Source organism: Microvirga sp. 2TAF3, from assembly GCF_052114965.1.
Classification (GTDB): domain Bacteria; phylum Pseudomonadota; class Alphaproteobacteria; order Rhizobiales; family Beijerinckiaceae; genus Microvirga.
In genome coordinates this window covers 57,672-113,941 of the sequence record NZ_JBFRFT010000002.1, presented here as the reverse complement: position 1 = coordinate 113,941, position 56,270 = coordinate 57,672, and the positions used below count along the sequence as shown (strand labels likewise).

Genomic DNA, 56,270 nt, shown 5'->3' with positions numbered 1-56,270 from the left:
AACCAGGGGCCCTTCGGGAGCCTGAGACTTTCAAGCGCGCCGCGCCGGACATTGACGCGCATGATTTCACTGAGCCGGAAGGCCAGTGAGGGAATGCCGTGGTCGAGCGCCACGGCTTCGATGCGAAAGTCATCCTCCGCCAGCACGATGCCCGCGGGGAGGTCGGAGGGGGCGACATCATGCCGTTTGAAGACATGCTGCGCGGAGAAAACGGCAAAGCGGTCCACGCGATTGTCATGGAATTCGCCGACATGGAGCTGAAAATCGACGGAGGTCTCGTCGATCAGGTTCCACGTATAGGCCCGGAGCTTGTGCTCGACACGATCGATGAAACCGGGCGGGCCGATCAGATGAAGCGGCCCCGGCCGGTGCAGGCAGATCCGAAGAAGTCGATCGAACCCAATGAAATGATCGATATGCGTGTGAGAGACGAAGGCGTGGGTGATGCGCAGGATCTCCCGGGCGGAGAGGGGGCGCAGGTCGCCGAGGTCGAACAGGATGGCTCGGCGGCCATAGCGAAAATCGAGGTAGAGTCCCGGATCGTCGAATGGGCCGTTGATGAGTCTTGGTTGAACGAGCCAGCTCATCCCTTGCGCAAGGCCTGCCAGGCCGTGGCGAAAGCGCGGGCGTTCCGGCCGATCTCCTCGACGGGCATGGAGGGCGTGAACAGGGCCGAGCCGAGCCCGAAACCGTTTGCGCCCGCCTCCACATAGGCCTTCATGGTATCCGGCCTGATGCCGCCGACTGGCAATACGATGGCGTCCTGCGGCAGAACCGCCCGCCAGGCCTTCACGATCTGGGGCGGCGTCGCTTCGGCGGGAAAGATCTTGATGGCGTCGGCCCCCGCTTTCAACGCGGCAAACGCCTCGGTCGGCGTGGCGACGCCGGGGGTGCAGACGAGACTCAGTTCCTTGGCGCGCCTGATCACGTCGAGATCGGCATGAGGCATCACGATCAGCTTGCCGCCCACGTCGCGAACACCGTTCACATCGTTCGGGTCGAGAACCGTGCCCGCACCGATGAGCACGTTCGGCGGCATCGCCTTTGCGAGAATCGCGATGCTGTGGAACGGATCCGGCGAATTGAGGGGCACCTCGATCAGCCGAAATCCGGCATCGACAAGGACATTGCCGACAGCCTCGGCATTCTCGGGCTTGAGGCCCCGCAAAATCGCGATCAACGGAAGATCGGTTAAGTAATCCCGCAGCAAAACGGTCTCCTCTCGCCAAGCCTGGAATGACGTGAGGTCTTACCGCTGAGGACACCGGCGATACCCGACGTCCTCGACGTGCCTTCCGTATTCTAGTTGGCGGAGGTGAGGGGGGCTTTCAACCGCTCATGTGCCAGTTGGATGAGCTTTACACGCTGGAGCTTGCCGCTGGTGGTCTTCTGCAAGGTGTGAGGAGCCACGTCGAACACATGATCGACGGCAATGCTGAGCTTCTGGTTAAGCCGATCGCGGATGGCGTGCCGCATGGCGTCGACGGTGGACGAGGCCTTTTGCGTGGTCTCGAAGAACACGACCAGATTCTCCGTGCCCTTGGCGTCGTCGACCAGACCGACAGCGCCGACGGCGCCCGAGCGCACGCCCTGGACCTCGCCTGCAACCTGCTCGATCTCGTAGGGCGAGATATTGGTGCCGGCGCGGATGATCAGGTCCTTGATGCGTCCGGTGACGAACAGCTGGCCGCCGTCGAGATAGCCGAGATCTCCGGTTTCGAGCCAACCATTGCGGATATTGCTGGGCTTCTCCTCCTTGAAGTAGCCGTGGACCACGCTGGGACCGCGCAGCAGGATCTGCCCCTGCTTCCGGTCGGGCAGCGTTTCACCCTTCTCATCCGCGATCCGAACCTCGTGATCGGCCAGGACAGGCCCGACACAGACGATGGGAAGAGCGTCCGAATCCTCCGGCGTGACGGGGATCGCGAGTCCCTTGGCGATCAGAAGCTGGCGGGAGATCATGTCGATCCGCAGGGCTTCCGACGGGCGCATGATCGAGGCGGCCACCGTGCATTCGGCGAGACCATAGGCCGGCGCGAAGGCTTCCTTTTTGAACCCGTGCGCTTGGAAACGCGTCGCGAATTTCTCGATGGTGCGTGTCTGAATGAACTCGGCCGCATTGATGGCGCAGCGCCATGCGGACAGATCGAGACCGCGTGTCTTGTGCTCTGGCGCATGGGACGCAACGAACTGGTAGGCGAAGTTCGGTGCGGATGAAATCGTCCCTTTGAAGGTGTGCATGGCCCAGAGCCACCGCACGGGATTCATCGTGAAAAGGCTTGAGGGCATCAGCACCACCGGCATTCCCGCAGTGAACCCGGACAGCATCAGGGCTACCAGTCCCATGTCATGATACAGGGGGAGCCAGCTGACAATGACATCCTCGCAGGTCCATTCCCGCGCCTGCGAGAGGCCCCGCACATTGTTCAGAAGCGTCCTATGGTCGATCTGCAGTGCTTTGGGCTGGGACGTGGTGCCGGAGGTGAATTGCAGGAAGGCCGTATCGGTTGCTTTCGCCGCCATCGTACCCAAAGCCATCGGCGCAGGAAGAGCCTCGATCGTGACGGAGTCGCAGCCCTTGGCGTTGAGGATGACGCAGCAATCTTCTCGCGCCAGGATCAGCTTCGCACCCGCATAGCGCGCTCTCTCAACAAGACGCTCGGCCCAGCTATCCGCATGAGCGCCAAGGGATGGGGCCTCGACCACGCAAGGGATGAAGGAGCCGACAAGGCAGGCGAAGAAGGCTGTGAGCAGGAGGGGCGAAGTTTCGTGAGCCAGCAGCACGATATCGCCACGCCGCACCCCTTGAGCCGCCAAGCGCCCTGCCAGAACCGTCGCCTGCTGCAGAAGCGCGCCGTTGGAGATTTCAGTGATCGTATGATGGGACTCGACGACGAAGAAAGCGGTCTTGTCTGGGGCTGCCGCTGCACGCTCATGGAGCACGTCGGTGATGGTTTTCGCTTCCGCTCCTATGCGGATGCCCGACAGGTTCGAGAGGTCAAAAGCCTGCTCCGCCTGCCCAAGCGGGAAGGTATGGGTCTTATACATCGGTTTTCTCGCGGGTTGTCGTTCTCAGAAACGGAGCAGGGCACCTTCGACCGTGAGGCCGGGGCCGAAAGCCAGCATCACTCCGATCTCTCCGGGCTGAGGCTGATCGTTTTCGATGAGATGCTTGAGGACGAGAAGAACGGTGGCCGAGGCGCAGTTTCCGTATTCCCGCAGAACGTGCCAGGTGGCTTCGAGCTGCCGCTCGGAAATGCTCAGTTTCTGGGCGACGAAATCGATGATCTTCGGTCCGCCCGGATGGATCGCCCAATGCTTGACCTCCGCCGGGTCGACGGATGCGGCTGCGCAAAGATCCTCGATGAACTGCGTAATCACACTTGCGATGACGAACGGCACATAGGGTGAGAGCGTCATCCGCACCCCGTCATCGAGGACGGACAAGGTCATCATATCCGACGTCTCGTAGGCCTGATGCGTATGGGTGGCCAGGATCTGCGGTCCGTGACCGGGCTCTCTCATGGCCATCGTGAACGCACCGACGGCATCGCCGAACAGGTTGTGGACGATGGCCTGCTCGCGGGTCGCCTCCGGCCGGAAGTGCAGGCTGCTGAATTCAGCGCAAATCCCGACCGTGTATTCATCGGGACGCGCCACAACGGAATCCATGGCGGTCTTGATCACGTTGAAGGCTGCGAAGCATCCCATATGACCGATAAAGGTCCGGCGAATATTGGATTTGAGGCCGAAGCGCTTGGCGAGAAAATAGTCGGGAGTAGGGCCGTAATAGCCGGTGCTGCTCGCCATGACGATGCTGCCGACATCGCCAGGATCGGTTCTTTCGAGAAGGTCCTCGAAAGCCTCGCCGGCGACCTCGTCGACAATTCCGACATAGGCTTTCATCCGTTCGCCGATGCCGCGTGTTCTATCGCCGATATCCCGCGCAGGGTCCCAGGCCATATGCCTTTTGCGGACGCGTGTGACGGTCCCGAAATCCTGCGCGTCGGGAATATCGGCATACCACTTGCTGAAAGCGCTCTCCCATAGGGTGGCCTGGTCGAAGGCTTGTTGAGGAACGGCCGATGAAAGCTGGACGAATGTCGGAAGAATGGAAACGGATTGGCGACGCATGGTTCTATTCCGCCGCAATCTGCATCGGGGTCTGGGATAGGTAATCGGCGACGCTGCCGACCGTATCCCGGCCGCCGGTGCTATGGTCGAGGAACCACTCCTCCAGGGCAACTTCCGGGTAGTAGGTTTCGATGCCGGCGAAGAACTCCATGAGCTGCATGGAGTCGAAACCCAGGTCGCGTGTGAGCGACATGCCGGGGTCGATCTTAAGAGAATCTTTTTCAAGGATTGTTCTGCACAGATCGGTGATCTGGGTCAGGTGAAAGGATTGCGAGTTCTGCGCCATGATTTGCCCCCAAGTTGCTTTCCGCAACGTTATATGAGTCGAATATTATATGGTCGTATGAAATGCTATATCTTACACATTGCGTTGCGCGCAAACGCGGCTTGCAATAAAGCAAATAAGTTTAATTAACGAAATACAGTTACGTAAATCTTGAATACAACCCAAGTAATTATTTGAATCAATAACTGTTACCGATGGTTGCGAGCGCTAGGCTTTGCCCTGTAGCAGCATGTACGATAGAGACAGGCTCTCAACTTACACCGGTCGTACTGCGCCGCCGGAGAGTGCCTCGTACGTCGAGAAACAACCATGAAGACGCCTGCAAAGCCGCTAAGCCGCACTCGCAAGACCACTCTCGACAGGATCGACCTCTCCATCCTGGAGGCTATGAGCGGGAACGGGCGCATCACTTATCAGGCTCTTTCCGAATGCGTTGGACTTTCGCCCCGTCCCTGCCTGGAGCGGGTCAAACGGCTCGAGCAGAAGGGGGTCATCCGGGGTTACACTGCGCTGATCGAGCCCGCGGCCCTGGGGCACGACATCATCGCGCTCGCTGGCATCAGCATGCGCGATCCGTCGACGGCGGTGCGGCAGCGTCTGGAGCGGGCGCTCTGCGCGCACTCCGCGGTCATCGAATTGCAGGTCGTGAATGGGGAATACGACTACATCGCCCGTATCGTGGCGCCGACGCTCGCCGCCTATGAATCGCTGACTGATGCATTTCTTGCCGATCCCAGCTTCGGAATCGGGCGCATCCACACCACATTCGTTCTGAAGACTCTGAAGAGCTTCGACGGCTACCCGGTCCCGGACAGCCGAGAATGACAGCCCTTTTCCGTGAGACAGCCGATCTGGCTGGCGCGGGATGGGATTTCAGCCTCATCCTGACCGGGGAGTGACTTAAGCTTATCCAGGGAGGCCAGATCCATGGATAGCATCGCACTCGAAAAGTCAGTCACCGCCGCCAATTACGATTCCCTGCCGGTCGTGCTGCGGGAAGCCAAAGGCGTCTGGGCCAAGGATACGGAAGGCCGGCGCTATCTCGACATGATGAGCGCCTATTCCGCCGTCAGCCTTGGGCACGGCCATCCCCGCATCCTCAAGGCCATGGCGGAACAGGCCGCGACCCTTGCCGTCACGAGCCGCGCCTATCACACCGAAATTCTCGGGCCCTTCCTCGAGCGGCTAGTGAAGCTCACCGGCCTCGACATGGCCCTGCCGATGAACACGGGCGCGGAAGCAGTCGAGACTGCCGTCAAGGCGGCCCGGCGCTGGGGATATCAGGTCAAGAAGATATCGAAGGATCGCGCCGAGATCATCGTCGCGGAAAACAATTTCCATGGACGCACCACCACCATCGTCGGCTTCTCCTCGGATGAATCCTACAAGGAAGGGTTCGGCCCCTTCGCAGGCGGTTTCAAGCTCGTGCCTTTCGGCGATGCCCAGGCGGTCGAGAAGGCCATTAACGGGAATACCTGCGCCGTTCTGATCGAGCCCATCCAAGGCGAGGCCGGTATCGTGGTTCCGCCGGAGGGCTATCTCAGGGAACTCCGCGCCATCTGCGACAGGCACAATGTGCTGCTGATCCTCGACGAGGTGCAGTCCGGCCTCGGCCGCACGGGGCGCTGGTTCGCCCATCAGCACGAAGATATCCGGCCCGATGGCCTGATCCTCGGCAAAGCGCTTGGCGGCGGCGTCTATCCGGTCTCGGCTTTTGTCGGCACGCGCGACGTGATGAGCGTGTTCAATCCCGGCTCGCATGGCTCGACCTTCGGCGGAAATGCGCTTGCCGCGCGGATCGGCTTGGAAGCACTCGCCGTCATCGAGGAAGAGCGCCTCGTCGAGCGCAGCGCCGAAATGGGCCTCTATCTCATCGATAGGCTTCGCTCCATGCGCAGCAACATCGTCAAGGATGTGCGGGGCCGCGGTCTCTGGGTCGGCGTGGAGGTCGATCCTCAGGTGGTGTCCGGAAGGACCGTCTGCGATGCGCTTCTGGCCGAAGGCGTTCTCTCCAAGGACACCCACGGCACCGTCATTCGTTTCGCACCGCCGCTCACCATCACCCGCGAGGAAATCGACTGGGGAATGGAACGGGTCGAGCGGGTTTTCGCCCGCGCCATGCACTGAAGGGAAGGATGGACGTGATGTCCCAAAACTTGAAGAAGAAGATGGATTCCGAAACGCGTGCCAAGCGGCTCGAGGCCTATCAGCCGCTGTCGGGTATGGTGGTGCCGCGTTTCGCCGGTATCTCGACTTTCATGCGGTTGCCTCATATTGCGCCGACCGAGGCGCCCGGCGAGATCGATATCGCAATCCTCGGCATTCCCTTCGATGGAGCGACCACCAACCGGCCCGGCACGCGGCTCGGGCCACGTCAGGTGCGCGAAGCATCCTCGCTCATGCGCCTCGTCAATTACGGCACGCACGTTGCGCCCTACGATCTCTGCGTCTGCGCGGATGTGGGTGACGTGCCGGTGAATCCGATCGATGTGCGGGACACTCTGGGCCGGATCGAGGCCGAGGTGGGTTATCTCTACAAAGGCGGCGTGACGCCCCTGTCCATCGGCGGCGACCATATCATCTCCTATCCGATCCTGCGGGCACTGGGAGGCGATCAGCCCGTCGGACTGATCCATGTGGATGCGCATAGCGACACGGGCGACACCTATTTCGGCGGGCAGAAACTCACCCACGGCACGCCGTTCCGCCGCGCTATCGAGGACGGGGTGCTCGATCCCAAGCGGATGGTGCAGATCGGCATTCGCGGCACGATGTATTCCACCGACGAGCGCGATTGGGCGCTCGATCAGGGTATTCGCATCATCGACATGGAAGAGGTAGCGGAGAAGGGCGTTCCCTATGCCATCGCCGAGGCGCGCCGCGTCGTCGGCAACGGCCCGACCTATTTTACCTTCGACATCGACTCCATCGATCCTGCCTTTGCTCCCGGCACCGGCACGCCGGAGATCGGCGGCTTCACCAGCCGCGAAGCCTTGCAACTGGTGCGCGGCTTCCGTCACCTCAATCTGATCGGGGCGGACATGGTGGAAGTCTCGCCACCGCTCGATCAATCGGGCGGCACCGCTCTCGTCGGTGCATCCATCGCCTTCGAACTTCTTTGCCTGCTCGCGGAAGCGCGGGCGGAGCGGGAAGGTCGGTCCGGCGAGAACCGGCTGAACGTCGTCGGATCTTAAGGCGCCTTCTCGCGCAGGCATTGCTGCGCCGCGCGTGAAATCCGGGTCTGGTCTTCGGGCCCGACATTATCGTTGAGGACCCTTCGCCAGAGATCGCTCTGTCGGAGGGTTCCGACCACGCAGGAGCAGACGGCTTGGCACGTGGTCGACTGGCTGTTCTGCGACCGACAGCTCGCCTCGCATTCGCTCATGAACGGCGCCGCTTCCGCGACAGGGTTGGGTCCGGTCAGCTGCAGAACTCCATAGAGAACCGCGAGCAGGATGATCTGGTGGATCAGATAGATCGGCAGGCTCTTTCGTCCGGCAAACATCAGCAGGCGGGACAAGGCATCCTTTCCGCGCCAGTGCGCCAGACGCATTGTATCCTTGTGCGCCAGAAGAAGCTTGCCGAGAGCAAGGCCGATCAGGACCAGCCCGAACCACGGAAAGATCGGCACATAGTCGTTCGTCACCGGATCGGCGGATCCGAGACCTAACCAGTCCAGCCAGGGTTGGTCGAGGGTCGGGCTCATGAAGATCCAGGGGCCCGCCAGGAAGAAGGCCGCAGAAGCCAGGGTGATAACGGGATTGAACCGGCGGAAGGGCAGGGCGAGGACGCTCGAGACGGCGATGCAATGCAGGATGCCGAAGAAGATATAGCTGTCCGGAAACGCGAAGAACGTCACCAGCGTGATCGCAAGCGCAGCGCCGCCCACCTTCGCCAGACGCCGCAGAAAAGCTTTTCGCCGGAAGCCCTGGGCATGCGCCAGGGCAAGCCCTACGCCCGAAAGAAGCAGGAACGAGCCCGCGATCGAGCGTGCGAACCAGCGCCAGGCCGAAACCTCGACGATGTTCGTCTCGATCAGCTTCAGGAAACTCAGGTCCCAGCTGAAATGATAGACGACCATGGCGAGGATGGCGACGCCGCGGGCGACGTCGATGGCATCCCAGCGCTGGGATGCGAGAGCCTTGGCTTGAGGAGAGGCGCTGTTCACACGAATCGTCCGGTTGAGGCGAGGGGGAGGGCGTTGCGATCGGTTCGTCCTATATTAGCTTCATGACCGATAGCCTCGCGACGTCAATTGCCACGCTCCAGAATATGGTCCGGGAAGCCCGTGTCGTCGCCGGTTTCACCGGAGCCGGCATTTCGACGGAAAGCGGCGTACCCGACTTCCGCTCGCCCGGCAGCCCCTGGATGCGCAACAAGCCCATCCCGTTCGATGTCTTCCTCGAGAGCGAGGAGGCACGGCGGGAGGCTTGGCGGCGCAAGTTCACCATGGACGACCTCTACCGGGATGCCCGCCCGAGCCGGGGACATCTCGGCCTTGCCTCGCTGATTGCCTCCGGCCGCATGCCAGCCGTCATCACCCAGAACATCGATGGGCTTCACCAGGCCTCGGGGATCGGGGACGAGAGGGTCATCGAGCTGCACGGCAACGGCACCTATGCCGCCTGTCTCGCCTGCGGACGCCGTCATGATCTTCGATGGGTCCGATCCCGCTTCGAGGAGACTGGAGACGCGCCTGTCTGCGAATCTTGCGGCGGCATCGTCAAATCCGGGACCATCTCCTTCGGGCAGGCCATGCCCGAGGCCCCCATGCGGCAGGCGCATGCGCTCACGATGTCGTGTGACCTCTTCCTCGCCATCGGATCGTCCCTGGTCGTCTATCCGGCGGCGGCCTTTCCCATGCTCGCCCAGCGGAATGGAGCGAAACTCGTCATCATCAACCGCGAGCATACCCCTCTCGACGAGGCCGCCGACCTTGTTATCCAAGCAGAAATCGGTCCTGTCCTGTCCACCTTCATTTCCCAGCCCTAAGGGATTATTTCGGCGGCTAAGAAAAACATCGAGCCTTGTCGGCTGTTTCTGGCTTTCACAGATTCAGGACAATGTTATCTTCTCGTTAAGGGTCGGGGTTCTGATTCGAGTGCGGGTTTGTTCATGACTAACGATTACAGCTCCAATTCATTCAATATGCGGGGGGATTCCTCCTCCTTAGATCAGGGGCGTCGCGAGGTCGCCGAGCATGCCTCGGAGGAGAAGCCTCTCGATCTCGTTCAGGTCAGCGGCCGGATCAAATGGTTCGATGTGGCCAAGGGCTTCGGGTTCATCGTGCCCGACAACGGCATGTCCGACATCCTCCTCCACGTGACCTGCCTGCGTCGGGACGGCTACCAAGCCGCCAACGAAGGCGCACGCATCGTGGTCGAGGCCGTGCAGCGGCCCCGGGGACTTCAGGCCTTCCGGATCCTGTCCCTGGACGATTCGACGGCTCTGCACCCTTCCGAGCTTCCGCTGCCGCGCACCCATGTCCAGGTGGTGCCGACCAGCGGGCTGGAGCCGGCCATCGTGAAATGGTTCAACCGGCTGCGTGGCTTCGGCTTCCTGACTCAAGGGGAGGGGCGGCCTGACATCTTCGTCCATATGGAAACCCTGCGGCGTTATGGGATTGCCGAGCTGAAGCCGGGCGAGAAGGTTTTCGTTCGCTTCGGCGACGGCTCGAAGGGCCTGATGGCGGCCGAGGTGCGCCTCGCCGACATGGCCTTGCCTCATTCCCATTGACGGGTTTGTCCGTGGTGCAAGGTTTGAAACCCTTCGTCCTGGCCTTGGGGCTTGGAATCATGGCCTGCGGCATATCCTTCGCCCAGGCCCTGGAAACGCTTTCCATTTCGCCCCAGGGCGGACAGCGGCAGACCTTCCAGGTCGAGGTCGCGCGCAACGACGCCGACCGGGCTCAGGGGCTGATGTATCGCCGGTCCATGCCCGCCAATCAGGGCATGCTGTTCGATTTCGGCCGGGTCGAGCCGGTCGCCATGTGGATGCAGAACACGTATCTGCCGCTCGATATGCTGTTCATCCGTCCCGACGGCACCATTGCCCGGATCGCTGCCAATACGGAACCTTTGTCGACCCGGACCATTCCTTCCGGCGAGCCGGTCCTGGCGGTCCTGGAACTCAATGCGGGCACGGCAGCGAGGCTCGGGATCAAGGCCGGCGACCGGATAGAGCACTCGCTTTTCAAGCGCTGACAATTCCGGCGCTTGCTGAATCCATGGTCCTCGTGATAGCCAACAGCCTCTTCGGCGACGAAGGCGGGGCGTAGCGCAGTCTGGTAGCGCATCTGCTTTGGGAGCAGAGGGTCGCAGGTTCAAATCCTGCCGCCCCGACCATCTTCGCCGATTGGACCTTTGAGAGAGTGTCGAAACCCGATGCCCGCACGGATCTACAAGCCTGCCAAAGCCGCCACTCAGTCCGGCATGGCCCGCACCAAGCAATGGCTTCTCGTTTTTGAGCAGGACAAGCCGCGCGAAATAGAGCCTCTGATGGGCTGGACCAGCTCCGCCGACACGCGCCAGCAGCTCCGTCTCGGTTTCGACACGAAGGAAGAGGCCATCGCCTACGCCCAGCGCGAGGGTATCGCCTACCGCGTCGAGGAGCCTCAGGAGGTCAAGCGGCGCACGATGTCCTATTCCGACAATTTCAAGTTCAACCGCGTCGGCCCCTGGTCCCACTGAAACCAGTTCCATGGCCTTCAGGGCCCCGTAGCTCAGCTGGATAGAGCAACTGCCTTCTAAGCAGTAGGTCGCAGGTTCGAGCCCTGCCGGGGTCGCCAATCAAATCAAAAGCTTCGGCAGGTCAGAGTTTGACCGTGCGCAGGCGAATGGCATTGCCGATCACGCTGACCGAGGACAGCGCCATGGCGGCCGCCGCGATGATCGGCGAGAGCAGGATGCCGAAGAATGGGTAGAGCACGCCCGCCGCGACCGGCACGCCGAGCGCGTTGTAGATGAAGGCGAAGAACAGGTTCTGGCGGATGTTGCGCATGGTTGCCTGCGAGAGACGCCGCGCCCGCGCGATGCCGGTCAGATCGCCTTTGAGAAGGGTTATATCCGCACTTTCCATCGCGACATCGGTTCCTGTGCCCATGGCGATGCCGACATCCGCAGCCGCCAATGCCGGAGCATCGTTCACTCCGTCTCCCGCCATCGCGACCACGCATCCTGCCACCCTGTGACGCTGGATCACGGCGCCCTTCTGGTCGGGCAGGACTTCCGCCTCCACCTCGTCGATCCCGAGTCGGCGCGCAACCGCCTTGGCCGTCGTCCAGTTGTCGCCGGTGAGCATCACGACCCGTACGCCCTCCGCTTTGAGCGCGGCAAGCGCCTCGGGGGTCGAGGCCTTCACCGGATCGGCAATGGCGATGGCGCCCGCACCTCGCCCGTCGATGCCGGCGAAGATGACCGTCGCGCCGTCCTCGCGCAGCTTGTCGGCCTGGCCGGCCAGAGGGCCGACGTCGACCCCGTGCTCCGCCAGGAACGCTTTGTTGCCAAGGACGATATGCCGGCCTTCCACGGTGCCGAGCGCCCCCTTGCCGGTGGGTGAATCAAAGTCGACGACAGGGGCCGTCGCAATGCCTTGCTTTTCCGCCGCGGCCACGATGGCCATGGCGAGCGGGTGCTCGCTCGCACGCTCGACGCTGGCCGTCAGGCGCAGGATCTCGGCCTCGGTGAAGCCGGGAGCCGGCACGATGGCCGTGACCGCAGGCTTGCCCTCGGTGAGTGTGCCGGTCTTGTCGACGACAAGCGTATCGACCTTCTCCATGTGCTCAAGCGCTTCGGCGTTCTTGATCAGAACTCCAGCCTGGGCTCCGCGCCCGACGCCGACCATGATCGACATCGGCGTGGCGAGACCCAGTGCGCAGGGGCAGGCGATGATCAGCACCGAGACCGCCGCCACGAGGCCAAAAGCCAAGCGCGGCTCCGGACCCCAGATTGCCCAGGCGATGAAGGCGAGCACCGCCATCCCGATCACAGCTGGCACGAAGTATCCCGAGACCTGATCGGCGAGCCGCTGGATGGGGGCACGGCTCCGCTGCGCCTCGGCGACGAGCTGGACGATCTGCGACAGCATGGTGTCGCGTCCGACCTTCCGTGCCTCGACGATCAGACTTCCGGATTGGTTCATAGTGCCGCCGATCACCTTGGCGCCGACCTCCTTGGTGACCGGCATGGACTCGCCGGTCACCATCGACTCGTCGACCGAGCTGCGCCCTTCGACGACTCCGCCGTCGACCGGGACCTTCTCGCCCGGACGGACCCGCAGGAGGTCGCCAACCTGAACGGTATCGAGAGGAACCTCCCTCTCGCTTCCACCGTCCCGGATCAGCCTTGCGGTCTTGGGTGCGAGGTCGAGCAGGGCCCGGATGGCGCCGCTGGTACTCTCGCGGGCGCGCAGCTCCAGGACTTGGCCAAGCAGGACGAGCACCGTGATGACCGCCGCCGCTTCGAAATAGACCGCGACCGAGCCGTCATGGCCACGGAAGGCAGCCGGGAAGATGTCGGGAACGAGTGTAGCGACCACGCTGTAGAGCCAGGCCACGCCGGTGCCCATGGCGATCAGCGTGAACATGTTGAGGCTGCGGTTCCTGAGCGACTGCCAGCCGCGCTCGAAGAAGGGCCAGCCAGCCCACAGCACGACCGGCGTGGCCAGGGCGAGCTGGATCCAATTGGATGTGCTGCGCGAGACGAGATGATCGAGCCCAACGAGATGCTCGCCCATCTCCAGGGCGAAGACCGGAACGGTCAGGGCAAGCCCGATCCAGAACCGCCGTTTCATGTCGATCAACTCGACATTGGGCGTCGCCTCGGCGCTGACGAGGACAGGTTCCAGAGCCATGCCGCAGATCGGGCATGACCCCGGGCCGACCTGGCGGATCTCGGGATGCATCGGGCAGGTGTAGATCGTGCCCTCGGGAATGGGCTCTGCCTTCCGGGTGCTTGCCGGCTCAGCGTATTTCCCAGGGTCGGCCGTGAACTTCGACTGGCAGCCGGCCGAGCAGAAGTAATACGGCTTGCCGTGATACTGGGCCCGGTGCGGGGTCGTGTGCGGATCGACCGTCATGCCACAGACAGGATCCTTCACCTTCACGGCATCCGTGGCGGGCTCAGAGTGATGGTGGGCATGGTCTGCGTGGCCATTTTCCTTTGAGGTGCGGGTGTCGTTCATGGCAGTTCTCTGCTTGCGCCTCTATGCGGAGTGGGAAGCTTGAGGCTTCCTGTGATGGGAAGATCAAGCGCTTCGCGCCGGACGCCTGTTCGACGAGGTGGGCAAAGGCGGACCTGCATCACCATAGATGGTCTCGAACCGGCGTTCCGCCCAGGCGACTGAGTGACATCCGCGAAACAGACTGCCTCGGCTGTCTTTCACGGGTGGGGCTATAGTTCGGCTTCGAGGCCGGCTTCATGCAGGCTCTTGCTCTGTAGCCTCCGACCGTAATGGAGCCTCGACCGTGCAGATCACTCCGGTCCGGGCGAATTCGATCTTTACCTCGCCCTCAAGCTCGTGGGCCAAGCTTCGCTCGATAAGCCGCGATCCGAAACCTCTTCGTGTTGGCGGGCAAACCAGAGGACCCCCTCGCTCTTCCCAGCGCAAGGACAGGCGCGGCGACTTGGCCGCTTGTTCGATCGACCATGTCAGATGGACCTCACCCGTCGGATTGGAGAGCGCTCCATATTTGACGGCATTGGTCACGAGTTCCTGGAGGGCCATCGCAACTGCGAGCGACATGTGGGGAGAGAGCCTGGCCGCTGGTCCCTGGCAGTGGAAACGCTTTTCGCCATGGCTCCGGTAGGGCCTGAAGGCCTGAGCAATGATCTCGTCGAGGGAAGCGCCTTCCCAGCTCTCTCGGGTGAGCACGTCATGGGCCCGCGACAGGGCGAGGAAACGCCCCTCCAAGTCGCTACGGGCTTGCTCAGGCGAAGAGGCGTTGCGCAGGGTCTGGCTCGCGATGGATTGTACGGTCGCGAGGGTGTTCTTCACCCGATGATTCAATTCATTGATAAGCAGGCGCTGATGCTCTCCCGCCCGCTTGTGGCCGGTGATGTCGCGCACGGCGCGAATGCCGTAGAGGGGACGGCCTGCGGCGTCATCGACCCGTGAAGCGGCTACCTCGACCCAGATGATATGGCCATGCTTGTGGATGTATCGCTTCTCTACCGAATAGGTGTGCAAGTCGCCTTTCATCTGCCGGTAAAACTTCTCGAGGTCCGACGCGCGATCGTCCGGATGGGTCAGATCCGTGATGGTCCGCGCGAGCAGTTCGTCGCGGCTATAGCCGCTGAGGGAACAAAGCTGCTCGTTGACCCGCAGAAAGCGTCCATCGGTATCGACTTCACCGATGCCAATGAAGGCATGCTCGTAGGTGGCGCGAAGCCTTTGCTCGTTTTCGCGCAGAGCTGCTTCAGCCCGCTTGGAGTCATTGAGATCCCGCAGGTAGGCCGTAAAATGCGCCTTGCCGGCGATTTGGATCGAGTTGATCGCGAGTTCGACCGGGAACCGGGAGCCATCGGCCCGGAGGGCCTCCAACTCGATCCGTTGTCCCAGGACGGATTCACGGCCGGTGGCGACGTAATGGGCCATGCCGCGACGATGCTGCTCGCGATATTCGGGCGGGATGATCAGAGCGGCAAGGTCGTGGCCGAGCGCCTCGTCGCGCGAGTAGCCGAAGGTTTGTTCCGCGCTCGGGTTCCATTCGACGATGCGGCTTTCGCTGTTCACCGTGACGATACTGTCGAGCGCAGATTCCAGGATTGCACTCTTCAGGGTCTCGCTCGCGCGAAGGGCCTCTTCGGCTTCCTTCTGGCTCGTGATGTCGATAACGACGCCTACGAAGTAGGCCGGCTTGCCCTCCTCATCAGGGCGGATTTCCGCGCGGACCAGTAACCAGCGCACCTCCCCGTCAGGTCGAATGAAGCGGAATTCGACCTCAGTATAATGGTCGCCGCGGGCGAGGGCGGCGCGGCCGGCTTGCTGAACACGATCGAGGTCGTCCGGATGGTACCGGGCGCGTAGCTCCGCGGCCGTCGGAATGGCATCGAGTTCAAGCCCAAGCAGTTGATTGAGCTCTCGCGAGATCCGGACATTCTGGGTTGGGATGTGGAGCTCCCAGATCGCCATGCGGCCGGCCTCGATCGCGACGCGCAATCGTTGCTCGCTCTCGCGCAAAGACTCTTCGGAGCGCTTGAGCTCCGTCAGATCGGTTGCAAGGAGATAGAAGCCATCGATACTTCCATCTTCCAGGACATGGGGAATGTATTCGGACCTGACAAAACTTTGGGTCTCCGCCTCCGTGGTCCTCCACCATTCGAAACTGACCCGCTCACCGGCGAGCGCGGCCTCGACGCTGGTACGGACCGTCTCATAGGCCTTCTCGCCTACCGCCTCTCGAATGTGCAGACCATATAACTCGTCCGATGGATGCCCGAACCAGTGCTGATAAGCTTTGTTGTTGAATCTGTAGCGCTGATCCCTGTCGACATAGCCAACCAGGCCGGGCAAATTGTCGGTGATGTCGCGAAGGCGCTTCTCACTGGCCCTGCGATCCGCCTCGGAGCTGTTCAAACGGTCTTGGAGTTCGGCAATCTGCCTCTCAAGTTCTGTCTGGCGGGCCCGCAGGCGTTCGAACTCAGTCGACGGGGAGAGGCTAGGTTCGTTCATTGCCGGCCAGACGGTTTCGTTGAGATTTCCTTGGGGGCCAGTACGCTGAGCAGTTGCAGGGTTGATCGAACAGCGTGGTTCGCGTTCCGATGGCGGGCCGATACAACCTTGCGGTCGATGAAGGCCTCGAAATTTCGCGTGAGGAATACGCTGCGGGTTTTACATGTTGGCATGGCCCATGAGAGCTATAGCAGGATTTTCATGTGTCAATCATGGGCACTGTCACACTTGATCCGCGGCTCGAACCTCCTGCAACATGGTCGCGACGGGGCCTGCTGCAAGATCTGCTCCAGCAGCTTGCGACCTTTCATCGGATGCGGCGTCGCAACCCGGTAGGATCGTCTTCGTTGAAATGACCGCACAGGCCGCGCCCTTATCGCGCTTGGCAGGGCATGAGGCCGAGTAAGGCCCTCGCTGGAGATACCAAAAGGCCACGAATTCTGCGGCAATGGGCCGTCCTGTGTTCATATATGAGAACATCATTCCACTTTGAGAACGCTCCGCGGCCTGTAAATTTTATGCTGGCTGGGTACCGTCTTATTGAAACGACGTTGCTTTGACGAACGGAAGAGCAGTTGCTTCAAGACAAAAGATGGGCTGCGGCATCTTGTCGGAAAACGAGGGAAGCAGATGAAGAATTTTAGGTCTCTGGGAGTGGGGCTTGCTCTGGCGGCTCTTGTCGGCGCATGGGCTGTGCCCGCTTCGGCGAAGGAATGGAAGGAAATCACGATCGGTGTGGAGGGCGCGTTCCCGCCCTTCAATCTGACGACGCCGGACGGCAAGCTGGACGGCTTCGACATGGACGTGGCCAAGGAGGTCTGCAAGCGCGCCAATCTGAAATGCACCTTCGTGGCGCAGGATTGGGACAGCCAGATCCCCTCGCTGCTGGCGAACAAGTTCGACGCAGTGCTTACGATGGGTCCCAACCCGAAGCGGCGTGAGGTGATCGATTTCACGGATCCTTACGCCATCACCCCGAACACGTTCCTCGTCGCCAAGGACGGCCCGCTCGCAAAGCTGCCGCATACGGGCGAGAACATCTCGGTGAACGATGCCAGCTCGAAGCCGGTTCTAGAGGAGCTGCGCGCGAAGCTGAAAGGCAAGAGCGTGGGCGTCGCCCTCTCCACCAGCCAGCAGCAGTTCATGGAGGAGAACTTCAAGAACGATGCTGACTTGCGGACCTACAAGTCCTCGGAGCAGGGCCAGCTCGATCTCGACACGGGCCGCATCGATGCCCAGTTCGACAATGTCGTCTTCGTGGCGAGCATGGTCGAAAAGAGCAAGGGCAACCTGGTGGCGTCGGGTCCGTTTCTGACCGGCGGCATCATGGCGACCAATGTCTGCATCGGTATCCGCAAGAACGAGCCTGAGCTCAAGGAAATCCTGAGCAAGGCGATTCAGTCCGCCGCTGCCGACGGCACGCTGCGCAATCTGTCGGTGAAGTGGTTCAAGACTGACGTCAGCCCGAAATAGGATCGAGCGATCCGGCGGTGTTTGTAATCGCCGGATCGCTTTTCAGAAAGTGAGCGCGTAAGCGCCGATTACTGCGCCGCCGCCTTGGCATGGCGGACAATGTCCGCATGTGTTGCGAACCAGACACCCGGCTGCGCCTTGATGACCCGGATCAGCTCTTCGAGGATCCAGATCCGCGAGCGATGCCCGATGATGTCGGGATGCATGGTCAGCTGAAAAATTCCGCCCTCGGCATGAGCGAGCTCGAACTCCTTCGCGAAGATGCCCAGAACATCCGAGGGTGCGATATAAGGCCGAAGGCCGGTCCAGCGGTCCATGTGGAGATAGGCGGCATCGTCGCGGATCCATTCGACCGGCAGCTCGACGACGCCCGTGGGCTCTCCGTCCATCATCAACTCGTAGCAGTCGTTGTCGGCCATCAGCGACGAGTCGTAGAGAAGGCCCATGTCCCTCGTGATCTTCAGCGTATTGGCGCTGAAATCCCATGACGGCGTGCGGATTCCGACAGGGCGGGTGCCGGTGATCTCCTCGAGCTTGTCGGCGGAGCGCATCTGAAGATCGCGCTCGGCCTCTTCGGGCAACAGGGTGTTGCGCTCATGGATCCAGCCATGGAGGGCGATTTCGTGCCCCTCATCGGCAAGCTGGCGCTGCTCGTCGGGATAAAGCATCGCCGCGACCGCCGGGACGAAGAAGGTGGTCTTGGCACCGAAGCGGTCCAGGAGGCTGCGGATGCGCGGTACGCCCTGGCGCGATCCGTACTGGCCCTGCGACATGACGCTGATCGAACGTCCGCCATCGCGAAGATCGGCCGTCTCGTGATCGGAGTCGAACGACAGCGCAACCGCGCATCTGGCGCCGTTCGGCCAGGTTTTCGGACGCAGCGAGCGCCCTGCGCGGACACCGCCGACGACACGGCGCCATTGCGCCTCCGGCCATTGCCACGGCTCGGCAGGCTTGTTCGTTTCATTCATGGCTCTCTCCCATTTTCTTAGGTCGGTCCGCCGCTCACCGGCAGAACCTGTCCGGTGATCCAGCTTGCGTAATCCGATGCGAGAAAGAGAACCGCGTGCGCGATGTCGCGCGGCTCTCCGAGACGGCGCAGGGGGATTTCCTCGATCATGGCCTTCTGGCCGGCCTCGCCATAGGAGTTCCACTGGCGCTCGTAATCCGGGCTGGTGCGCAGAAAGCCCGGAGCGATGGCGTTGACGTTGATCCCGAATGGCCCCAGCTCGTGCCCAAGCTGGCGCATGAGCCCGAGCTGGCCCGCCTTGGCGCTTGCATAGGCCTGGATGCCCGTGAGGCTGATGCCGAGGCCCGCGCCGCTGGAAATCATGACGATCTTGCCCTGCCGCCTGGCTTTCATGCGGGGCACGACGGCGCTTGCGACGAGGAAGGCGCCTTTGACATTGACGTCGTAGATATCGTCCCATTCCTGCGGGGTGACTTGTTCGACAGGTTTCTTCGACTGGCCTCTCACGCCGCCGGCGACATGGACGAAAATGTCGAAACCGCCGCATTCCGCTTCCATTTCACGAACACGGTCGGTCACGTCGATGGGGTCGGTAACGTCGAGTGTGCGCGCCTCGATCGACCCGCCGCGATCGGTTTTCACCGTCGCTTTGAGCCTGACGAGTTCTTCCTCAAGGATATCCGTCGCAAAAACTTTTGCGCCCCGGGTGGCAAATGCCTCGACGATCCCCTGGCCGATCCCACGGGCTGCGCCCGTCACCAGCACTGACCGGCCTTCGAAATAGATATCCATTGGCTAATCCTGTGAAATTGCGCCCCTGAAACCGAGCTTCGCACTGAGAAGCCGGGCATGACGCTGGGTGGCATCGATCATGCGCTGCTTGGAGGTTTCGAAACGCATGGTGACGGTTGCCATGTTGAGCGCCGCGACGACCTCGCCGGAGGCATCGCGCACGGGGCATGCGACGCCGGAGCCGCCGAGATAGGCCTCCTGGTCGCAAACGGCATATTCGTTCCTGCGCACTGCTTCGAGCGTGCGCCTGATCTCCAGCCGGTCCGTCATGGTGAATTCCGTGTGACGGATGAGCCGCTCGCGGCCGAGATAATCGTCCACGCGGTGAGGGGACCAGAAAGCCAGCAATACCCGGCCCATGGCCGTGCAATAGGCGGGATCGGAGCCCGACAGGTCGGTGTCGAACTTGATTACCTGGCGGCTCGTGCTCTTGGCGATCGACTTCACGCGTCCGTCGCGCTTGCGCACGCCGAGAAACACCGTCTCACCTTCCGCGTCGCGCAGGCTGTCCATGATCGGCTGCGCCACCGCGATGAGCTGCGCTTCCCGCCCGCTGCTCCATCCCGGCCCGCTGCGGCAGGCCTCATGGAGGCGATAATGCTCCGGCTCCTCCCGCGTGACGTAGCCGCGGGAAACGAGTGTCGCGAGGAGAGAGTGGGTGCTGCTCTTCGGATAGCCCAGCTCCGCCACGATATCTCTCAGGCTCATGGGCTCCGTCGAGCGGGCGAGCAATTCCAGGAGTTCCAGAACCCGCACTGCCGACTTGACCTCGGAGATTGCATCATCGTTCATATATGTGAACCATATTCCACTTGCGGGACAAGGATCAGTTGGGAACAGTTCCACTGTCAAGGGAAAAGGCATGACACCGTCAGGAGTGAGGTTGAATTGAAGCAGGTTGCGATTGTCACCGGCGGGGCGAGGGGCATCGGCCGCGCCTGCGCTTTGGATCTGGCGCGAACGGGTTTCGACATCGGCCTCGTCGACCTTCTCGAAGCGGAGATGGCGCAGACGGCAGACGATATCCGGGCGCTCGGCCGCGAGGTGCGAACCTATCAGGCCGATGTGTCGGTTTATGGTCGCGCGGGAGAGGTCGTGCGCGATGTTCACTCAGCCTTCGGACGGATCGATTTTCTGCTCAACAATGCGGGCCAGTCGGCTCCCACCGGCATCCTCGAAATCAGCGAGGAAGAATTCGACCGCGCCATCGCGATCAACCTGAAAAGCTGCTTCAACTACATCCAGCACGCCGCACCGATCATGCTCAAGCAGGGCAGGGGCCGGGTCGTGTCCATATCTTCGCTGAATGCGCTTTCGGGCGGCGTGACGGCTGCGGTCAGCAAGTTCGCCTATGCGGCAGCCAAGGCCGGCATTCTCGGCATGACCCGTGCGCTGGCGAAGGAGCTGGGGCCGAACATCGCGGTCAATGCGATCTGCCCCGGCGTCATCAAGACCGAGATCGACACCAACGTCACCGAGCGCGAGCCCGAGATCATCAAGGGCATCGCCCTGGGCCGCCTAGGATGTGCCGATGACGTCGCGCGCCTCGTCACGTTCCTGGCGTCCTCGGAGCCGTGCTTCATGACCGGCCAGACATTCGTCGTGGATGGCTTCCAGTTCAACGTCTGACGGAGCAACGCGCCGAATGGCGCGCCTCCCGTCTCATTCCTGTGTTTGCGGTCCCTGATCGGGACGACGCAGACAGTTCCCTCCGAACCGGAACTTAATCTCTTCTCCGGAGATCATCATGTCGGCTCCCGCATCGCTTTTCTCGCCTCTCGCACTCGGCAATCTCGAATTGCCGAACCGGGTCGCCGTCGCGCCCATGTGCCAGTACTCGGCCAATGACGGCTGCGCCACGGCTTGGCATCTTCAGCACCTCATGAATCTCGCCATGTCGGGCGCGGGACTCGTGATGATCGAGGCGACGGGCGTCGAGCGGGCAGGGCGCATCACCCATGGCTGTCTTGGGCTCTATTCGGATGAAAACGAGCGCGCGCTCGCCAAGGTCTTGCGGGAGGCATCAGCGGTGGCGCTTCCCGGAACGCAATTCGGCATTCAGCTGTCGCATGCGGGCCGCAAGGGATCGGCTCATCGTCCGTGGGAGGGGGGCGGTTCGCTCCAGGACGGGGAAGGGTGGCGGACGTTTGCGCCCTCCGAGATCCCGCATCGTTCCGGCTGGCATGTTCCCGCCTCGGTCGGCGACGCCGATGTGGAGCGCATCCTTGCTGCCTTCCGTGCGGCGGCAAGGCGGGCCGAGCGTATCGGGATCAGGGTCATCGAAGTGCATATGGCACACGGCTATCTGCTCCATCAATTCCTCTCGCCTTTGTCCAACCACCGGAGCGATGCCTGGGGTGGCGATGCGGAACGCCGCATGGCTCTGCCGCTCGCCGTCGCACGCGCGGTCCGCGAGGTTGCTCCTGATTGCGTCGTCGGTGCCCGGATCACCGGTAGCGACTGGGCTGAAGGAGGGCTGGAGCCGCACGATGCGGTGATGCTGGCCCGTGCTCTGAAGGCCATCGGTCTCGATTATGTCTGTGTGACCTCCAGCGGCATTCCCACTGCCAATCCGACGGTCGACGACCCGGATTCCGCGCAGATCCCCCTTGCGGCTATCGTCAGGAAAGAAACCGGGATCGTCACGCGGGCCGTCGGGCTCATCGTCGATCCGGTGGAGGCGAACGAGATCATCGAAACCGGGCAGGCCGATCAGGTCGCCATCGCCCGCGCCTTCCTCGACGATCCGCGCTGGGGCTGGCATGCCGCCCATCGTCTCGGCAAAACCGTGCCGTATCCCGGCCCCTATGCCTGGGCCGCACCGGCGGAGTGGTCAGGGATCGATAAGGCACAGCGGGCGTGACACGATAAGGTCCGGAAAAGGCGTCGCGGCCTGAGGATCAGGCCTTGGCCGCCAGTCTGACCAGTGTGTCGACCAGAACGTCCGCCGGGTCCGCAAGACCGGCGAGCACGTCGAAATGGTGGGCATCCGGCACTTCGTGGACGCTGCCCATGACTCCCGCTTCGACCCATCGCGTGACGAAATCGCGGGATTGGCGTCGGAACTCGTCGCTCTCGGCTCCGCCGACCACAGCGACGACGCGGCCATGCGCCGGCGGTGTCCAGTGAATCGGGCTCAGGCGATGCGCTTCCCCGTCAGTCAGTCCCAGCGCGACATTGAGCGAAGTAGGAACGAGCGGGACAAGATCGAATAAGCCGGAAATCGGCATGCCTGCCACGATCGGACGACCGGATGAAGAGGCTGGTCGCGCCATCAGGCATGCCGCGAGATGCCCACCGGCCGAATGCCCCGAGACCACGAGCGGACGACCTGTGCGTTGCATGAGGAAGGCCGCGGCGGTCTCCATCTCTGCGACAATCGCGCTCAACGTCACCGAGGGAGCAAGATCGTAGCTTGGCACGGCGACCGTGAGGCCACGCTCATTGGCCCCGCGCGCGAGGTGACTGGCCGAAGACTTGTCGAGCGCCTGCCAGTAACCGCCATGGATGAACAGGACGACAGGCCCGCCCGCATCTCCGCCTTGCGGATGGAACAGGTCGAGCCGGTGCCTTTCGCCTGGACCGTAGGCAAGGTCCAGCTCGCATCGCGCCGTGGCGCGATAGGCAGCGGCGTCCCGATACCAACCGGCGATGTGGGTGGGATGTTCGGCAACGCGAGCCCGGTTGTTGTACTCGGCCTCGAGATCGAGATCGGCCTTCGCCATGGTGCCCGCGTCTTCCTCAGACATGAAGATACCGGTCCTTGAGGGTTGCATCCGCCATCAGTTCGGCGCTCGTGCCCGTCCAGACCGAGCGCCCCTTCTCGATGATCACGTGCCGGTCGGCGAAGCCCGCAAGCGCATCGACATTCTTGTCGATGACCAGGATCGATTGGTGCTCGCCGCGAAGCCGCTTGAGGCAGGTCCAGATCTCCGCGCGGATCAGCGGTGCCAGCCCCTCCGTCGCTTCGTCGAGGATGATGAGCTTCGGGTTCGTCATCAATGCGCGGCCGATGGCGAGCATCTGCTGCTCGCCGCCGGAGAGCTGGGTGCCGAGATTGGCGCGGCGCTCCTTCAGGCGCGGAAACAGGTCGTAGATCGCCTGAAGCGTCCATCGGCGGGAGCCTGTCCGGCTTGAGGCCGTCGCGACGAGATTTTCCTCGACGGTCAGCGTCGGAAAGATCTGCCGTCCCTCCGGCACGAGGCCGATCCCGGCCTGGGCGACCCGGTAAGGCGCGAGACCCGTCATGGACGAACCGTCGAAGCGCACTTCGCCGCCACGGGTGCGAAGCAGGCCCATGATGGAGCGTATGGTCGTGGTCTTACCCATGCCGTTGCGGCCGAGAAGCGTCACGACTTCGCCCGTGCCCACATCGAGCGAGATATCGAACAGGACCTGGGCCGCTCCGTAGGACGCCTGGAGATTGCGGACGGACAGCATCAGACAACCTCCTCCTCGCCGAGATAGGCGGCACGCACCTCCGGGTTGGCGCGGATCCTTTCCGGCGTATCGGTCGCGATCACGCGCCCATAGACGAGAACGCTGACCCGATCGGCGAGGGAAAAGACCGCATCCATGTCGTGCTCGATGAGGACGATGGTGGTCCGGCTCTTCAGCCGCCGCAATGTCTCCACCACGCGCTGGGAATCGTCGTGGCCGGTGCCCGCCAGCGGTTCGTCGAGAAGAAGCAGCTTCGGCTCGGTGGCAAGCGCAATGGCGAGTTCGAGCTGCCGCTTCTCCCCGTGGGAGAGGAGCCCGGCCGGCACATGGGCCCGAGGCCCGAGGCCGACGAGGTTCAGGCTCTCCATGGCAGGCTCGTTCAGATCCCGCTCACGGGCGGCATGACCGAAGAAGCGGAAGCTGGAACCGGAGCGGGCCTGGACCGCGAGCGCCACGTTCTCAAGTGCGGAGAAGCCCGGCAGGATCGACGTGATCTGGAACGAGCGCGCAAGCCCCCGCCTTACCCGTTCATGCATGGGCAGTCGGGTGATGTCGTTCCCGTCGAACAGGATCTGCCCGGAGGCGGAGGTCAGAAGCCCGGAGATCTGGTGAATGAGGGTCGTTTTTCCCGCGCCGTTCGGGCCGATGATGGCATGCACTTCGCCCGGCTGGATTGACAGGCTTACGTCGTCAGTGACGACAAGGGCGCCGTAGGTTTTACGCAGGTTGCGGAGTTCGAGCAGGTTCTCAGTCATGCCGGCCTCGCCACAGGAGACCCATGATCCCGCCGCGTGCGAACAGCACGATCAGGATGAGGAGGGGCCCGAAGATCATCTTCCAGTTTTCGACCAGCCGGGACCGGATGTCGTCGTTCAGCATAAAGCTCGCGGCATGGAGTATTTCCGGCAGGAACTCCTCCAGCAGCAGGAAAGCGGCCGCGCCGATGATCGCCCCATGCAGGCTTCCGAGCCCGCCGAGAACGACCATGAAGATCAATTCGCCCGACCGCTGCCATGTCATGAAAGACGGGCTGATGAATTCCGCCTGGTTCGCCAGCAGGAATCCGGCCAGACCCGCTATCATGCCGCTGATGACATAGGCGGCGAGCTGATAGCGGAACGGATGGAAGCCGATAGCTTCCATGCGCACGGTGTTCTCCCGCGCTCCGCGCAGAACGCGTCCGAACCGGGACGCGACGATGGCGCGCGACAATATGTAGGTGCCGAGGAGGAAGAACAGGCTGACCCAATAGAAGGAGAAGTCGCCTTTCAACAGCTTGGTGCCCGCGAGAAGACTGCGGGAGGGAAGGGTCATGCCGTCGTCGCCGCCATAGGAGGCGAGCGATGTGGCGAGGAAGAACAGCATCTGGCCGAATGCCAGGGTGATCATGATGAAATAGACGCCCTTGGTTCTCAGCGAGATAGCGCCCGTCACGAGGGCGAAGGCGGCGGAGGCCGCAAGGGCGACCGGGATCTGCACGAGCGCATCCTCGGCCCCATGGCTCGCCAGGATGCCGACCGCATAACCGCCGATGCCGAGAAACGCGGCATGGCCGAAGCTCACCAGGGCGCCGTAGCCGAGGATGAGATCGAGCGACATGGCCGCGATGCCGAAGATCATCACGCGGGTCAGCAGGGACAGCACATAACCTTCGGCGCCGGAGAACGAGGCGAGGGCCGGCGCTGCGGCGAAAACGGCGAAGAGGATGAGAGGAACGATCTCCATTCGGCCGATAGCGGCGGGAGCGGGGGCGGTTTGCGTCTGGGCGAGGTCTGTCATGAGGGCGCCCTATCGCTTCGCGGGAAAGAGGCCGGAGGGCCTGAAGAACAGGACGGCCGCCATGAAGATGTAGATCAGCATCGGCGCGATGGCGCGGCCCGTCTGGCTTGCCGTCGACGGGTCGAGGAACAGCCGCAGCAGGTTCGGTGCGAAGGAGCGTCCGACCGTATCGACGAGCCCGATCAGGATGGCGGCGAGAAACGCTCCGCGGATCGAGCCGATGCCGCCGATCACGATGACGACGAAAGCGAGGATCAGGATATTGTCGCCCATGCCGGGCTCGACGGAGAGGATCGGCGCGACCATCGCACCGGCAAAGCCGGCCAGCATGGCGCCGAACCCGAACACCACCATGAACAATCGCTGGATATTGACACCGAGCGCCGACACCATCTGCGGGTTCGAGGCGCCCGCGCGCACCAGCATGCCGACGCGGGTATGGCTGACGAGAACGTAAAGCAGGGCCGCGACCGCAAGGCCCGCCGCGATGATGGCGAGCCGGTAGACCGGGTAGAGCAGACCGTCGACGATCTCCACGGAGCCGGACAGGATTCCCGGCACGGGCACGTTGAGAGGCGCCGCGCCCCAGACGAATTTCACGGCCTGGTTCAGGAAAACGATGACACCGAAGGTCGCGAGCACCTGATCGAGATGGTCACGATCGTAGAGATGCCGGAAGACGAGCACTTCGAGAAGCAGGCCGAAGGCCAGTGCCGTGGGGAGGGCGAGCAGAAGCGCCCAGCCGAAATTCCCCGTCCAGGCCGTGAACGCCGCCACCAGATAGGCGCCCACCATGTACTGGACGCCATGGGCGAGGTTGATGAAATCCATCACGCCGAACACGAGGGTCAGTCCCGCGGCGATGAGAAACAGAATGAGCCCGAACTGAAGGCCGTTCAGGGCCTGAATGAAAAGCAGGGTCGCAGTCATCGGCACTTCGCTGGCGGCAAAGGTTCGTCGGCCGAAATTCGCATAACCGCTCCCTGGAGCATGATCGGGCTCAAGCCGGAGGCCTTATGACGACATTTGCGGAACATGAACCTCGTCCCGGTTTTTAGCCGGGACGAGGCGAACGATGCGGGCGGCTCAGTTGGTCGCCGTGCATTCCTTGGCATAGGCGTCCGTATAATCGTCGAACACCTTCTGCTCGATTTCGGTCTGGAACTTGCCGTCCGGACGCTTCACGGCCTTCACCAGATAAAAGTCCTGAATCGGGAACCCGTTGGTGCCGAACTTGAAATCGCCACGCAGGGACTTGAAGTCGGCCTTCTTGATGGCCGCCTGGAGCGCGTCCTTGTTGTCCGTCTTGCCGCCGGTCGCCTTCAACGCGCTGTCGATCAGGAGCGCCGCGTCATAGGCGTGCATGGAATAGGAACCCGGAACGGAGTTGTAGGCAGCCTCGTAATCCTTCACGAACTTCTTGTTCTGGGGATTGTCGAGGTTCGGCGCCCAGTTCGAGCCGCCGAACATGCCCACGGCCGCGTCCTGCTGTGCGGGCAGAGTGGATTCATCGACCGTGAAGGCCGACAGGAACGGGATGCGGTCGGCAAGGCCCGCCGCGCGGTATTGCTTGACGAGATTCACGCCCATGCCGCCCGGCATGAAGGTGAAGATCGCGTCGGGCTTCATGGAAGCGATCTTTGCGAGCTCGGACTGGAAGTCGAGAGTGTTGAGCGGAACGTAGGATTCCTCGACGATCTCACCTTTGTAATGCCGCTTGAAGCCCGCGAGCGCATCCTTGCCGGCCTGATAGTTGGGGGCGAGGAGATAGACCTTCTTGTAGCCGCGGTCCTGGGCCACCTTGCCGAGAACCTCATGGTTCTGGTCGTTCTGGTAGGAGGTGGCGAAGAAATAGGGGCTGCAGCTCTTGCCGGCGAGGTTCGACGGGCCGGCATTGGTGCTGATGTAGAAGGTCTTCGCATCGACGATCGGTTTGTGGACGGCAACCGCCACGTTCGAGAAGATCGGGCCGACGACGAAATCGACCTTGTCACGCTCGAGAAGGCCCTTGACCTTCGTCACGGCCACGTCCGGCTTCAACTCATCGTCGACGACGATCACATCGACGTCACGGCCGCCGAGCTTGCCGCCGAGATCCTTGACGGCGAGCTGGAAGCCGTCGCGGGCCTGCTGGCCCAGCACGGCGGAGGGGCCGGAGAGGGTCAGAAGCAGGCCGACCTTCAGCTTCTCCTGCGCCATGGCCGGTGCTGCTGCGAGGCCGAAGGCGGCTGCAAGGCCAAGGGTCTTGATTGTCAGGTTCATCATGAACTCCCGAGTGGCTGTTCCCTGCGCACGGTGCGCCGTGCTGCACGATTTATTTCGGCGGGACGCGACTCGTCTCGCCGATGACCGACGGTAATCTGCCGTAATTCCGGCCTGCCGAATACTCCCTTTCGGTTGGCTGGAATGCTCGTACCCCATGTTCGGGATTGCCAAGCATTATTTGAAGCTTTAAATAATTTTAGGATTTCTTCAAGCGGCTAGTTCCGCAAAAGCGGGCGCATGAAACGACGCCTGCATGACGCGACCGGACAGAGGAATGGACGATGGCGTATACGGCTCATGTCGATACTTTCGCGGGAGACAGCCTTCCCCCTGAAGATCAGTGGCCGGTCTTTCTCCACGACCGGCCGGAGCTTCGATACCCCGAAAGACTCAATTGCGCGGCGGCTTTTCTCGACCGCTGGGTGGAGGAGGGCAGGGGTGATAATCCCTGCCTCATCAGTCCCGGCGAGACCCTGACCTATCGCGCCCTGCAGGAGCGCGTGAACCGGATCTGCAACGTGCTCGTCGGCAGGCTCGGCTTCGTGCCGGGCAACCGGGTGCTGCTGCGCTCCGGCAATAACCCGATGATGGTGGCGCTCTATCTCGCCGTGCTCAAGGCCGGAGGCATCGTGGTGGCGACCATGCCGCTCCTGCGCGCCAAGGAGATCGCCTATCCCATCAACAAGGCGAGGATCTCCATAGCCTTCTGCGATCATCGCCTCGCCGAGGAGATGGAGCGGGCGCGGGCGCTGTCGCCGGATCTGAAGCATGTGATCTATTGGGGCTCCGGCACGCCGGATGGGCTCGAAGCGCTTCTTGCCGAAGCCTCGCCCGAATTCCGAGCCGTGGACACGGCGGCGAATGATGTTTGCCTGATCGGCTTTACCTCCGGCACCACGGGAGAGCCGAAGGGCACCATGCATTTCCACCGGGACATGCTTGCGGTCTGCGACGCCTATGGGCGCAACATCTTGCGGGCGGACCGGACCGACCGGTTCATCGGCTCGCCGCCGCTCGCCTTCACCTTTGGGCTCGGCGGGATCGTGCTTTTTCCCATGAGGATCGGCGCTTCGACAGTGCTTTTGGAGAAAGCCGGGCCAGACGACCTTTTACCCGCTATCGCACAATACAGGGCAACGATCTGCTTCACCGCGCCGACTGCCTATCGCGCCATGTTGTCGAAGCTGGAAAGCCACGACATCTCATCCCTGCGCAAATGCGTTTCCGCCGGCGAGCCGTTGCCGAAGGACACTTTCAATGCCTGGAGGGCGGCAACCGGGATCAAGCTGATGGACGGCATCGGTGCAACCGAAATGCTCCACATCTTCATTGCTGCGACAGAGGAAGACATCCGTCCCGGTGCGACGGGCAAACCGGTGCCGGGCTACGAGGCGAAGATCGTCGATCAGGACGGTCGCGACCTTCCCCCGGGCTCCATTGGCCGTCTTGCCATGCGCGGCCCGACCGGATGCCGTTATCTCGCGGATGAACGGCAGCGGAAATATGTGCAGGATGGCTGGAACATCAGCGGCGATACCTACCTCATGGATGGGGACGGGTATTTCTGGTATCAGGCACGCTCGGACGATATGATCGTCTCGTCCGGCTACAATATTGCCGGTCCGGAGGTCGAGGCCGCCCTTCTCACTCATCCGGCCGTCGCCGAATGCGGCGTGGTCGGAGCGCCCGACCTCGAGCGGGGCATGGTCGCCAAGGCCTATGTGGTTCTGCGCGCGGGTTACGCCGCCAGCGCGGATCTCACCAGGATGCTCCAGGAGCATGTGAAGGCTGAGATCGCCCCTTACAAATATCCCCGCGCCATCGAATATGTCGAAGCTCTGCCGCGGACCCAGACGGGCAAGCTGCAGCGTTTCGAGCTGCGCCGTATCGCGGAGGCAGGCACGCGCACGGACAACACCGCACCGGCCGCTTGATCGGAAATTATTTTAAGCTTAAAATAATCGGATCGATTTTTGGGTGTTCTCATGAAGACGGCGATCATCGGCGGCGGCCCGGCAGGGCTTTATTTCGCGATCCTGATGAAGAAGCAGTGGCCACAAATGGAGGTCACCGTCTACGAGCGCAATCGCGCCGATGAGACATTCGGCTTCGGCGTGGTGTTTTCCGATGCGACGCTCGACAATTTCGAGAAATACGACCGGCCGAGCTACGAGCGGATCACCCGCGAATTCGCCTATTGGGACGATATCGCGATCCATTTCAAAGGAACGGAGCACCGGATCGGCGGCAACGGCTTCTGCGGCTGCTCGCGCCGGACCCTGCTGCTGATCCTCCAGGATCGCGCCTCCGAACTGGGCGTGAATCTTCGTTACGAAGTCGAGGTGGACGACGAAAGCCTGTTCCAGGATGCCGATCTCGTCGTGGTCGCGGATGGCATCAACAGCCGCCTTCGCGATCGCTCCGCCGAGCATTTCCAGCCGGAAGTGGATTTGCGGCCCAACAAGTTCGCCTGGATGGGATCGACGAAGCCGCTCGACGCCTTCACCTTCATCTTCCAGGAGACGGAGTGGGGGCCGTTCATCGCCCACGCCTATCAATACGAGGCCAATCGCTCCACCTGGGTCTTCGAAACGGACCCCGATACGTTCGAACGCGCGGGCCTTGGAGAAAAGAGCGAGGCCGAGGCGGCGGCGCTGATGGAGGAAATCTTCGGCTGGTTTCTCGGCGGGCACAGGATCCTCACCAACCGCTCGATCTGGCGCAATTTCCCGATGATCAGGAACAAGCGCTGGGTGCAGGGCAACAAGGTGCTCATCGGCGACGCCAAGGCCACGGCGCATTTCTCCATCGGTTCCGGCACGAAGTTGGCAATGGAGGATGCGATTGCCCTCTATGAAGCCTTCCGCCGCGACCCCACCGTTTCGGGTGCGCTTGCACTCTACGAGACCGGCCGTCGCGAGGAGGTCGAGAAGACCCAGCATGCCGCCGACGTGTCGCTGGTCTGGTTCGAGCATCTGGCGCGCTTCTGGGGTTTCGACCCCGTACAGTTCGCCTTCGGTGTGATGACGCGCTCCAAGGCCATCACCTACGACAACCTGCGCCTGCGCGCGCCGGATTTCGTGTCGGCCGTCGACAGGACCTTTGCGCAGCAGGTGCGGGATCGCGGCTTCGACGTCTCCGTTGACGATCCGGTCGTGCCGATGTTCCAGCCCTTCCGCCTGCGCGAGATGACGCTGGCGAACCGGGTCGTCGTGTCGCCGATGGACATGTACTCGGCCAAGGACGGCGCTCCCGGCGACTGGCATCTCGTCCATTACGGCGCGCGCGCCACCGGCGGTGCGGGGCTGATCTTCACCGAGATGACCTGCGTCTCGCCGGAAGCCCGCATCACGCTCGGCTGCACCGGCCTGTGGAACGACGGGCAGGAGGCGGCTTGGAAGAGGATCGTCGATTTCATCCATGCCAATTCGGCCGCGAAATTCTGTCTCCAACTCGGGCATTCGGGCCGCAAGGGCGCGACCAAGCTGATGTGGGAAGGGATCGACCGGCCGCTGGAAGAAGGCGCCTGGGATATCTGCTCCGCCTCGCCGATCCCTTACTTCCCGGACAGCCAGGTGCCGCGCGAGCTCACCCGCGCCGACATGGACATCATCAAACGGCAATTCGTCCAGGCGGCGGAGCGAGGCGACAGGGCCGGGTTCGACATGCTCGAGCTCCACTGCGCCCACGGCTATCTTCTGGCGAGCCTCATCTCGCCGCTCACCAACCGCCGTACGGACGAGTATGGCGGCTCCCTCGAGAACCGGTTGCGCTTCCCGCTCGAAATCTTCGATGCCATGCGCGCGGTCTGGCCAGCCCATAAGCCCATGTCGGTACGCATCTCCGCCACCGACTGGGCCGAGGGCGGCGTGACGGGCGATGATTCGGTTGAGGTCGCACGCGCCTTTGCCGAGCACGGGGTCGATCTCGTCGACGTGTCGACGGGCCAGACGGTGCAGGAGGCGCGCCCGATCTACGGGCGCATGTTCCAGACTCCGTTCTCGGACCAGATCCGCAACGAGGCGCGGGTGGCGACCATGTGCGTCGGCAACATCACGACAGCGGATCAGGTCAACACCATTCTCGCCGCCGGGCGCGCGGATCTCGTCGCGCTCGGGCGGCCGCATCTGGTCGATCCGTTCTTCACCATGAAGGCGGCGGCTTGGTACGGTGCCAAAGACATCCATTGCCCGCCGCAATATCTTGCGGGTAAAGACCAGATTTTCCGTAACTCTGTTCGCGATCGGCAGGACTTCGAGGATCTTAAAGTCCGTGGCAGGCCGAAGACGCGGGCTGAACTGAAAATGGAGGCAGGCGAGACCTCTCTCGCCGCAGAATGAAATGAGCGAGACAATTCTCAAAGGCCGGCACGCGGTCGTCACGGGCGGCGGCCGCGGCATCGGCCGCGCCATCGCGCAGGCCCTGACGGACGCGGGCGCCAAAGTCACCGTGGTCGGACGCGACCGCGCGACGCTGGAGCGCGCGGTGTCGGAGGGATCTGCCCATGGAGCGGCCGTCGCCGATGTCACGGATCCGGAAGCCGTACAGGCTGCCGTAAAGGACGCCGTCTCCCGCCACGGAGCCGTCGATCTGATGATCGCGAATGCGGGCGCCGCTGCCTCGGCCCCGTTCATGAAATCCGGGCCTGACCTCTTCCGGCAGATGCTGGATATCAATCTGCTTGGCGTCACCAACGTGACCCAGGCCGTGCTTGGCTCCATGACCGAACGCGGCTTCGGACGCGTTATTGCCGTGGCCTCGACTGCGGGCCTCAAGGGCTATCCCTATGTGAGCGCCTATTGCGCCGCCAAGCACGCGGTCATCGGCTTTGTGCGCGCGCTCGCCCTTGAGGCGGCGAAAACAGGCGTGACGGTGAACGCCGTCTGCCCCGGCTTCACGGATACGGATCTTGTATCGACAAGCCTCGACCGCATCGTCGCGAAGACGAACCGTTCCCGTGAGGAGGCGCTCGGCGAATTCGTGAAGCACAATCCTCAGGGAAGGCTGATCGATCCGGCCGAGGTCGCCGACGCGGTGCTCTGGCTCTGTGGCGAAGGGGCGAGGTCCGTGACGGGCCAAGCCATCGTGGTGGCCGGAGGGGAGATCTGACATGAGCCATCAAACCATTCCCCTCGACGCCGAGACCAAGGCGGTCGAGATGCCCGAGGATCATCGGGACGAGCTGCGCCTCTGGCTGCGACTTCTCACCTGTTCCACCCTCATCGAAGGCGAGGTGCGCCGCCGCCTGCGCGACCGCTTCGACGTGACGCTGCCGCGTTTCGATCTGATGGCCCAGCTCGACAAGAATCCGGACGGCATGACCCTGTCGGATCTCTCGAAGCGCATGATGGTGTCGAACGGCAACCTCACGGGCCTCGTCGACCGGCTGGTCGCTTCCGGACATATCGACCGCCGCGTTTCGGAAACCGACAGACGTGCGCAGATGATCAGCCTTACCCGCGCGGGACAGGCGGAGTTCCGCGCCATGGCCGCCGAGCACGAGGCCTGGATCGCTGAGCTTTTCGGCGATCTCACTCCGAGGGAACAGAAGGATCTCATGCGACTGCTCGCCAAGACCAAGCTCTCTGCCCGGCGTGCCATGACGGGAGAGTCGGCATGACCCATTTCGCAAATCCGGTGACGTTGCCGCTGTCCGGTTACCGGCCCCGCCATTTCCTTCTGTCGGTCGATGGTCCCGTCGCGACGGTGACCCTCAACCGGCCCGAGAAGAAGAACCCGCTCACCTTCGAGAGCTATCGCGAACTGACGGATTTCTTCCATGCCTGCGCCAAGGATGACGAGGTCAAGGCGATCGTCGTGACAGGCGCGGCCGGCAACTTCTCGTCGGGGGGCGATGTCTTCGAGATCATCGGTCCGCTCGTCGAGATGGATACGAAGGGGCTGACGGCCTTCACGCGCATGACCGGCGAGTTGGTGAAGGCCATGCGCGCCGCACCGCAACCGGTCATCGCCGCCGTGGAAGGCATCTGCGCCGGGGCCGGCGCCATCGTCGCCATGGCCTCGGATCTGCGTCTAGCGGCGCCGGGCGCCAAGGTCGCTTTCCTGTTCAACAAGGTCGGTCTTGCGGGCTGCGATATGGGCGCCTGCGCGATCCTACCTCGCATCATCGGCCAGGGACGTGCCTCGGAGCTGCTCTATACCGGCCGCTTCATGAGCGCGGAGGAGGGTGAGCGCTGGGGCTTCTTCAGCCGTCTCGTCGATGCGGCAAGCCTGCTCGGGGAAGCGCAAGGCCTCGCACGAATGATCGGCACCGGCCCGACCTATGCCAACACCATGACCAAGCGCATGCTCGCCATGGAATGGGCCATGTCGGTCGAGGAGGCCATCGAGGCGGAGGCCGTCGCGCAGGCCCTGTGCATGACGACGGAGGACTTCACCCGCGCCTACCGCGCCTTCGCCGCGAAAGAGAAGCCGGTGTTCCAGGGAGATTGACGTGATCGATTCAAGCTTCCTCGCCTGGCCTTTCTTCGAGGAGCGTCACAGGCACTTCGCCCACACGCTCGCGGATTGGGCCTCGGTCGCTATCCGGAATACGGTCGATCATCACGATGTGGATGCCTCCTGCCGCGCTCTCGTGCGCAAGCTCGGGCAGGATGGCTGGCTGAAGGCGGTGGTGCCGCAGGCCCATGGCGGTCTCTACCCGACCTTCGACGTCCGCACCCTCTGCCTCGCCCGTGAGACCCTGTCGTATCGGGATGGTCTTGCCGATTTCGCCTTCGCCATGCAGGGCCTCGGCACAGGGCCGGTTACGCTGTTTGGCTCGGATGAGATGAAGCGGCGCTATCTCCCGCCCGTCTCGCGCGGAGAGGCGATCGCCGCCTTCGCCCTGTCGGAGCCGGAGGCGGGATCGGACGTAGCCGCGATGAGCACCACGGTGACGCCTGACGGGTCCGGTCACGTGCGGATCGACGGGATCAAAACCTGGATCTCGAATGGCGGCATTGCCGATCATTACGTGGTCTTCGCGCGTTCCGGCGAGGCGCCCGGCGCCCGGGGGCTGTCCGCCTATATGGTCGATGCGGATACGCCCGGCCTGATCGTTGAAGAGCGTATCGAGGTGATTGCGCCGCATCCGCTCGCGACCCTGCGCTTCGATGCCTGCCGCATTCCGCTCGAGCAACGCATCGGCGGCCCCGGTGAGGGGTTCAAGGTGGCCATGGCGACCCTCGACGTGTTCCGCTCGACGGTCGGAGCCGCCGCGCTCGGATTCGCGCGCCGCGCCATGGACGAAGCCTTGAGCCATGCGTCCACCCGCAAGCTTTTCGGCGCGCCGCTCGCGGATCTGCAGATGACGCAGGCCGCGCTTGCCGACATGGCCACTCTCGTCGATACGGCGGCACTCGCCGTCTACCGCGCCGCCTGGACCAAGGACCAGGGCGCGGCCCGCGTCACCCGCGAGGCCGCGATGGCCAAGATGCATGCGACCGAGGCGGCGCAGATCGTCATCGACAAGGCCGTGCAGATCTTCGGCGGCGCCGGCGTGAAGAAGGGCGTCAAGGTCGAGGAACTCTATCGCGACATCCGCGCCCTGCGCATCTACGAGGGTGCTACCGAGGTGCAGAAGATCGTGATCGCGCGCGAATTGCTGAAGATGCAGGAGGCGCAAAGTTCCGAGGGCCGGCGCGTATCGGCATGAAAGATCGGCGAGACATGACCCGCGAGATATCCCATGGATGAGGCGACTCCCCGGCTTGGAGAAGTGGCGCTGCCGCCGGGCGAACGCGCATGGCGCACGATTGTGCCTGTCCGGTTCTCCCATTGCGACCCAGCGGGCATCGTCTATTTCGCGCGTTATTTCGACATGTTCAACGGTGTCGTCGAAGACTGGTTCGGCGAGGCGCTCGGCATCGACTATCACGCCATGATCGGGCCACGCCGGGTCGGTCTCGGCTTCGTCAGCGCCGCCGCCGAGTTCTCTAGGCCCGGCTTCATGGGCGACCAGCTCGAATGCGCGGTGGTCGTCCAGAGAATCGGGCGGACATCGCTCACTTTTCGTATTCACGCCTTCCGCGAGGAGGAGCCTGTATTGGTGGCTCGCTTCGTCATGGTGACGACCTCGCTCGAAACCCATCGCTCGATTCCGCTGCCCGACGACCTTCGCGCGGCTTTGGAGCGTTATCAGGAGACTTGCCGGTGAAAGCTGCGACAGGCGCCGTTCCCACATCCGGTCACGACGATGGCCCCGAAATCCTGCATCCGAAGAACTGGCCCGTTCCGAAAGGCTATGCCAACGGCATGATGGCGGAAGGCAAGTTTCTCGTGACGGGCGGCATCGTCGGCTGGGACGAGACGGGCGTGTTCCCCGAAGGGTTTGTCGCGCAGGTGCGGCAGACGCTTTCGAATATCCGCGCCATTCTCGCAGAGGGCGGGGCAGGGCCGCAGCATCTCGTGCGGTTGACCTGGTATGTGGTCGATATCGACGACTATCTCGCCAATCTGCGCGAACTCGGACGAGCGTATCGGGAGGTTTTGGGTTCCCATTATCCCGCCATGGCGCTGGTTCAGGTGGTGCGCCTTGTCGAGAGGGAGGCCTTGGTCGAAATTGAGGCGACCGCTGTCCTCCCGAACACAAAGCCTTGAGGGTTTGCGCGAAAGAGAGCCCCTCTCCAAAAAGAGAGGTTTTTCTGGAGAACCCTCTGTTCTTCGACAGGTTTTCCGCCGTTTTCCGAACAAGCTTGCATTATTAGCCGGCAACCTGATTGCGGGATCGTTTCGACGGGACTAAGCAGGAGGTTTGAACTCTGCTGCAACCTTGAGGAATGAATGTCCGCAACTGCCGTCTTGATTCATCTCCTTGGCGAGATTGCCCTGCTTCTGTGGGGCATCAACATGGTCAATAGCGGGGTGCAGCGCGCTTTTGGCAGCGACCTGCGCTGGATTCTCGGCATCGGCCTGAGAACCCGCCTTCGGGCCTTCCTTGCAGGACTTGGCGTTACCACCGTCCTTCAGAGCAGCACGGCCACGGCCCTGATGGTCGCATCCTTCACGGCGGGCGGGGCGGTCGATCTCGTTCCGGCGCTTGCCGTGATGCTGGGCGCGAATGTGGGCACGACCCTCATCGTCCAGGTGCTGTCCTTTGACATCACGCTCATCTTTCCCGTGCTGATCTTCGGCGGATATATCGCCTTCCGGCGCGGGTCTTCGAGCCGTGCGAGGGATCTGGGACGTGTCGTCATCGGCCTCGGCCTGATGCTTTTGTCGTTGCATCTTCTGTCCGAGACGATTCGCCCGATCGAATCCTCTGTCGTTCTCAAGAGCCTGCTCGCCGCCATTGCGCCGGATCCGCTGATTCTGGTGCTGCTCGCGGCGGCTCTCGCCTGGGCCGCCCATTCCAGCGTCGCGGCATTGCTGTTCATCATGTCTCTGGCAAGCGCCGGGGTCATCGATCCGCATTCGGCTCTCGCCATGGTGCTCGGCGCCAATCTCGGCAGTTCGCTCAACCCTCTTCTCGAGGGAACGGGCGGCGATCCGGTCAAGTTGCGAGTGCCCTTCGGGAACCTTGCCATGCGCGTCATCGGCTGCATCGTCGCGCTGCCGTTGATCGACCCGCTGTTGAACTACATGAACATGTTCGATCCCAACCCGGCGCGGTTGGCGGCGAATTTCCATACGATTTTCAACGTCGTGCTCGCAGCGGTCTTCATTCTGCCGTTGCCGTGGATCGCAACGCTGCTGCTCAAGCTCTTCCCTGAAAGGATGAGGGCCTCCGACCCCGGCGTGCCGCAATATCTCGACACCGATGCGCTGGACACGCCCTCGGTCGCGCTCTCGAACGCGGCCCGGGAAGTCCTGCGCATGGCCGATATCGTCGAGACCATGCTGCGTGGCTCTCAGGACCTGTTCCATGAGGGCGACATCGCCCGCGTCGATGCCGTCAGCCGCACCGACGATGTGGTCGACCGGCTCTACAGCGCCGTGCGCCGCTACCTGAGTTCGATCAACCACGAAGCCCTGAGCGACGAGGAGGCGAAGCGCCTCTCCGATATCCTGGCCTTCGCGATCAACCTCGAACATGTGGGCGACATCATCGACAAGAACTTGATGGAACTCGCGGCGAAGCGCATCAAGAACCACCTGCGCCTGCCCAAGGACAGCTTGGCCGATATCGACAACATGCATGCGAAGCTGCTGGAGCATCTGCAACTCGCCGCTTCCGTCCTGATGTTCCAGGACATCGGCTCGGCCCGTCGCCTCGTTGCTGAGAAGGAGCGCTTCCGCGACATGGAGCGAACCATTACCCAAAGGCATTTCGAGCAATTGCGCTCGGGCAAGACGGTTGGCGATACGGGGGCGCTACAGCTCGATATCGTGCGCGACCTCAAGCGCATCGAGGCGCATATCGCGTCAACGGCCCATTCCCTGCTCGAACAGAGCGGAGACCTCAAGCCGAGCCGCCTGACTTCCTGATCACGAAAATCCGCCGTTCTCCTTCAAGGCGCGCCAATCCGCATATCGGACCTGTTCCGGCAGGCCGATATCGCACCTCTCGTGGTCCGAGAGATGATTCAGGTTCGATATGAAAGGTGTACGCAACTGCCGGGGAGCCGGCTTCAGCCATAGCTTCAGGCGGAACCAAAAGCTCTCGACGCCGCGCAGGCGGCGGACATCTTCATGCCTCATGACAACCATCCGATTTCATGCCGGCCGAGGGCATCCGTGCCGTCGGCGATGAAGCTGACGATGCGCCTCCTGCTGAGTCTTGACAAAACGAAAGGCAGCTGGCTGGCATAAGGCAGCCTTATGGATAAGCCATGTCCAAACTTCCTCCCATGAGCGCCATCCGCGTCTTCGAAGCGGCGGCCCGCCACCAGAGTTTTACCCGTGCTGCCGAAGAGCTCGGCATGACGCAGGCAGCGGTCAGCTATCAGATCCGGATGCTGGAGGATCGCATCGGTGCACCGCTCTTCACGCGCCTCCCGCGTCAGGTCGGGTTGACGGCGCGGGGAAGCCAGCTCGCCCCTGCGGTGACCGAGGCTTTCGAAATGCTGAGGGCGGCGTTTGCGGGGATCGACGAGACGGTGCAGACGACCCTGTCTCTGACCACGGTCACGACCATCGCCTCCAACTGGCTCGTGCCCCGTCTCGGCCGCTTTCAGCAGCTCCATCCAGGCATTGCGGTGCAGATCGACATCAACTCACAAGTCCTCGATTTCGCGCACCATGACTTCGATCTCGGCATTCGCAGCGGCACCGGAAACTGGCCGGGCCTGGAGGCTCACTTCCTCTTCCCGAACCAGTTCACGCCCGTTTGCAGTCCCGATCTGCTTCGCAGGGTGGAGCTTCGTGAACCAGCGGACCTGCTCAAGCTGGCCCTCATTTCGCCGAGCGATCCGTGGTGGCGGGACTGGTTTGATGCCGCGGGCGTTGCGAACGTCGATTTGTCGAAGCGCCCCGATTACTCTCTCGGTGCCCAGCAATTCGAGGGAATGGCCGCCATGGCGGGGCAGGGGGCGGCATTGGTCAACCCCTATTTCTTCCGGGCAGATCTCGCTGCCGGACGACTGGTTCAACCCTTCGAGCTGATTGTCGTGGCGGATCGAAGCTATTGGCTGGTCCATCCCAAAGCTCGCCGCCGCGCGCCCAAGCTCCAGGCCTTTCGGGAATGGATCCTGAGCGAAATCGCGGATGATGCGAAGAAGGCGGCAGTGCAGGAAACCTGATCGCATGGCTTTCGCGAGACGATCCCGTTTCCGCGAAAGCCATGCTCGGAGATCACCGCCCTGCGGATTACTCCGCAGCCTTTACCCCGGTCGGCCCGCCTTTCAACTCCACCAGCATGGTGAGCAGGGCCGAATCTTTGAGAATGACCATGCGCTCCTTGGGCTTCAGCCAGCTCAAGGCTTCATCGATCGTTTCCGCATCGGCCAGTTTCGCCTCGGCAAGAGCGTGATCGGTCTCGATCTGGCCGCGCTTGCGGCGGGAGGACGGTGAGAGCATTTCAGCGTGACGCTCCCTGAGATTCGGATCGGAATAGAGAGCCAGCAGTCCGTCGTCATCATCGAAGCCGAAGGTCGCATTACGTCGCTGCAATTCGTTGGCGCGCGTGGCGATCGCCGGAGGCTGGTGCTCTTCGGGCGTCATCAGAAGCCCCATCCGCTTCAGGGCCAATCCGGCGCCGAGCTGGCCGCTCAGCCAGGAGAGGGGAATCGCAAGGAGGAGGCCGAGAATCGTCGGCGACATCCAGAGGAAGAGGGATGTGGCGATCATGAAGGCGGAAAGACCGGCCAGCGCGCCCAGCACCGTATGCCAGCGGTGGCGGCGCACTATGTCCTTGAACGGGATCGAGCCGTCGTCGCGGCGCTGTGGCTGCCAGCCCGTATCGCGTCCGAGCAGGATCTGGAAGACGGAGCCCGATTGGATCAGCATCAGGATCGGCGCCAGCAGGGCCGATAGAGTGATCTCCATCAGCGACGAGACGACGAGACGGATGGCGCCGCCCGAGGCGCGGCGTTCCTTCCCGCGCAGCAGGACAAGTATCGTGCCGAAGATCTTCGGCGCCAGGAGGATGCCCATGGTCAGTGCGAACAGGGCCAAGGCGCGCTCGGGATCGAAACGCGGCCAGATCGGATAGAGGCGGAAATCGCGCGCGAAATATTCCGGCCGGATATAGGTCGTCTGCAGGACGAGCGCGATACCGACGATCAGCTGGAACAGCCAGAACGGCGACGCGAGATAGGACATGATGCCCGTCGCGAAATGCTGCCGTGTCGGCAGCTTCAGGCCCTTGGCCCCGATCACCCGCATATGCTGCAGATTGCCCTGGCACCAGCGCCTGTCGCGGGCGGAAAGGTCGATGAGGGACGGCGGGCTCTCCTCATAGGACCCGCCGAGATTGGGCAGCATGTACACATCCCACCCGGCCCGGCGCATCAGGGCGGCCTCGACGAAATCATGGCTCAGGATATGCCCGCCCAGCGGCGGCTTGCCCTTCAGGTCGGGCAAGCCGGCCTGATCCGCGAAGGCCTTCGTGCGGATGATCGCGTTATGGCCCCAATAATTGCCGTCCCGTCCCATCCAGACCGAAAGGCCCATCGCGATCACCGGCCCGGTCACCCGCGCAGCAAATTGCTGAAGCCGGGCGAACAGGGTGTTGCGGTTGATGATGAGCGGCAAGGACTGGATGATGCCCGCATCCGGATCGGCCTCCATCGCCGCCGCGAGGCGCACGACGCAGTCGCCTGTCATCAGACTGTCGGCATCAAGGACAAGCATGTGCTCGTAATGGCCACCCCAGCGCATCACGAAATCGGCGATGTTGCCCGCCTTGCGGTGATAGTTCTTTTCCCTGTGGCGGTAATAGAAGCGGGCTTCCGGCCCAAGGCGCTCCCGCAAGGCGAGGAACGCTCTCTCCTCGGCGACCCAGGCATCCGGATCGGTGGTGTCGGACAGGATGAAATAATCGAAATGCGAACCAAGTCCCGTCGCCTGGACCGATTCGTAGATCGCCTCCAGAGCCGCGAAGGTCCGGGAGGTCTGCTCGTTGTAGACGGGCATGACGATGGCGGTGCGGCAGGACAGGGACGAGGGAGCGGGCGGCGTGCGGGGCTGCGCGAGCAGGGCGAAGAAGCCCAGGACGGCGCTGGTGAACGCGACCGCGATCCAGGAGAAATTGACGGTGAAGAGCGCGACCAGCACCCACTGGAGCACCGTGGTACGGCTGACCGACACCACCTGATACATTTCATAGGTGCCGTATCCGGTGAGCAGAAGCGCGCAGCCGAACACGAAGAGGCGCGCCAGAATCGTGCTCCAACGAGAGCGATCCACGATGGGCTTGCGCTCCTGCGACGCCGACCAGCGCCGCAGCGACTGGGTCGGCATTTCAAGACGATTTTCGGGCGGCATGCTGGGTTCAGACCGCCCAATTGCGGCGATTTTCGAATCGGGCCCTACGGTGTCCAACGATAAAGCCATGTTTCGCTAATCGGTTTCCCGCCTGCTTCGAGGATGAGACGCATCTCACACGCGTTTTCGTTGCCCGGGTCAAGTTCGAATACGACGCGAATCGCTTTTCGCTCCGGATAGGGCCACACTTTAAGGTTCTGAAATGAACCCGGACCGACCGTGAGGACAGATTTAAGGTCCTGGGGCAGATTTTCACCCAGCGCCTCGCCGGAAAATTCAACGGCGAACTTCCGGCGCTTGCCTGTCGATCCCTGCCCCACGCGAGTGCCGGTCACCGTCGCCAGAGGGGGGCGCTCCGGTGGGGTCCAGCACCAGTACTGCCGATAGGCGAAGGGCACTTCGGAGCCTGCGGCCATCTGGGCCTTGGGGCGCCAGTAGGTAAGAATATTGTCATTGATTTCGGCAGCCGTCGGGATTTCGAGGAGCTGGACACTTCCTTGCTTCCAATCGCTCAAGGGCTCGATCCACAGACTGGGGCGCCGCTCGAACCGCGCCTCATCGTCCTGGAAGGCGTCGAAAGACCGATCCCGCTGGAGCAGGCCGAAACCACGCGGGTTTTCATCCACAAAGGCCGAAATCTGAAGGGTTTCCGGGTTCTGCAAGGGGCGCCACAGCCATTCGCCCTTGCCGTTCAGCATCTGAAGGCCGCTCGATTTGTAGACGCCGGGCCGGATGTCATCGGTATTGCGGCGGTTGTTCGGTCCATAGAAATAGGTCGAGCCCATACCCGCGAGGCCCACGTGATCCAAGTTGACGCGAGGGAAGAGGGTCGTTTCCACATCGACAATCGTCATGTCGCCGGGGCGGAAGGTCATCCGGATTGCGGCGGAAGTCGATTCCGAATCGATAATGCCGTGGGCCGTAATGCTGTTGCTGCCAACCGCCGGCCGTTCGAGCCAGAAGGCACGGAACAGGGGAAATTCCTCACCCTTCGGATCCGCTGGCTTCAATGTCAGCGCACGGGCAATGGCGCCGAAATTCTGACCGCGGGCGAGAGCGCGGAAAAAGGTCGCTCCCTGGATGATGGCGAAGTCGAACGGCTGGCCGTTGCCCGAGGTCGAAATCAGCCGGAAGCCGGAATAGCCGATATCGGTAATACCCGCAGGGACGTTGATGCGGCCGAAATCGAACCTGGAGGGGTCGTAGCCGATGCGCCTGACGGCCCCATCCTCCACGAGGAAGATGTCGACGGTATTGGTGAAGACGAATCCCCGGTGCAGCGGCTCGACGGCGATCCCGCGGCCATCCTGTGCCCAGATCGGAGGCTGAAGGGATTTGATTGCGATATATTGTTCGTAGTTCAGGCTCGAGAAGACATCCGGCAGGTCGTTCGGCGGCGGAACGTACGGTTTCTTAGCGAGCTGGCGCGCGATATCCACCACGACGGCAGGATCGAAACGCTGCCCATCACCCATTCTGGCCTGAATGAGGGCTTGGAATGTCTGGGCTCGAAGTGGCGACGCGTATGCCAGGCCGGCGATGGAAACGCCGATATAGGCCAGCATATCGCGCCGGCGAGGATGGGAAAGGCGCGAAGCCTTCGGCAGAACCGGCACGGCGATACTCTTGTGTGAACGAGGCTAGTCAGCCAGAAACATGTTGTCCGTACATATCGGCGAACATGGGTCCGAAGTAAACGAGTTGGTGATGCATCCCGACGTTTTGTAAACGGGATGATTGCCGGACTACCCCTTAATAAGTTAGCTGCCCTGCAAACCACTGCCGGATTGAAACCTTATGACCTCGTCCACGCTTCCGAACCCGTCATCCCGGAGCTGCCTTGCCGTCGTGCTCGCGGCCGGCGAAGGCACACGTATGAAATCCGACAAGCCGAAGGTCCTCCACGAAATCGCCAATCGCTCGATGGTGGGACACGTGCTGGCGGCCGTCATGGCGGCCGGAGCGACCCAGGTCGCGGTCGTGGTCGGGCCTGATCGGGATGACGTTGCGAAAGAGGCGAGGAAGATCGTCCCTGACGCTGAAATCTTCGTTCAAAAGGACAGGCTCGGCACGGGCCATGCGGTTCTGAGCGCGCGGGATGCGCTGGCACGGCAGCCGGACGACATCATTATCGTCTATGCCGACACGCCTCTGGTCAGCATCGAGACCCTGGCCCAGTTGCGCGCGCCTCTCGCGAAGGGGGCCGCCGTCGTCTCCCTCGGCTTCGAGGCACGGGATCCGACCGGCTATGGACGGCTCCTTCTTTCGGGCGACCAGCTTCTCGATATCCGCGAGCACAAGGATGCCAGCGAGGCGGAGCGGGCCATTACCCTGTGCAACGGCGGCTTGATGGCGCTCCGCGGGGATGCGGCCTTGGCCATCCTCGACAAGATCGACAACAAGAACGCCAAGAACGAGTATTACCTCACCGATGCGGTAGCCATCGCACGGTCGCTCGGCCATGGCGCGGTCGCCGTCACCGTCGCGGAGGAGGAAGTGCACGGCGTCAACGACCGGGCACAGCTCGCGCAGGCCGAGCGCATGATCCAGGGGCGCCTGCGTCAGGTGGCCATGATAAGCGGCGTCACCCTCGTGGCGCCCGAGACCGTCTTCTTCAGTTACGATACGAAACTCGGACGGGACGTGATCGTCGAACCGCATGTGGTGTTCGGTCCCGGCGTCGTCGTGGAAGACCACGCGATCATTCATAGCTTCAGCCATCTCGAAGGCGCGCATATTTCGGGCAATGCCGGAATCGGCCCCTTCGCCCGCCTGCGGCCGGGAGCTTCGGTTGGACCCAAGGCGAAAGTCGGCAACTTCGTCGAGATCAAGAATACCCAGCTCGGAGCGGGCGCGAAGGTGGGACACCTGACCTATCTCGGCGATGCGAGCGTCGGCACGGACGTCAATATCGGCGCCGGCACCATTACCTGCAATTACGATGGCTTCGGCAAATATCGCACCGAGATCGGGGAGGGCGCCTTCATCGGCTCCAACTCCTCTCTCGTCGCGCCGGTCCAGATCGGCAAAGGGGCCTTTGTCGGTTCCGGATCCGTCATTACCGAGAGCGTGCCGGAGGATGCCCTGAGCCTGGGGCGCGGACGTCAGGTTATTAAGGAGAATTGGGCCCGGATCTTTCGGGTAAAGTCACAAGCCGCTAAACTGAAATGATCCTATATGTCACAATCGGTCATGCAAGTTGATTTGAGATGAAGTGTCCGCCTCTGTAGCAGGACCTCAAGCTTAACGGGCGGAATTTCTTCAAAGGACACTTCGAGACATGTGCGGAATCGTAGGAATCGTCGGCAAGACACCTGTCGCGGAGCAGATCGTCGAGGCCCTCAGGCGGCTCGAATATCGCGGTTATGACTCTGCCGGCGTGGCAACACTTGAGAACGGATCTCTCGACCGCCGCAGAGCGGAGGGCAAACTCCGTAACCTCGAGGTCAAGCTGTCCCAGGCGCCCCTGTCCGGCCTCATCGGCATCGGCCACACCCGTTGGGCAACCCATGGCAAGCCGAATGAGACCAACGCCCATCCCCATGCCACCGACAAGCTGGCGGTGGTCCATAACGGCATCATCGAGAATTTTCGCGAGTTGAAAACCTCGCTTGAGGCCAAGGGCATCCGGTTCGAAACGGAAACCGATACGGAGGTCGTGGCGCAACTCGTGACTTACGAGATGCGCCAGGGGCGTCCGCCGATCGAGGCCGTGGCGGTGACATTGCCGCGCCTGCGCGGCGCTTTCGCCCTCGGCTTCCTCTTTGCGGGCGAAGATGATCTCATGATCGGCGCCCGCCATGGCGCTCCGCTCGCCATCGGTTTCGGCGATGGTGAGACCTATCTCGGATCCGACGCACTGGCGCTGGCTCCTCTGACCGACGAGATCACTTATCTCGAAGATGGGGACTGGGCGATCCTGCGTCACAAGGGCGTGGATATTCGCGACGAAACCGGAAAGATGGTGCAGCGGCCGCGCCATAAGATCCTGACCGGCTCCTTCATTGCCGACAAGGGCAATTATCGCCACTTCATGGCGAAGGAAATTCATGAACAGCCGGAAGTTGTTGGCCGCACGCTGGCCCATTACGTGAACTTCACGGCGGGCCGGGTCGAGCTGCCTTTCGAGCTGCCGTTCGACTTCAAGGATCTGAAGCGCATCTCGATTTCCGCCTGCGGTACGGCCTATCTCGCCGGGCTGATCTCGAAATACTGGTTCGAGCGCCTGGCTCGTATTCCGGTGGAGATCGATGTTGCATCCGAATTCCGTTATCGGGAAGCGCCGATGGAGCCCGGAGGCCTTGCACTCTTCGTGTCGCAATCGGGCGAGACCGCCGACACATTGGCTTCGCTGCGCTATGCCTCGTCGGAGAAGCAGCACATCGTCTCCGTGGTGAATGTACCGACATCGACCATGGCGCGGGAAAGCTCCGTCATCGCGTCCACGCTCGCAGGGGTGGAAGTCGGCGTCGCCTCGACCAAGGCCTTCACCTGCCAGCTTACCGTTCTTCTCTCCCTGGCGATCGCCGCCGGTCGGGCACGCGGAACGCTGAGCGCGGAGGACGAGAAGGAGCTCGTCGACGCTCTCATCGGCGTTCCCGGCCTGATGAGCGAGGCGATGAAGCGCGAGCACCAGATCGAGATTCTCGCACGCGAACTCTCCAAGGCGAAGGACGTGCTCTATCTCGGCCGCGGCACCTCCTATCCGCTGGCCCTCGAAGGTGCGCTGAAGCTCAAGGAAATCTCCTACATCCACGCCGAAGGCTATGCGGCCGGCGAGCTGAAGCACGGCCCGATCGCGCTCATCGACGAAACCATGCCGGTGATCGTCATCGCGCCCCATGACGGCGTGTTCGAGAAGACCGTCTCCAACATGCAGGAAGTGGCGGCCCGCGGCGGACGCATCATCCTCATCACGGATGAGAAGGGCGCGCTGGAAACCGGCCTCGAGACCATGGCGACCATCGTGATGCCGTCGGTTCATCCCATCGTTGCGCCGATCCTGCATTCGGTGCCGATCCAGCTGCTCGCCTATCACACCGCCGTCTTCATGGGCAAAGACGTGGACCAGCCCCGCAATCTCGCGAAGTCGGTGACGGTGGAATAAGGCTGGTTTGGAGGGTTCAGTCCGGGCTCCATCCCTCCCCCTTGCGGGGAGGAGAGTCTGCCTGGCGATCTCCCTAAACCGCTCTATCCCGCGCGCAGCAGGCGGATCGCGGAATCGCGCTCGAACAGGTAAAGAAGCACGCGCAACGCCTTTCCGCGCTCGCTCGTCAGGTCCGGGTCGCGATCCACGATCAGGCGGGCATCGTCCCGCGCGGCGGCGAGGAGATCGCCGTCCACGTCGAGGCGGGCAAGCTTGAAACCGGGAAGGCCGGACTGGCGCGTGCCGAGAACCTCACCCTCGCCGCGAAGGCGTAAGTCCTCTTCGGCAATCCGGAAACCATCCTCGGTCTGACGCATCATTTCGAGCCGCGCCTGGGCTGTCTGGCCGAGCGGTCCCTTGTAGACCAGAAGGCAAGTCGATGCGCGCGAGCCGCGCCCGATACGGCCGCGCAACTGGTGGAGTTGCGCGAGACCGAAGCGTTCGGCGTGCTCGATCACCATCACGGTGGCCTGCGGTACGTCGACCCCAACTTCGATGACGGTGGTGGAGACGAGGATCTTGGTCTCGCCCGCGGAAAACTGCTCCATGGCGGCATCCTTGTCCCGGCCCGCGAGCTTGCCGTGCACAAGACCGACATGGTCGCCGAACAGGCCTTTGAGCTGCTCGAAGCGCTCCTCGGCGGCAGCGAGATCGACCGTCTCGGATTCGCCGACCAGCGGGCAGACCCAATAGACCTGATCGCCATTGGCGATGGCGCGGCCCATGGCGCCGATCACCTCATCCAGTCGTTCGATGGAAATCAGCTTCGTCGCGATGGGCTTGCGGCCCGCCGGCTTCTCGCTCAGCACGGAAACATCCATGTCGCCGAAATAGGTGAGAGCGAGGGTGCGCGGAATCGGCGTCGCGGTCATGACGAGAATATCGACCGCCTCGCCCTTTGCGCCCAATGCGAGCCGCTGATGAACGCCGAAACGGTGCTGCTCGTCGACGACCGCAAGACCGAGGTCGTGAAAGGCGACACCCTCCTGAAACAGGGCATGCGTGCCGACCGCAATCTGAATGCTGCCATCAGCGAGACCCGCCAGGACGGCTCTTCGCTCCGCGCCCTTGTCGCGCCCTGTCAGGAGCGCGATCGTCAGACCCGCCTCGCGAGCCAGGGGAGCGATGCGCTCGAAATGCTGCCGCGCCAGGATTTCCGTCGGCGCCATCAGCGCCGCCTGACGGCCGGCCTCGATGGCGCTCGCCATGGCCAAAAGTCCGACGACGGTCTTGCCGGAACCCACATCGCCCTGAAGCAGGCGCAGCATCTTCTTGTCCGCGACGAGATCGCGGCGGATGTCCTCGACGGCCTGGGCCTGCGATGCGGTCAGGCCGAAGGGCAGGGCGTTTTTCAGCCGCTCGACCAGATGCCCATCGCCTGCGTTCACCCGGCCCGGCAGGCGGCGCATGCGGCTTCGCACCAGGGCGAGGGCGAGCTGGGAGGCCAGCAACTCGTCATAGGCGAGGCGTCTGCGCGGAGCGGATTTGGCAAGGGCCTCCTCGGACAACGCGGCGGCCTCTCCGGGCCTGTGCAGATCCGCAAGCGCCCGGTTGAAGGGCGGAAGCGCATTGCGGCCAAGCCAGGCGTCATCCTGCCATTCCGGCAGAGGAGGCACCCGTTCCAGCGCGGCTCCCATATAGCGCCCGACCATGCGGGAGGAGAGGCCCTCGGTCAGGCCATAGACCGCCTCCACCGCCGGAAGGTTCTCGATGCCGCGCTCATCCAGAACGCGGTCCGGATGCACCATCTGGCGCATGCCGTCCCACAATTCGATCTTGCCGGAGACGTATCGGCGCTCGCCGAGAGGCAGGAGCTTTTCCAACCGCGCCTTGTGGCCGTTGAAAAAGACCAGCACCACATCGCCAGTCTCGTCCTCGACCAGGATCCGGTAGGGCGCACGCCGACCGGGAGGCGGGGGGCGATGAGCCGCGACGGTAACGGACAGGGTCACCGGCTCGCCGATGGGCGCATCGGCGATGGAGCCCTTCATCTCGCGGGCGATTCCGCTGGTCGGCACATGGAACAGCAGATCCATGACTCGGGCCAGCCGGCCGGGTTCGCCCAGCAGGCGGTCCAGCAGGGGGGCGATCTTGGGTCCGACGCCCGGCAAAGTATTGGCCGGAGCGAAAAGCGGATCGAGAATGGAAGGGCGCAATGACATTCAAACGGGTGGCAAGTCGGGTTGAGGTGTTTATATAGCGGCAAAGCCGCCCTGAGGCGACGCCATCCTGAACGAGTGGAGCAACTTCATGAGCGGACCATCACGCAGCAGCGCCGGCCTCGATGTTCGTCGGAAGCAGATTCTTTTCCGCGCCTGGCATCGCGGCATGCGGGAAATGGACCTTATCATGGGCCGTTTCGCCGACGCGGAAATCGGCACCATGCCCGAGGATGATCTGGCGGAGTTCGAGCGCCTGATCGAGGTGCCGGATCGCGACCTCCTCGCCTGGATCACGGGCGAGGCGCAAACACCGGAAAACTACGACACGGCCGTGTTCCGCCGTCTGAAAGGCTTCCATACCCACACGTCTCCGATTCACGTGTAATCGATATCATCCCGATTTTCAGACCGGGCTCTTTAGGCCCGCATTGCATCTTATTGACCTGATCCGACATGAAACCCGTTCTGACCCGTGCCATCGACGCCCTCAAGAAAGGCCAGAATCTGACGCTCTCCAGCGTTCCGGATGGCTTCGACGCGCTCAGCGTAGCCGATCTGGCGCGTGGCCTGTCAGGGCAGGTGGAAGGCCCGGCCGTCCTGGTCCATGTCGCCCGCGACGGAATGAGGCAGCAGAATTTCGCCAACAGCCTCGGTTTCATCGCGCCGGAAATCGAGATTCTTTCATTCCCAGCTTGGGATTGTCAGCCCTATGACCGGGTCTCGCCGAACGCGGCTGTGACCGCGCAGCGGATGACGACGCTGGCGCGGCTCGCCCGCTCGAAAACGTCAGAGGACCGCCCGCGCATCCTCTCGACGACGGTCAATGGGCTGGTGCAGCGCGTGCCACCCCGGGCGCGCATCGCGGCGGAAACCTTCTCGGCCGCGCCGGGCAACGTGGTCGACACGACGCTGCTCATCAACTGGCTCGAAACCAACGGATTCCTGCGCACGGGCACGGTGCGCGATACGGGCGAATACGCCGTTCGCGGCGGCATCATCGATCTCTATCCGGCCGGGCTGCCCAACCCGGTGCGGCTCGACTTTTTCGGCGATGCGCTGGAATCGATCCGCTCCTTCGATCCGGAGACCCAGCGCACGGTCGGCACCCTGCGCTCGCTCGATCTCGTTCCCATGAGCGAGGTTCAGCTCACCACCGAGAGCATCAAGCGCTTCCGGCAGGCCTATGTGGCGTCCTTCGGCGCCCCCACGCGGGACGACAGGCTCTACGAGGCGATCAGCGAGGGGCGGCGCTATCCCGGCCTGGAACATTGGCTGCCCCTGTTCCACGACCATCTCGACACGCTGCTCGATTATGTCCCCGGCATTCCTTTCGTCTTCGATGCCCTTGCGGACGATGCGGCGGCGGAGCGCCTTGCCCAGGTCAAGGATTACTATGATGCAAGGCGCGAGGGGCTCGGTCAGAACCAGCCCGGAGTCGCGCCCTATCGTCCATTGCCGCCGGAGGCGCTTTATTTCAGGCCCGAGGAATGGGCCGAGCGCACCGCATCCCTGCCTCTCGCCCGCTTGACGCCCTTCGCGATTCCAGAATCCGAGGGACGCCTCGTCATCGATTGCGATGCGCGGCGCGGACGCAATTTCATCGCGGAGCGGGCCGACGAGAGCGCCAATGTCTTCGAGGCCGCCGTCCGTCATATCCGCGAGCTTCAGGGCTCCGGTAAACGCGTCGTCCTCGGCGCTTGGTCGGAAGGGTCGCGGGAGCGGCTGACCCATGTTCTGCAGGATCACGACCTGCGCCAGACAACTCCCGTCTCGCGCCTTTCCGACGGCTTGGCCCTGCCGCGCATCGAAATCCCGGTCGGCATCTGGAGCCTCGAATCGGGATTCGAGGCGGGCGACCTCGCCGTCATCAGCGAGCAGGACATCCTAGGCGACCGCCTCATCCGCCAGAAGCGCAAGTCGAAGCGGCCGCAGGATTTCCTCACCGAGGTCGCGGCGCTCACGCCGGGCGATCTCGTCGTCCATGTGGATCACGGCATAGGTCGCTTCGAGGGCCTGAAGACCATCGAAGCGGCGGGTGCGCCGCATGACTGTCTGGAACTCCACTATGCCGGTGGCGATCGCCTGTTCCTGCCGGTCGAGAATATTGAGCTTTTGACCCGCTACGGGTCGGAGGAAACGGAAGTCCAGCTCGACAAGCTCGGCGGCGGGGCATGGCAGGCGCGCAAGGCGCGCATGAAACAGCGCATCCGCGAGATGGCCGGCGCGCTCATGAAGATCGCCGCCGCCCGCATTCTCAAGGAGGCGCCGCGTCTGGCGCCGCCGGAAGGGCTCTACGACGAATTCGCGGCCCGCTTCCCTTATGACGAAACCGAGGACCAGCTGAACGCCATCGATTCCGTGCTGGACGATCTGGGCTCCGGCCGCCCGATGGATCGCCTCGTCTGCGGCGATGTGGGCTTCGGCAAGACCGAAGTGGCGCTGCGTGCGGCTTTCATCTCGGCGATGAACGGCAAGCAGGTGGCGGTCGTCGTGCCGACGACCCTCCTGGCGCGCCAGCATTTCAAGACCTTCACGGAGCGTTTCCGGGGCCTGCCGCTCAACATCGCGCAGGCCTCGCGCTTTGTGCCCACCGCTGAGATGAAGAAGGTGAAGGAGGGTCTCACCGACGGCTCCGTGGACATCGTTGTTGGAACCCATGCCCTTCTCGGCAAGTCGATCCAGTTCAAGGATCTCGGCCTCATCGTCGTGGACGAGGAGCAGCATTTCGGTGTCAGCCACAAGGAGCGCCTGAAGGAGCTGCGCGCCGAGGTGCACGTGCTGACCCTCTCGGCGACGCCGATTCCACGTACCCTGCAACTGGCCCTGACCGGCGTGCGGGAACTCTCGCTCATCACGACGCCGCCCGTGGACCGGCTGGCCGTGCGCACCTTCGTCACGCCGTTCGATCCGCTCCTCATCCGCGAGGCGCTGCTGCGCGAGCGCTACAGGGGCGGGCAGGCCTTCTACGTGGTGCCGCGTCTCGACGATCTCGGCGAGGTGAAGGCCTTCCTCGACAAGGAAGTGCCGGAGGCCAAGGTGGCCGTCGCCCACGGCCAGATGGCGGCGGGCCAGCTCGAGGATGTCATGACCGCCTTCTACGAGGGCAAGTATGACATCCTGCTCTCCACCACCATCGTGGAATCGGGCCTCGACATTCCCACCGCCAACACGCTCATCGTCCACCGCGCGGACATGTTCGGCCTGTCGCAGCTCTATCAGCTGCGCGGACGCGTCGGCCGCTCGAAGACCCGCGCCTATGCCCTGTTCTCGGTGCCGGCCAACAAGCCGATGACGGTCCAGGCCGAGCGCCGCCTCAAGGTTCTGCAGACCCTCGACACGCTGGGCGCGGGCTTCCAGCTCGCCTCGCACGATCTCGACATCCGCGGTGCGGGCAACCTTCTCGGCGAGGAGCAGTCCGGCCACATCAAGGAGGTCGGCTACGAGCTGTATCAGCAGATGCTGGAGGAGGCCGTCGCCCAGCTCAAGGCCGGGATCGAAGAGCCGGCGGAGGATCAGTGGTCGCCGACGATTTCCGTCGGCGCGCCGGTGATGATCCCTGAAAGCTACGTGCAGGACCTGCAATTGCGCCTGGGACTCTACCGCCGCCTCTCGACACTCGAAACGGACAGCGAGATCGACGCCTTCGGGGCGGAGCTCATCGACCGGTTCGGGCCGCTGCCCTCGGAGGTCGACCAGCTTCTCAAGATCATGTCGATCAAGGTGCTCTGCCGCCGCGCCAATGTGGAAAAGGTCGATGGCGGGCCGAAGGGCATCATCGTCTCCTTCCGCGACAACGCCTTCGCCAATCCGAACGGCCTCGTCTCCTATGTGGCGGAGCAGGCCTCCTTCGCGAAGGTGCGCCCGGACATGAAGATCGTGTTCATCCGCGATGTCGAGACGCCCGATGAGCGGCTCAAGGCCTCGACCGCGATCCTGCGTAATCTCGTGCGTATCGCGGAGAAGAAGGCCGCGTGACGACGGAAACCTGGGCCGTTGTCGAGCACGGCATCTTGGTCGAAGGGCACGATGCCGAGCGGATCGTGCCATGGTGGAGCTTCACCAAGACGGTCTTGGCCGCTGCCGCCCTGACGCTCGTTCGTGATGGCAGCGTCAGGCTGGATGAGCCTTTGCCGGGCAGGCCCTACACTCTGCGGCATCTCCTTCAGCATCGCTCCGGTCTTCCGGATTACGGCGGTCTTCGCGCCTATCACGAGGCGGTTGCGCGGGAAGACGATCCATGGCCGGTATCCACCTTGTGGGAGATAGCCGATGCCGACCGTCTCCACTACGAGCCGGGGCAGGGATGGGCTTATTCCAATATCGGCTATCTCCTTGTCAGACAGGTGATCGAGAGCCGCACATGCCAGAGCCTCGATGAAGCGCTGCGCCGTCTCGTCCTCGACCCGCTGCGGATCGGCAGCGCCCGGATCGCAAATGAGCGCAGGGATCTCGGCGACGTCGCGATGGGCGAGGCCAAAAACTATCATCCCGGCTGGGTCTATCACGGCCTTCTGGTTGGATCGGTGCGGGATGCGGCTTTACTTCTCGATCGTCTCATGACGGAAGATCTGCTGCCGTCAGTCTTACGGGAGGAGATGCTGGCGCCCTTCGTCCTTGCCGGTCCCATCCCTGAGCGCCCCTGGAAAGTACCGGGCTACGGTTTGGGAGTGATGCGGGGAGAAGCGCCCCATGGCCCCGTCGCGGGCCATACGGGAGGCGGGCCGGGAAGTACGGTTGCCGTCTATCATGCACTGTCCGGCAAGGCCTTGACGGCTGCCGTCTTCAGAACGGCGGAGGATCAGGGGCGGACGGAGGAGAAGGCCTTCGGAGTGATCGCCGGCTGAATCTCGAACTCCTGCCGTGCGACGGCTTGAGCCCCCAGCTCGTTCCGGAGCATCGCGACGGCACCGCTGATACCGCCCGTGATCAGGATGGGAACCCCGCTGGGTGCCATGGAGATGCGTAGCCTCTGCGCCAGTTCGAGAAAGCGCCGGCGTTCCGACCATTTGGCCTGTGGAGGCACCTGGAGCACCACGGCGGCCGGGCTCGGTATCATGGCCAGCACATCGTCGGCAGCCTCGAAAGGGGCGGTGACGCTGGCATATCCCATGCCGGCAAGCTCGGCCGAGAGAGCGCTTTCGGGCTCACGCTCACCATTGTCGACGACGAGAATCTTCTGCAATCCGTTCATGGCGGTATCCTGCAGCGAAACGTGGCGGCTCAGGCGGGACATGCCCACCAACGCCGAGCGGGACCGTTTGTTTCACCCTTCAGATGAACGGCAGTGAAACGGCCAAGCTGCTCCCGGACCGGGTTACCCCTATCGGGGCTGCCGCCACCATGGATCGATGCTCGTGCCGAGAAGAGGCGTCTTTTCGGGGTGCTTGAGGTCGCTATGGTAGGCAAGCCATTGATCGCCCAGATAAAACAGCGGAACGACATAGAAGCCGGAGATCAGGACCCGGTCGAGCGCACGCACGGCGGCGACGAAATCCTCCCGACTTTTTGCCTCCAGCATGGCGTCGATCATACGGTCGATGGCGGGAGAAGAGGCTCCAGAATAGTTAAGCGAGCCGCCACGCTGCGCGGCTGCGGAGCCCCAGCGATTACGCTGTTCATTGCCCGGGGAGGCGGAAGCAGGCCACGTCCATTGCACCATGTCGAAATCGAAGTTCGACAGGCGCCGCCAGTACTGCACATCGTCCACCAGCCGCACCTTGGCCGTGACCCCGATACGGGAGAGGGACTGGGAGAAATTCAGTGCCAGCCGCTCCTGCTGGCGGGAATTGACCAGCATTTCGAAGACGAACGGCTCCCCGGTCCCTTTCTCCCGGAGGATATTGCCCTCCAACGACCAGCCCGCCTGGGAGAGGAGGGCAAGGGCTTGGCGAGCCGATTTCCTATCCCGCCCCGATCCGTTGGAGGAGGGAGGCGTCCAGCGGCCCTCAAGGATGTCCTTCCGGACAGCATCCGGAAAGGGGGCGAGAAGAGCCTGTTCCTGCTCGCTCGCGGGCTTTCCGGACGAGGAGAGATCGGAGCCGGCGAAATAGCTGTCCGACCGGGTCAGCAGGCTGAAATAGAGGTTGCGATTGACCCAATCGAAATCGAAGAGATAACCGAGCGCCTCACGAACCCGCGGATCGGCAAAGACTGGGCGGCGGGTATTGAACACGAATCCGCTCATGCCCTTCGGCGTGCGTATCGGCAGCGTTTCCAGGGTAACGCGGCCGTCCTTCACGGCGGGAAAATCGTAGCCCGTCGCCCAGCGGCTAGGATCTCCTTCCAGTCTGTAGTCATAAAGTCCTGCCTTAAACGCTTCGAACAAGGTATTGGCATCACGGTAGAAATCGTACCGAATCTCGTCGAAGTTATAGAGGCCGTGCGTGATCGGCAGGTCGTTGCCCCAATAATCCGCGCGGCGGGTGAGCACGACCCGCTCGCCCGGTTTGACCTCCGTTATCGCATAGGGTCCGGAGCCGACAGGAGGCGTCAGCGTCGTATTCGCGAAGGTGTCCGGGCTGGTCGCATGAGCCGCAAGGATCGGCATGGTGGCGATGATCAGGGGTAGTTCCCGATCGTTGGAGCCCGAAAGGTCGAAGCGGATCCGATGGGGATTTTCCACCTCCACGGCCTTCACCTGTCCGAAGCTCGACCGATGAAAGGGTTTGCCGTTCTTGCGCAGAAGCTCGAAGGTAAAGCGCACATCCTCCGCCGTGAGGGGATGTCCGTCCGAGAAACGTGCGCGCGGGTCGAGATTGAAGGCGATCGAGCTCCTATCGTCAGGCATTTCGGCCGAACGGGCGACCAAGCCATAGACCGTAAAGGGCTCGTCGAGCGAGCGCATCATCAGGCTCTGGAGGACGTAGCGCGGCACCGCGTCCGGAGCAACGCCCAGCACGATCAGCGGATTGAGGCTGTCGAAGGTGCCTTGCAGAGCCAGAACGATTCGCCCGCCCTTCGGTGCATCCGGATCGGCATAGGGAAGGTGCTTGAAGTCCGAGGCGAGGGCAGGTTCGCCATGCATGGCAATGCCGTGGCGAAGCATTTCCGCCCGGGCGCCCGGGCTCATGGCGACGAGCAGAAGCGCGGCTGCGGCGATGTTTTGCAAGAAATGTCGGACTTTGCGACCCATGGCGCTCCCTGCTCCAGGGGTGTTGCACGAAGGCGAATATTATAAAGAAAGTTGCCTGGAGCGACTGGAAACCTAACCCGTGAAAGGTTAAAGGAGCGGCATACGTCATGCCTTCGCCTTAATCGGCAAAGATTCACCGCTTCCTTGAAGGTTCC

General features: G+C 62.8%; 49 protein-coding genes and 2 tRNA genes (1 of these 51 only partly in view). 27 read left to right on the top strand and 24 right to left on the bottom strand.

Features of this window, described 5'->3' with window-relative positions; genetic code table 11:
* From AB4Y97_RS02920 to AB4Y97_RS02900, 5 genes are all read right to left on the bottom strand, one after another.
* A protein-coding gene (locus tag AB4Y97_RS02920) for an MBL fold metallo-hydrolase (protein ID WP_441997505.1) crosses the window boundary here: on the bottom strand, positions 1-587 show its 5' portion. 409 nt of this gene lie to the left of the window's left edge; 587 of the gene's 996 nt are visible here — the first part of the coding sequence; the start codon lies at positions 585-587; the stop codon falls past the left edge of the window.
* Positions 584-1,210 (bottom strand): 2-dehydro-3-deoxy-6-phosphogalactonate aldolase, encoded by a 627-nt coding sequence (locus tag AB4Y97_RS02915; protein WP_441997504.1) that lies wholly within the window; start codon positions 1,208-1,210, stop codon positions 584-586. Before AB4Y97_RS02915 ends, AB4Y97_RS02920 begins: the two co-directional genes overlap by 4 nt.
* 92 nt (positions 1,211-1,302) lie before the next feature.
* On the bottom strand, positions 1,303-3,048 hold the full coding sequence (locus AB4Y97_RS02910; RefSeq protein WP_441997503.1) for an AMP-binding protein: 1,746 nt from the start codon (positions 3,046-3,048) through the stop codon (positions 1,303-1,305).
* 24 nt (positions 3,049-3,072) lie between these two features.
* The gene (locus AB4Y97_RS02905; protein WP_441997502.1) at positions 3,073-4,134 is read right to left on the bottom strand and encodes a type III polyketide synthase; all 1,062 of its coding nucleotides are present in this window, start codon (positions 4,132-4,134) and stop codon (positions 3,073-3,075) included.
* A 4-nt stretch (positions 4,135-4,138) separates the two neighbouring features.
* Entirely contained in the window at positions 4,139-4,420 is a 282-nt protein-coding gene (locus tag AB4Y97_RS02900; protein WP_441997501.1) for an acyl carrier protein, read from the bottom strand.
* Positions 4,421-4,729: 309 nt separating this feature from the next.
* Here AB4Y97_RS02900 and AB4Y97_RS02895 point away from each other — a divergent pair, with 309 nt between their 5' ends.
* From AB4Y97_RS02895 to speB, 3 genes are all read left to right on the top strand, one after another.
* Positions 4,730-5,245 carry an Lrp/AsnC family transcriptional regulator gene (locus tag AB4Y97_RS02895; protein WP_441997500.1) on the top strand — a complete coding sequence of 172 codons (516 nt, stop codon included), beginning with the start codon at positions 4,730-4,732 and terminating at the stop codon, positions 5,243-5,245.
* 102 nt (positions 5,246-5,347) lie between these two features.
* Positions 5,348-6,547, top strand: a complete 1,200-nt coding sequence (rocD, locus tag AB4Y97_RS02890) for an ornithine--oxo-acid transaminase (RefSeq protein ID WP_441997499.1) — start codon at positions 5,348-5,350, stop codon at positions 6,545-6,547.
* A 17-nt stretch (positions 6,548-6,564) separates the two neighbouring features.
* Complete coding sequence (gene speB / locus AB4Y97_RS02885; protein ID WP_441997498.1) at positions 6,565-7,614, top strand: agmatinase; 1,050 nt, start codon at positions 6,565-6,567, stop codon at positions 7,612-7,614.
* Here speB and AB4Y97_RS02880 read toward each other — a convergent pair.
* Positions 7,611-8,588, bottom strand: a complete 978-nt coding sequence (locus AB4Y97_RS02880; RefSeq protein WP_441997497.1) for a DUF1624 domain-containing protein — start codon at positions 8,586-8,588, stop codon at positions 7,611-7,613. The genes speB and AB4Y97_RS02880 overlap by 4 nt on opposite strands.
* A 62-nt stretch (positions 8,589-8,650) precedes the next feature.
* Between AB4Y97_RS02880 and AB4Y97_RS02875 the strand changes: the two genes are divergently transcribed.
* The 6 genes from AB4Y97_RS02875 (at position 8,651) to AB4Y97_RS02850 (ending at position 11,207) form a co-directional block, all read left to right on the top strand.
* Positions 8,651-9,412, top strand: coding sequence for an SIR2 family NAD-dependent protein deacylase (locus tag AB4Y97_RS02875; RefSeq protein WP_441997496.1), 762 nt, complete (start codon positions 8,651-8,653; stop codon positions 9,410-9,412).
* A 156-nt stretch (positions 9,413-9,568) separates the two neighbouring features.
* Complete coding sequence (locus AB4Y97_RS02870) at positions 9,569-10,156, top strand: cold-shock protein (protein WP_441997751.1); 588 nt, start codon at positions 9,569-9,571, stop codon at positions 10,154-10,156.
* Between the two features lie 59 nt (positions 10,157-10,215).
* Positions 10,216-10,623 (top strand): DUF192 domain-containing protein, encoded by a 408-nt coding sequence (locus AB4Y97_RS02865; RefSeq protein ID WP_441997750.1) that lies wholly within the window; start codon positions 10,216-10,218, stop codon positions 10,621-10,623.
* A gap of 64 nt (positions 10,624-10,687) precedes the next feature.
* Positions 10,688-10,764 (top strand) — tRNA-Pro (locus AB4Y97_RS02860).
* 39 nt (positions 10,765-10,803) lie between these two features.
* Positions 10,804-11,109 carry an ETC complex I subunit gene (locus AB4Y97_RS02855; protein ID WP_441997495.1) on the top strand — a complete coding sequence of 102 codons (306 nt, stop codon included), beginning with the start codon at positions 10,804-10,806 and terminating at the stop codon, positions 11,107-11,109.
* Between the two features lie 21 nt (positions 11,110-11,130).
* Positions 11,131-11,207 (top strand) — tRNA-Arg (locus tag AB4Y97_RS02850).
* 23 nt (positions 11,208-11,230) lie between these two features.
* Here AB4Y97_RS02850 and AB4Y97_RS02845 read toward each other — a convergent pair.
* From AB4Y97_RS02845 to AB4Y97_RS02835, 3 genes are all read right to left on the bottom strand, one after another.
* Positions 11,231-13,600 carry a heavy metal translocating P-type ATPase gene (locus AB4Y97_RS02845; protein ID WP_441997494.1) on the bottom strand — a complete coding sequence of 790 codons (2,370 nt, stop codon included), beginning with the start codon at positions 13,598-13,600 and terminating at the stop codon, positions 11,231-11,233.
* Positions 13,601-13,834: 234 nt separating this feature from the next.
* A complete protein-coding gene (locus AB4Y97_RS02840) occupies positions 13,835-16,090 on the bottom strand; it encodes a PAS domain-containing sensor histidine kinase (protein ID WP_441997493.1) in 2,256 nt (751 codons plus the stop codon).
* Positions 16,087-16,263: a type II toxin-antitoxin system ParD family antitoxin gene (locus AB4Y97_RS02835; RefSeq protein WP_441997492.1), complete on the bottom strand. Its 177-nt coding sequence runs from the start codon at positions 16,261-16,263 to the stop codon at positions 16,087-16,089. Before AB4Y97_RS02835 ends, AB4Y97_RS02840 begins: the two co-directional genes overlap by 4 nt.
* Before the next feature lie 457 nt (positions 16,264-16,720).
* Here AB4Y97_RS02835 and AB4Y97_RS02830 point away from each other — a divergent pair, with 457 nt between their 5' ends.
* Positions 16,721-17,563 (top strand): transporter substrate-binding domain-containing protein, encoded by an 843-nt coding sequence (locus tag AB4Y97_RS02830; RefSeq protein ID WP_441997491.1) that lies wholly within the window; start codon positions 16,721-16,723, stop codon positions 17,561-17,563.
* 68 nt (positions 17,564-17,631) lie between these two features.
* Here the strand turns inward: AB4Y97_RS02830 and AB4Y97_RS02825 are convergent, their stop codons facing one another.
* From AB4Y97_RS02825 to AB4Y97_RS02815, 3 genes are read right to left on the bottom strand one after another with little or no spacing between them, the layout of a single operon-like run.
* Positions 17,632-18,534: a polysaccharide deacetylase family protein gene (locus AB4Y97_RS02825; protein ID WP_441997490.1), complete on the bottom strand. Its 903-nt coding sequence runs from the start codon at positions 18,532-18,534 to the stop codon at positions 17,632-17,634.
* Positions 18,535-18,551: 17 nt separating this feature from the next.
* A complete protein-coding gene (locus AB4Y97_RS02820) occupies positions 18,552-19,325 on the bottom strand; it encodes an SDR family NAD(P)-dependent oxidoreductase (RefSeq protein WP_441997489.1) in 774 nt (257 codons plus the stop codon).
* A 3-nt stretch (positions 19,326-19,328) separates the two neighbouring features.
* The gene (locus AB4Y97_RS02815; protein ID WP_441997488.1) at positions 19,329-20,117 is read right to left on the bottom strand and encodes an IclR family transcriptional regulator; all 789 of its coding nucleotides are present in this window, start codon (positions 20,115-20,117) and stop codon (positions 19,329-19,331) included.
* 96 nt (positions 20,118-20,213) lie between these two features.
* Between AB4Y97_RS02815 and AB4Y97_RS02810 the strand changes: the two genes are divergently transcribed.
* Positions 20,214-20,954: an SDR family NAD(P)-dependent oxidoreductase gene (locus tag AB4Y97_RS02810; protein WP_441997487.1), complete on the top strand. Its 741-nt coding sequence runs from the start codon at positions 20,214-20,216 to the stop codon at positions 20,952-20,954.
* A gap of 118 nt (positions 20,955-21,072) precedes the next feature.
* Entirely contained in the window at positions 21,073-22,188 is a 1,116-nt protein-coding gene (locus AB4Y97_RS02805; protein ID WP_441997486.1) for an oxidoreductase, read from the top strand.
* 37 nt (positions 22,189-22,225) lie between these two features.
* Here AB4Y97_RS02805 and AB4Y97_RS02800 read toward each other — a convergent pair whose 3' ends face one another.
* The 6 genes from AB4Y97_RS02800 to AB4Y97_RS02775 form a co-directional block, all read right to left on the bottom strand.
* Entirely contained in the window at positions 22,226-23,074 is an 849-nt protein-coding gene (locus AB4Y97_RS02800) for an alpha/beta hydrolase (protein WP_441997485.1), read from the bottom strand.
* Positions 23,067-23,765: an ABC transporter ATP-binding protein gene (locus tag AB4Y97_RS02795; protein ID WP_441997484.1), complete on the bottom strand. Its 699-nt coding sequence runs from the start codon at positions 23,763-23,765 to the stop codon at positions 23,067-23,069. The genes AB4Y97_RS02800 and AB4Y97_RS02795 overlap by 8 nt, the downstream gene beginning before the upstream one ends.
* A complete protein-coding gene (locus AB4Y97_RS02790; RefSeq protein WP_441997483.1) occupies positions 23,765-24,520 on the bottom strand; it encodes an ABC transporter ATP-binding protein in 756 nt (251 codons plus the stop codon). Before AB4Y97_RS02790 ends, AB4Y97_RS02795 begins: the two co-directional genes overlap by 1 nt.
* Entirely contained in the window at positions 24,513-25,544 is a 1,032-nt protein-coding gene (locus AB4Y97_RS02785) for a branched-chain amino acid ABC transporter permease (RefSeq protein WP_441997482.1), read from the bottom strand. The genes AB4Y97_RS02790 and AB4Y97_RS02785 overlap by 8 nt, the downstream gene beginning before the upstream one ends.
* 9 nt (positions 25,545-25,553) lie before the next feature.
* Positions 25,554-26,474: a branched-chain amino acid ABC transporter permease gene (locus tag AB4Y97_RS02780; RefSeq protein ID WP_441997481.1), complete on the bottom strand. Its 921-nt coding sequence runs from the start codon at positions 26,472-26,474 to the stop codon at positions 25,554-25,556.
* A gap of 156 nt (positions 26,475-26,630) precedes the next feature.
* The gene (locus tag AB4Y97_RS02775; RefSeq protein WP_441997749.1) at positions 26,631-27,806 is read right to left on the bottom strand and encodes an ABC transporter substrate-binding protein; all 1,176 of its coding nucleotides are present in this window, start codon (positions 27,804-27,806) and stop codon (positions 26,631-26,633) included.
* 284 nt (positions 27,807-28,090) lie between these two features.
* On the opposite strand from AB4Y97_RS02775, the gene AB4Y97_RS02770 reads away from it, so the two are divergent.
* The 9 genes from AB4Y97_RS02770 (at position 28,091) to AB4Y97_RS02730 (ending at position 38,237) form a co-directional block, all read left to right on the top strand.
* On the top strand, positions 28,091-29,743 hold the full coding sequence (locus AB4Y97_RS02770) for a benzoate-CoA ligase family protein (protein ID WP_441997480.1): 1,653 nt from the start codon (positions 28,091-28,093) through the stop codon (positions 29,741-29,743).
* Between the two features lie 51 nt (positions 29,744-29,794).
* Positions 29,795-32,149 (top strand): bifunctional salicylyl-CoA 5-hydroxylase/oxidoreductase, encoded by a 2,355-nt coding sequence (locus AB4Y97_RS02765; RefSeq protein WP_441997479.1) that lies wholly within the window; start codon positions 29,795-29,797, stop codon positions 32,147-32,149.
* 1 nt (position 32,150) lies between these two features.
* The gene (locus AB4Y97_RS02760; protein ID WP_441997478.1) at positions 32,151-32,918 is read left to right on the top strand and encodes an SDR family NAD(P)-dependent oxidoreductase; all 768 of its coding nucleotides are present in this window, start codon (positions 32,151-32,153) and stop codon (positions 32,916-32,918) included.
* A 1-nt stretch (position 32,919) separates the two neighbouring features.
* Complete coding sequence (locus tag AB4Y97_RS02755) at positions 32,920-33,429, top strand: MarR family winged helix-turn-helix transcriptional regulator (protein ID WP_441997477.1); 510 nt, start codon at positions 32,920-32,922, stop codon at positions 33,427-33,429.
* Entirely contained in the window at positions 33,426-34,262 is an 837-nt protein-coding gene (locus AB4Y97_RS02750) for an enoyl-CoA hydratase family protein (protein ID WP_441997476.1), read from the top strand. The genes AB4Y97_RS02755 and AB4Y97_RS02750 overlap by 4 nt, the downstream gene beginning before the upstream one ends.
* A gap of 1 nt (position 34,263) precedes the next feature.
* Positions 34,264-35,466 (top strand): acyl-CoA dehydrogenase family protein, encoded by a 1,203-nt coding sequence (locus tag AB4Y97_RS02745; protein WP_441997475.1) that lies wholly within the window; start codon positions 34,264-34,266, stop codon positions 35,464-35,466.
* A gap of 33 nt (positions 35,467-35,499) precedes the next feature.
* On the top strand, positions 35,500-35,967 hold the full coding sequence (locus AB4Y97_RS02740; RefSeq protein WP_441997474.1) for an acyl-CoA thioesterase: 468 nt from the start codon (positions 35,500-35,502) through the stop codon (positions 35,965-35,967).
* Entirely contained in the window at positions 35,964-36,410 is a 447-nt protein-coding gene (locus AB4Y97_RS02735; RefSeq protein WP_441997473.1) for a RidA family protein, read from the top strand. The genes AB4Y97_RS02740 and AB4Y97_RS02735 overlap by 4 nt, the downstream gene beginning before the upstream one ends.
* A 183-nt stretch (positions 36,411-36,593) precedes the next feature.
* Positions 36,594-38,237, top strand: coding sequence for a Na/Pi cotransporter family protein (locus AB4Y97_RS02730; RefSeq protein WP_441997472.1), 1,644 nt, complete (start codon positions 36,594-36,596; stop codon positions 38,235-38,237).
* Here AB4Y97_RS02730 and AB4Y97_RS02725 read toward each other — a convergent pair whose 3' ends face one another.
* On the bottom strand, positions 38,238-38,450 hold the full coding sequence (locus AB4Y97_RS02725) for a hypothetical protein (protein ID WP_441997471.1): 213 nt from the start codon (positions 38,448-38,450) through the stop codon (positions 38,238-38,240). It abuts the gene before it with no gap.
* 131 nt (positions 38,451-38,581) lie between these two features.
* Between AB4Y97_RS02725 and gcvA the strand changes: the two genes are divergently transcribed.
* Complete coding sequence (gene gcvA, locus AB4Y97_RS02720) at positions 38,582-39,490, top strand: transcriptional regulator GcvA (RefSeq protein ID WP_441997470.1); 909 nt, start codon at positions 38,582-38,584, stop codon at positions 39,488-39,490.
* 67 nt (positions 39,491-39,557) lie between these two features.
* On the opposite strand, the gene mdoH is transcribed toward gcvA, so the two are convergent.
* Both mdoH and AB4Y97_RS02710 read right to left on the bottom strand, forming a co-directional pair.
* Complete coding sequence (gene mdoH, locus AB4Y97_RS02715; RefSeq protein ID WP_441997469.1) at positions 39,558-41,744, bottom strand: glucans biosynthesis glucosyltransferase MdoH; 2,187 nt, start codon at positions 41,742-41,744, stop codon at positions 39,558-39,560.
* Entirely contained in the window at positions 41,720-43,291 is a 1,572-nt protein-coding gene (locus tag AB4Y97_RS02710) for a glucan biosynthesis protein (RefSeq protein ID WP_441997468.1), read from the bottom strand. Before AB4Y97_RS02710 ends, mdoH begins: the two co-directional genes overlap by 25 nt.
* Positions 43,292-43,472: 181 nt before the next feature.
* Between AB4Y97_RS02710 and glmU the strand changes: the two genes are divergently transcribed.
* Together glmU and glmS are read left to right on the top strand one after the other, a co-directional pair.
* Positions 43,473-44,846 carry a bifunctional UDP-N-acetylglucosamine diphosphorylase/glucosamine-1-phosphate N-acetyltransferase GlmU gene (gene glmU / locus AB4Y97_RS02705; protein ID WP_441997467.1) on the top strand — a complete coding sequence of 458 codons (1,374 nt, stop codon included), beginning with the start codon at positions 43,473-43,475 and terminating at the stop codon, positions 44,844-44,846.
* A gap of 109 nt (positions 44,847-44,955) precedes the next feature.
* Entirely contained in the window at positions 44,956-46,782 is a 1,827-nt protein-coding gene (gene glmS / locus AB4Y97_RS02700; RefSeq protein WP_441997466.1) for a glutamine--fructose-6-phosphate transaminase (isomerizing), read from the top strand.
* An 83-nt stretch (positions 46,783-46,865) separates the two neighbouring features.
* Here the strand turns inward: glmS and recG are convergent, their stop codons facing one another.
* Complete coding sequence (recG, locus tag AB4Y97_RS02695; protein WP_441997465.1) at positions 46,866-48,983, bottom strand: ATP-dependent DNA helicase RecG; 2,118 nt, start codon at positions 48,981-48,983, stop codon at positions 46,866-46,868.
* Between the two features lie 88 nt (positions 48,984-49,071).
* Here recG and AB4Y97_RS02690 point away from each other — a divergent pair, with 88 nt between their 5' ends.
* From AB4Y97_RS02690 to AB4Y97_RS02680, 3 genes are all read left to right on the top strand, one after another.
* On the top strand, positions 49,072-49,368 hold the full coding sequence (locus tag AB4Y97_RS02690; protein ID WP_441997464.1) for an FAD assembly factor SdhE: 297 nt from the start codon (positions 49,072-49,074) through the stop codon (positions 49,366-49,368).
* Positions 49,369-49,436: 68 nt separating this feature from the next.
* Complete coding sequence (gene mfd, locus AB4Y97_RS02685; RefSeq protein ID WP_441997463.1) at positions 49,437-52,958, top strand: transcription-repair coupling factor; 3,522 nt, start codon at positions 49,437-49,439, stop codon at positions 52,956-52,958.
* Positions 52,955-53,827 (top strand): serine hydrolase domain-containing protein, encoded by an 873-nt coding sequence (locus AB4Y97_RS02680; protein WP_441997462.1) that lies wholly within the window; start codon positions 52,955-52,957, stop codon positions 53,825-53,827. The genes mfd and AB4Y97_RS02680 overlap by 4 nt, the downstream gene beginning before the upstream one ends.
* On the opposite strand, the gene AB4Y97_RS02675 is transcribed toward AB4Y97_RS02680, so the two are convergent.
* On the bottom strand, positions 53,782-54,174 hold the full coding sequence (locus tag AB4Y97_RS02675; protein ID WP_441997461.1) for a hypothetical protein: 393 nt from the start codon (positions 54,172-54,174) through the stop codon (positions 53,782-53,784). The two genes, AB4Y97_RS02680 and AB4Y97_RS02675, sit on opposite strands and share 46 nt — an antisense overlap.
* 129 nt (positions 54,175-54,303) lie before the next feature.
* Positions 54,304-56,115 carry an extracellular solute-binding protein gene (locus AB4Y97_RS02670; protein WP_441997460.1) on the bottom strand — a complete coding sequence of 604 codons (1,812 nt, stop codon included), beginning with the start codon at positions 56,113-56,115 and terminating at the stop codon, positions 54,304-54,306.
* Between the last annotated feature and the right edge of the window lie 155 nt (positions 56,116-56,270).

What these genes read in the sequence shown, in the direction of transcription:
- AB4Y97_RS02910 (WP_441997503.1), bottom strand. Translation starts at nt 3,048, where the DNA reads ATGTATAAGACCCATACCTTCCCGCTTGGGCAGGCGGAGCAGGCTTTT.
- AB4Y97_RS02905 (WP_441997502.1), bottom strand. Translation starts at nt 4,134, where the DNA reads ATGCGTCGCCAATCCGTTTCCATTCTTCCGACATTCGTCCAGCTTTCA.
- AB4Y97_RS02900 (WP_441997501.1), bottom strand. Translation starts at nt 4,420, where the DNA reads ATGGCGCAGAACTCGCAATCCTTTCACCTGACCCAGATCACCGATCTG.
- AB4Y97_RS02895 (WP_441997500.1), top strand. Translation starts at nt 4,730, where the DNA reads ATGAAGACGCCTGCAAAGCCGCTAAGCCGCACTCGCAAGACCACTCTC.
- rocD (WP_441997499.1), top strand. Translation starts at nt 5,348, where the DNA reads ATGGATAGCATCGCACTCGAAAAGTCAGTCACCGCCGCCAATTACGAT.
- speB (WP_441997498.1), top strand. Translation starts at nt 6,565, where the DNA reads ATGTCCCAAAACTTGAAGAAGAAGATGGATTCCGAAACGCGTGCCAAG.
- AB4Y97_RS02875 (WP_441997496.1), top strand. Translation starts at nt 8,651, where the DNA reads ATGACCGATAGCCTCGCGACGTCAATTGCCACGCTCCAGAATATGGTC.
- AB4Y97_RS02870 (WP_441997751.1), top strand. Translation starts at nt 9,569, where the DNA reads ATGCGGGGGGATTCCTCCTCCTTAGATCAGGGGCGTCGCGAGGTCGCC.
- AB4Y97_RS02865 (WP_441997750.1), top strand. Translation starts at nt 10,216, where the DNA reads ATGGCCTGCGGCATATCCTTCGCCCAGGCCCTGGAAACGCTTTCCATT.
- AB4Y97_RS02855 (WP_441997495.1), top strand. Translation starts at nt 10,804, where the DNA reads ATGCCCGCACGGATCTACAAGCCTGCCAAAGCCGCCACTCAGTCCGGC.
- AB4Y97_RS02845 (WP_441997494.1), bottom strand. Translation starts at nt 13,600, where the DNA reads ATGAACGACACCCGCACCTCAAAGGAAAATGGCCACGCAGACCATGCC.
- AB4Y97_RS02840 (WP_441997493.1), bottom strand. Translation starts at nt 16,090, where the DNA reads ATGAACGAACCTAGCCTCTCCCCGTCGACTGAGTTCGAACGCCTGCGG.
- AB4Y97_RS02835 (WP_441997492.1), bottom strand. Translation starts at nt 16,263, where the DNA reads ATGCCAACATGTAAAACCCGCAGCGTATTCCTCACGCGAAATTTCGAG.
- AB4Y97_RS02830 (WP_441997491.1), top strand. Translation starts at nt 16,721, where the DNA reads ATGAAGAATTTTAGGTCTCTGGGAGTGGGGCTTGCTCTGGCGGCTCTT.
- AB4Y97_RS02825 (WP_441997490.1), bottom strand. Translation starts at nt 18,534, where the DNA reads ATGAATGAAACGAACAAGCCTGCCGAGCCGTGGCAATGGCCGGAGGCG.
- AB4Y97_RS02820 (WP_441997489.1), bottom strand. Translation starts at nt 19,325, where the DNA reads ATGGATATCTATTTCGAAGGCCGGTCAGTGCTGGTGACGGGCGCAGCC.
- AB4Y97_RS02815 (WP_441997488.1), bottom strand. Translation starts at nt 20,117, where the DNA reads ATGAACGATGATGCAATCTCCGAGGTCAAGTCGGCAGTGCGGGTTCTG.
- AB4Y97_RS02805 (WP_441997486.1), top strand. Translation starts at nt 21,073, where the DNA reads ATGTCGGCTCCCGCATCGCTTTTCTCGCCTCTCGCACTCGGCAATCTC.
- AB4Y97_RS02800 (WP_441997485.1), bottom strand. Translation starts at nt 23,074, where the DNA reads ATGTCTGAGGAAGACGCGGGCACCATGGCGAAGGCCGATCTCGATCTC.
- AB4Y97_RS02795 (WP_441997484.1), bottom strand. Translation starts at nt 23,765, where the DNA reads ATGCTGTCCGTCCGCAATCTCCAGGCGTCCTACGGAGCGGCCCAGGTC.
- AB4Y97_RS02790 (WP_441997483.1), bottom strand. Translation starts at nt 24,520, where the DNA reads ATGACTGAGAACCTGCTCGAACTCCGCAACCTGCGTAAAACCTACGGC.
- AB4Y97_RS02785 (WP_441997482.1), bottom strand. Translation starts at nt 25,544, where the DNA reads ATGACAGACCTCGCCCAGACGCAAACCGCCCCCGCTCCCGCCGCTATC.
- AB4Y97_RS02780 (WP_441997481.1), bottom strand. Translation starts at nt 26,474, where the DNA reads ATGACTGCGACCCTGCTTTTCATTCAGGCCCTGAACGGCCTTCAGTTC.
- AB4Y97_RS02775 (WP_441997749.1), bottom strand. Translation starts at nt 27,806, where the DNA reads ATGAACCTGACAATCAAGACCCTTGGCCTTGCAGCCGCCTTCGGCCTC.
- AB4Y97_RS02770 (WP_441997480.1), top strand. Translation starts at nt 28,091, where the DNA reads ATGGCGTATACGGCTCATGTCGATACTTTCGCGGGAGACAGCCTTCCC.
- AB4Y97_RS02765 (WP_441997479.1), top strand. Translation starts at nt 29,795, where the DNA reads ATGAAGACGGCGATCATCGGCGGCGGCCCGGCAGGGCTTTATTTCGCG.
- AB4Y97_RS02760 (WP_441997478.1), top strand. Translation starts at nt 32,151, where the DNA reads ATGAGCGAGACAATTCTCAAAGGCCGGCACGCGGTCGTCACGGGCGGC.
- AB4Y97_RS02755 (WP_441997477.1), top strand. Translation starts at nt 32,920, where the DNA reads ATGAGCCATCAAACCATTCCCCTCGACGCCGAGACCAAGGCGGTCGAG.
- AB4Y97_RS02750 (WP_441997476.1), top strand. Translation starts at nt 33,426, where the DNA reads ATGACCCATTTCGCAAATCCGGTGACGTTGCCGCTGTCCGGTTACCGG.
- AB4Y97_RS02740 (WP_441997474.1), top strand. Translation starts at nt 35,500, where the DNA reads ATGGATGAGGCGACTCCCCGGCTTGGAGAAGTGGCGCTGCCGCCGGGC.
- AB4Y97_RS02730 (WP_441997472.1), top strand. Translation starts at nt 36,594, where the DNA reads ATGTCCGCAACTGCCGTCTTGATTCATCTCCTTGGCGAGATTGCCCTG.
- AB4Y97_RS02725 (WP_441997471.1), bottom strand. Translation starts at nt 38,450, where the DNA reads ATGAGGCATGAAGATGTCCGCCGCCTGCGCGGCGTCGAGAGCTTTTGG.
- gcvA (WP_441997470.1), top strand. Translation starts at nt 38,582, where the DNA reads ATGTCCAAACTTCCTCCCATGAGCGCCATCCGCGTCTTCGAAGCGGCG.
- mdoH (WP_441997469.1), bottom strand. Translation starts at nt 41,744, where the DNA reads ATGGCTTTATCGTTGGACACCGTAGGGCCCGATTCGAAAATCGCCGCA.
- glmU (WP_441997467.1), top strand. Translation starts at nt 43,473, where the DNA reads ATGACCTCGTCCACGCTTCCGAACCCGTCATCCCGGAGCTGCCTTGCC.
- glmS (WP_441997466.1), top strand. Translation starts at nt 44,956, where the DNA reads ATGTGCGGAATCGTAGGAATCGTCGGCAAGACACCTGTCGCGGAGCAG.
- recG (WP_441997465.1), bottom strand. Translation starts at nt 48,983, where the DNA reads ATGTCATTGCGCCCTTCCATTCTCGATCCGCTTTTCGCTCCGGCCAAT.
- AB4Y97_RS02690 (WP_441997464.1), top strand. Translation starts at nt 49,072, where the DNA reads ATGAGCGGACCATCACGCAGCAGCGCCGGCCTCGATGTTCGTCGGAAG.
- mfd (WP_441997463.1), top strand. Translation starts at nt 49,437, where the DNA reads ATGAAACCCGTTCTGACCCGTGCCATCGACGCCCTCAAGAAAGGCCAG.
- AB4Y97_RS02675 (WP_441997461.1), bottom strand. Translation starts at nt 54,174, where the DNA reads ATGAACGGATTGCAGAAGATTCTCGTCGTCGACAATGGTGAGCGTGAG.
- AB4Y97_RS02670 (WP_441997460.1), bottom strand. Translation starts at nt 56,115, where the DNA reads ATGGGTCGCAAAGTCCGACATTTCTTGCAAAACATCGCCGCAGCCGCG.